At 56.9% G+C, this 57,671-nt stretch carries 51 protein-coding genes (1 of these 51 only partly in view); 42 read left to right on the top strand and 9 right to left on the bottom strand.

The annotated features are described in order from the left end of the window. Positions 1-494 carry the 3' portion of a DMT family transporter gene (locus CKW38_RS12910; RefSeq protein WP_007908382.1) on the top strand. 466 nt of this gene lie to the left of the window's left edge, so only the last 494 of its 960 coding nucleotides appear in the window; its start codon lies beyond the left edge, outside the window; it ends in the stop codon at positions 492-494. Between the two features lie 106 nt (positions 495-600). On the opposite strand, the gene CKW38_RS12915 is transcribed toward CKW38_RS12910, so the two are convergent. Then, on the bottom strand, positions 601-1,995 hold the full coding sequence (locus tag CKW38_RS12915) for a class II fumarate hydratase (protein WP_007908383.1): 1,395 nt from the start codon (positions 1,993-1,995) through the stop codon (positions 601-603). 193 nt (positions 1,996-2,188) lie between these two features. On the opposite strand from CKW38_RS12915, the gene CKW38_RS12920 reads away from it, so the two are divergent. From CKW38_RS12920 to CKW38_RS12950, 7 genes are all read left to right on the top strand, one after another. After that, on the top strand, positions 2,189-2,704 hold the full coding sequence (locus CKW38_RS12920; RefSeq protein ID WP_007908385.1) for a DUF2059 domain-containing protein: 516 nt from the start codon (positions 2,189-2,191) through the stop codon (positions 2,702-2,704). A gap of 12 nt (positions 2,705-2,716) precedes the next feature. After that, entirely contained in the window at positions 2,717-3,016 is a 300-nt protein-coding gene (locus CKW38_RS12925) for a BolA family transcriptional regulator (RefSeq protein WP_007908388.1), read from the top strand. Positions 3,017-3,118: 102 nt separating this feature from the next. Beyond that, positions 3,119-4,060, top strand: coding sequence for a rhodanese-related sulfurtransferase (locus tag CKW38_RS12930; protein WP_007908390.1), 942 nt, complete (start codon positions 3,119-3,121; stop codon positions 4,058-4,060). Between the two features lie 35 nt (positions 4,061-4,095). Next, the gene (locus CKW38_RS12935) at positions 4,096-4,698 is read left to right on the top strand and encodes a DsbA family protein (RefSeq protein ID WP_176472332.1); all 603 of its coding nucleotides are present in this window, start codon (positions 4,096-4,098) and stop codon (positions 4,696-4,698) included. Continuing rightward, entirely contained in the window at positions 4,691-6,517 is a 1,827-nt protein-coding gene (locus CKW38_RS12940; protein ID WP_007908392.1) for an ABC transporter ATP-binding protein, read from the top strand. Before CKW38_RS12935 ends, CKW38_RS12940 begins: the two co-directional genes overlap by 8 nt. Before the next feature lie 201 nt (positions 6,518-6,718). After that, positions 6,719-9,178, top strand: a complete 2,460-nt coding sequence (locus tag CKW38_RS12945) for an EAL domain-containing protein (RefSeq protein WP_095112911.1) — start codon at positions 6,719-6,721, stop codon at positions 9,176-9,178. A gap of 79 nt (positions 9,179-9,257) precedes the next feature. Further along, on the top strand, positions 9,258-10,019 hold the full coding sequence (locus CKW38_RS12950) for a TenA family transcriptional regulator (protein WP_371857961.1): 762 nt from the start codon (positions 9,258-9,260) through the stop codon (positions 10,017-10,019). A 134-nt stretch (positions 10,020-10,153) separates the two neighbouring features. Here the strand turns inward: CKW38_RS12950 and CKW38_RS12955 are convergent, their stop codons facing one another. The 5 genes from CKW38_RS12955 to CKW38_RS12975 all read right to left on the bottom strand — a co-directional run bounded on the left by CKW38_RS12955 (position 10,154) and on the right by CKW38_RS12975 (position 15,025). Then, the gene (locus tag CKW38_RS12955) at positions 10,154-11,080 is read right to left on the bottom strand and encodes a GGDEF domain-containing protein (protein ID WP_007908395.1); all 927 of its coding nucleotides are present in this window, start codon (positions 11,078-11,080) and stop codon (positions 10,154-10,156) included. A 361-nt stretch (positions 11,081-11,441) separates the two neighbouring features. Further along, the gene (locus tag CKW38_RS12960) at positions 11,442-12,182 is read right to left on the bottom strand and encodes a YciK family oxidoreductase (protein ID WP_007908397.1); all 741 of its coding nucleotides are present in this window, start codon (positions 12,180-12,182) and stop codon (positions 11,442-11,444) included. 76 nt (positions 12,183-12,258) lie between these two features. Continuing rightward, positions 12,259-12,930 carry an N-acetylmuramic acid 6-phosphate phosphatase MupP gene (mupP, locus tag CKW38_RS12965; protein ID WP_007908398.1) on the bottom strand — a complete coding sequence of 224 codons (672 nt, stop codon included), beginning with the start codon at positions 12,928-12,930 and terminating at the stop codon, positions 12,259-12,261. A gap of 4 nt (positions 12,931-12,934) precedes the next feature. After that, positions 12,935-13,633, bottom strand: coding sequence for a bifunctional 2-polyprenyl-6-hydroxyphenol methylase/3-demethylubiquinol 3-O-methyltransferase UbiG (gene ubiG, locus CKW38_RS12970; protein ID WP_007908399.1), 699 nt, complete (start codon positions 13,631-13,633; stop codon positions 12,935-12,937). Between the two features lie 57 nt (positions 13,634-13,690). After that, positions 13,691-15,025 (bottom strand): TRZ/ATZ family hydrolase, encoded by a 1,335-nt coding sequence (locus tag CKW38_RS12975; RefSeq protein ID WP_095112913.1) that lies wholly within the window; start codon positions 15,023-15,025, stop codon positions 13,691-13,693. Positions 15,026-15,133: 108 nt separating this feature from the next. Between CKW38_RS12975 and mtnA the strand changes: the two genes are divergently transcribed. The 34 genes from mtnA to fabF all read left to right on the top strand — a co-directional run bounded on the left by mtnA (position 15,134) and on the right by fabF (position 55,184). Beyond that, a complete protein-coding gene (mtnA, locus tag CKW38_RS12980) occupies positions 15,134-16,210 on the top strand; it encodes an S-methyl-5-thioribose-1-phosphate isomerase (protein WP_042704961.1) in 1,077 nt (358 codons plus the stop codon). 434 nt (positions 16,211-16,644) lie between these two features. Further along, positions 16,645-19,419, top strand: coding sequence for a DNA gyrase subunit A (gyrA, locus tag CKW38_RS12985; protein WP_007908402.1), 2,775 nt, complete (start codon positions 16,645-16,647; stop codon positions 19,417-19,419). Positions 19,420-19,570: 151 nt separating this feature from the next. Continuing rightward, on the top strand, positions 19,571-20,656 hold the full coding sequence (serC, locus tag CKW38_RS12990) for a 3-phosphoserine/phosphohydroxythreonine transaminase (protein ID WP_007908403.1): 1,086 nt from the start codon (positions 19,571-19,573) through the stop codon (positions 20,654-20,656). Then, the gene (pheA, locus tag CKW38_RS12995) at positions 20,656-21,750 is read left to right on the top strand and encodes a prephenate dehydratase (RefSeq protein ID WP_007908404.1); all 1,095 of its coding nucleotides are present in this window, start codon (positions 20,656-20,658) and stop codon (positions 21,748-21,750) included. The genes serC and pheA overlap by 1 nt, the downstream gene beginning before the upstream one ends. A 13-nt stretch (positions 21,751-21,763) precedes the next feature. Beyond that, complete coding sequence (gene hisC, locus CKW38_RS13000) at positions 21,764-22,876, top strand: histidinol-phosphate transaminase (protein WP_007908418.1); 1,113 nt, start codon at positions 21,764-21,766, stop codon at positions 22,874-22,876. Between the two features lie 28 nt (positions 22,877-22,904). Further along, the gene (locus CKW38_RS13005; protein WP_256588369.1) at positions 22,905-25,112 is read left to right on the top strand and encodes a bifunctional prephenate dehydrogenase/3-phosphoshikimate 1-carboxyvinyltransferase; all 2,208 of its coding nucleotides are present in this window, start codon (positions 22,905-22,907) and stop codon (positions 25,110-25,112) included. Next, on the top strand, positions 25,109-25,798 hold the full coding sequence (gene cmk / locus CKW38_RS13010; protein WP_007908422.1) for a (d)CMP kinase: 690 nt from the start codon (positions 25,109-25,111) through the stop codon (positions 25,796-25,798). The genes CKW38_RS13005 and cmk overlap by 4 nt, the downstream gene beginning before the upstream one ends. Positions 25,799-25,917: 119 nt before the next feature. Beyond that, entirely contained in the window at positions 25,918-27,606 is a 1,689-nt protein-coding gene (gene rpsA / locus CKW38_RS13015) for a 30S ribosomal protein S1 (protein WP_095112915.1), read from the top strand. A 204-nt stretch (positions 27,607-27,810) separates the two neighbouring features. Then, entirely contained in the window at positions 27,811-28,089 is a 279-nt protein-coding gene (locus tag CKW38_RS13020) for a hypothetical protein (RefSeq protein ID WP_095112916.1), read from the top strand. A 152-nt stretch (positions 28,090-28,241) separates the two neighbouring features. Beyond that, complete coding sequence (ihfB, locus tag CKW38_RS13025) at positions 28,242-28,538, top strand: integration host factor subunit beta (RefSeq protein WP_003189779.1); 297 nt, start codon at positions 28,242-28,244, stop codon at positions 28,536-28,538. 27 nt (positions 28,539-28,565) lie between these two features. After that, entirely contained in the window at positions 28,566-28,805 is a 240-nt protein-coding gene (locus CKW38_RS13030) for a LapA family protein (protein WP_007908448.1), read from the top strand. Between the two features lie 224 nt (positions 28,806-29,029). Next, a complete protein-coding gene (gene rfbB / locus CKW38_RS13035) occupies positions 29,030-30,106 on the top strand; it encodes a dTDP-glucose 4,6-dehydratase (protein WP_176472320.1) in 1,077 nt (358 codons plus the stop codon). Next, a complete protein-coding gene (gene rfbD, locus CKW38_RS13040; RefSeq protein ID WP_007908452.1) occupies positions 30,103-30,996 on the top strand; it encodes a dTDP-4-dehydrorhamnose reductase in 894 nt (297 codons plus the stop codon). Before rfbB ends, rfbD begins: the two co-directional genes overlap by 4 nt. Then, positions 30,993-31,883 (top strand): glucose-1-phosphate thymidylyltransferase RfbA, encoded by an 891-nt coding sequence (rfbA, locus tag CKW38_RS13045; RefSeq protein WP_007908453.1) that lies wholly within the window; start codon positions 30,993-30,995, stop codon positions 31,881-31,883. The genes rfbD and rfbA overlap by 4 nt, the downstream gene beginning before the upstream one ends. Positions 31,884-31,938: 55 nt before the next feature. Further along, positions 31,939-32,859 carry a glycosyltransferase gene (locus CKW38_RS13050; RefSeq protein WP_095112917.1) on the top strand — a complete coding sequence of 307 codons (921 nt, stop codon included), beginning with the start codon at positions 31,939-31,941 and terminating at the stop codon, positions 32,857-32,859. Between the two features lie 171 nt (positions 32,860-33,030). Further along, complete coding sequence (locus CKW38_RS13055; RefSeq protein ID WP_095112918.1) at positions 33,031-34,020, top strand: glycosyltransferase family 2 protein; 990 nt, start codon at positions 33,031-33,033, stop codon at positions 34,018-34,020. A 53-nt stretch (positions 34,021-34,073) separates the two neighbouring features. Further along, positions 34,074-34,892, top strand: a complete 819-nt coding sequence (locus tag CKW38_RS13060; RefSeq protein WP_095112920.1) for an ABC transporter permease — start codon at positions 34,074-34,076, stop codon at positions 34,890-34,892. After that, complete coding sequence (locus CKW38_RS13065; protein WP_095112922.1) at positions 34,882-36,216, top strand: ABC transporter ATP-binding protein; 1,335 nt, start codon at positions 34,882-34,884, stop codon at positions 36,214-36,216. The genes CKW38_RS13060 and CKW38_RS13065 overlap by 11 nt, the downstream gene beginning before the upstream one ends. Further along, positions 36,191-36,805 carry a class I SAM-dependent methyltransferase gene (locus CKW38_RS13070; protein ID WP_176472321.1) on the top strand — a complete coding sequence of 205 codons (615 nt, stop codon included), beginning with the start codon at positions 36,191-36,193 and terminating at the stop codon, positions 36,803-36,805. Before CKW38_RS13065 ends, CKW38_RS13070 begins: the two co-directional genes overlap by 26 nt. Positions 36,806-36,821: 16 nt before the next feature. Continuing rightward, entirely contained in the window at positions 36,822-38,543 is a 1,722-nt protein-coding gene (locus tag CKW38_RS13075; RefSeq protein ID WP_095112925.1) for a sulfotransferase family 2 domain-containing protein, read from the top strand. Between the two features lie 3 nt (positions 38,544-38,546). After that, positions 38,547-39,608 (top strand): glycosyltransferase, encoded by a 1,062-nt coding sequence (locus CKW38_RS13080; protein WP_095112926.1) that lies wholly within the window; start codon positions 38,547-38,549, stop codon positions 39,606-39,608. A 125-nt stretch (positions 39,609-39,733) separates the two neighbouring features. Then, entirely contained in the window at positions 39,734-40,186 is a 453-nt protein-coding gene (locus CKW38_RS13085) for a hypothetical protein (RefSeq protein WP_256588370.1), read from the top strand. After that, positions 40,179-41,342 carry an acyltransferase gene (locus CKW38_RS13090; protein ID WP_095112927.1) on the top strand — a complete coding sequence of 388 codons (1,164 nt, stop codon included), beginning with the start codon at positions 40,179-40,181 and terminating at the stop codon, positions 41,340-41,342. The genes CKW38_RS13085 and CKW38_RS13090 overlap by 8 nt, the downstream gene beginning before the upstream one ends. 9 nt (positions 41,343-41,351) lie before the next feature. Next, positions 41,352-43,565: a glycosyltransferase gene (locus CKW38_RS13095; RefSeq protein ID WP_256588371.1), complete on the top strand. Its 2,214-nt coding sequence runs from the start codon at positions 41,352-41,354 to the stop codon at positions 43,563-43,565. 95 nt (positions 43,566-43,660) lie between these two features. Further along, positions 43,661-44,596, top strand: coding sequence for an NAD-dependent epimerase/dehydratase family protein (locus CKW38_RS13100; RefSeq protein ID WP_095112929.1), 936 nt, complete (start codon positions 43,661-43,663; stop codon positions 44,594-44,596). 54 nt (positions 44,597-44,650) lie between these two features. Next, positions 44,651-45,997 (top strand): glycosyltransferase, encoded by a 1,347-nt coding sequence (locus CKW38_RS13105; protein ID WP_095112930.1) that lies wholly within the window; start codon positions 44,651-44,653, stop codon positions 45,995-45,997. Positions 45,998-46,167: 170 nt separating this feature from the next. After that, positions 46,168-46,761 carry an adenylyl-sulfate kinase gene (gene cysC, locus CKW38_RS13110; RefSeq protein ID WP_095112931.1) on the top strand — a complete coding sequence of 198 codons (594 nt, stop codon included), beginning with the start codon at positions 46,168-46,170 and terminating at the stop codon, positions 46,759-46,761. Continuing rightward, the gene (locus CKW38_RS13115) at positions 46,758-48,137 is read left to right on the top strand and encodes an FAD/NAD(P)-binding protein (protein WP_095112932.1); all 1,380 of its coding nucleotides are present in this window, start codon (positions 46,758-46,760) and stop codon (positions 48,135-48,137) included. Before cysC ends, CKW38_RS13115 begins: the two co-directional genes overlap by 4 nt. Positions 48,138-48,326: 189 nt before the next feature. Continuing rightward, positions 48,327-49,298, top strand: coding sequence for an SDR family oxidoreductase (locus CKW38_RS13120; RefSeq protein ID WP_095112933.1), 972 nt, complete (start codon positions 48,327-48,329; stop codon positions 49,296-49,298). Then, the gene (locus tag CKW38_RS13125) at positions 49,295-50,308 is read left to right on the top strand and encodes a glycosyltransferase family 4 protein (RefSeq protein ID WP_095112934.1); all 1,014 of its coding nucleotides are present in this window, start codon (positions 49,295-49,297) and stop codon (positions 50,306-50,308) included. The genes CKW38_RS13120 and CKW38_RS13125 overlap by 4 nt, the downstream gene beginning before the upstream one ends. Positions 50,309-50,426: 118 nt before the next feature. Then, positions 50,427-52,421 carry a nucleoside-diphosphate sugar epimerase/dehydratase gene (locus CKW38_RS13130; protein ID WP_095112935.1) on the top strand — a complete coding sequence of 665 codons (1,995 nt, stop codon included), beginning with the start codon at positions 50,427-50,429 and terminating at the stop codon, positions 52,419-52,421. 110 nt (positions 52,422-52,531) lie between these two features. Continuing rightward, a complete protein-coding gene (locus CKW38_RS13135) occupies positions 52,532-52,867 on the top strand; it encodes a helix-hairpin-helix domain-containing protein (protein ID WP_007908495.1) in 336 nt (111 codons plus the stop codon). Positions 52,868-53,083: 216 nt separating this feature from the next. After that, on the top strand, positions 53,084-53,887 hold the full coding sequence (locus tag CKW38_RS13140) for an SDR family oxidoreductase (protein ID WP_007908497.1): 804 nt from the start codon (positions 53,084-53,086) through the stop codon (positions 53,885-53,887). 22 nt (positions 53,888-53,909) lie between these two features. Then, positions 53,910-55,184 (top strand): beta-ketoacyl-ACP synthase II, encoded by a 1,275-nt coding sequence (gene fabF, locus CKW38_RS13145; protein ID WP_007949741.1) that lies wholly within the window; start codon positions 53,910-53,912, stop codon positions 55,182-55,184. On the opposite strand, the gene CKW38_RS13150 is transcribed toward fabF, so the two are convergent. The 3 genes from CKW38_RS13150 to eat form a co-directional block, all read right to left on the bottom strand. Beyond that, positions 55,181-55,735: a TetR/AcrR family transcriptional regulator gene (locus CKW38_RS13150; RefSeq protein ID WP_095112936.1), complete on the bottom strand. Its 555-nt coding sequence runs from the start codon at positions 55,733-55,735 to the stop codon at positions 55,181-55,183. The genes fabF and CKW38_RS13150 overlap by 4 nt on opposite strands. A 137-nt stretch (positions 55,736-55,872) precedes the next feature. Next, the gene (locus CKW38_RS13155; RefSeq protein ID WP_007908505.1) at positions 55,873-56,040 is read right to left on the bottom strand and encodes a DUF2897 family protein; all 168 of its coding nucleotides are present in this window, start codon (positions 56,038-56,040) and stop codon (positions 55,873-55,875) included. Between the two features lie 129 nt (positions 56,041-56,169). Next, positions 56,170-57,534: an ethanolamine permease gene (gene eat / locus CKW38_RS13160; RefSeq protein ID WP_007908507.1), complete on the bottom strand. Its 1,365-nt coding sequence runs from the start codon at positions 57,532-57,534 to the stop codon at positions 56,170-56,172. Positions 57,535-57,671: the final 137 nt, after the last annotated feature.

The following is a 57,671-nucleotide window of genomic DNA, read 5'->3' on the forward strand; positions in this document are numbered from 1 at the left end:
TGTCGGATTACACCGCCGGAGTGTTGCTGGTGCTGCTGGCTTCGACGGTGTGGACCTTCTACGCGCTGGGCCAGAAGCAATTGCTGACGGTGTGGAATTCGTTGCAGGTGATGATGGTGATCTACCTGTTCTGCGCGCTGTTGCTGACACCGTGGGTGCACCCGCTTGAGGCGCTGAACCTGAATCCCTTGCAGGGTTGGCTGCTGCTGGCGTGCTGCATGAACACGCTGATTGCCTATGGCGCGTTCGCTGAAGCGTTGGCGCATTGGGAGGCGTCGCGGGTCAGTGCGACGTTGGCGATTACGCCGTTGGTAACGTTTGGTGCGGTGGCGATTGCGGCCGGGATCTGGCCCGAGTACGTGCATGCCGAGCAGATCAATGCGCTCGGCTATGGCGGGGCGGTGCTGGTGGTGCTGGGTTCGGCGCTGGTGGCATTGGGGCCGTCGTTGATCGCCGGTTTGAAGGCGCGGCGGATGAAGATGGCCGCCAGTTAAACCGCGCCGCTGCCATTCGCGAGCAGGCTCACTCCTACAGGGGGAATGCGTTCCAAATGTAGGAGTGAGCCTGCTCGCGATGACTTACTAAGAAACGCTACAAATCTCAGCCCTTGGCGCCAGCCTCGATCATATTCTCCGGCCGCACCCACGCATCAAACTCTTCATCGGTGAGATACCCCAGCGCCAACGCCGCCTCACGCAAGGTCAGCCCTTCGCTGTAGGCCTTCTTGGCGATCTCCGCCGATTTGTCATAACCGATATGCGGATTCAGTGCGGTCACCAGCATCAGCCCACGCTCCAGATGTCTGGCCATGACTTCGGCATCCGGCTCCAGCCCGGCAATGCAGTGCTGCTGGAAGTTGCTGCAACCGTCGGCCAGCAAGCGAATCGATTGCAGCAGGTTGTGGATGATCACCGGTTTGAACACGTTCAACTGCAAGTGACCCTGACTGGCGGCAATGCCGATGGTCACGTCATTGCCCAGCACCTGACAAGCGAGCATCGACAGCGCTTCGCATTGGGTCGGGTTGACCTTGCCGGGCATGATCGAACTGCCCGGCTCGTTCGCCGGCAGCCGCACTTCGGCAAACCCTGCGCGTGGCCCGGAGCCAAGCAGACGCAGGTCATTGGCGATTTTCATCAGCGCCACGGCGAGGGTTTTCAGCGCGCCGGAGAGGCTGGTCAGCGGTTCGTGGCCGGCGAGGGCGGCAAACTTGTTCGGCGCAGTGACGAAGGGCAGGCCTGAGAGCGCCGCCAGTTCGGCGGCAATCGCCTCACCAAAACCGTGTGGCGAATTCAGCCCGGTACCGACCGCGGTGCCACCCTGGGCCAGTTCACACACCGCCGGCAGTGCCGCGCGGATTGCGCGTTCGGCGTAATCCAGCTGCGCGATGAACCCGGACAACTCCTGACCGAAGGTGATCGGCGTCGCATCCATCATGTGCGTACGCCCGGTCTTCACCAGTTTCATGTGCCGCGCGGCCAGTTCGGCGAGGCCGCCGGACAACTCGGCAATCGCCGGCAGCAGTTGTTCCTGCACCGCTTGCGCGGTGGCGATGCTCATGGCGGTAGGGAAGCAGTCGTTGGAGCTTTGCGAGCGGTTGACGTGATCGTTGGGGTGCACCGGCGTCTTGCCGCCGCGCGGGTTGCCGGCCAGTTCGTTGGCGCGACCGGCGATCACTTCGTTGACGTTCATGTTGCTCTGCGTGCCGCTACCGGTCTGCCAGACCACCAGTGGAAACTGGTCGTCGTGCTGGCCGTCGAGCACTTCGTCAGCGGCCTGTTCGATCAGGCGGGCGATGTCGGCGGGCAGGTCGCCGTTGCGGTCGTTGACCCGGGCCGCGGCTTTCTTGATCAGGGCCAGGGCGTGCAATACCGGCAGCGGCATGCGTTCCTGACCAATGGCGAAGTTGATCAGCGAGCGTTGCGTCTGAGCACCCCAGTAGGCGTCGTCCGGGACTTCGATCTGGCCCAGGCTGTCGGTTTCGATACGGCTCATCGTGCACACTCCTGTTGGTCTGTTTGCGCAGTTTAGGCCCGGTCGGGCCCAGGTGGTTCCCTCGATCCGATTGTTGACCGGTAAAACCCCGCCAATCAAGCGCGGCAAGGCTCGGGGGTTGAGCGACGAGGTTTTTTAGGCGCAGAATGGTCGCCCTTGGGGTTTTACCTCGCCTAGCTGAAAAGGAAACTCGATGACTCGTCTTCGTGCCATCTGCACCGCGGTTGCACTGGTTTGCGCCAGCGGCCAGGTGCTTGCCGATACCGCCAGCCACAACGCCAGTGCTGAAGCTTTCCTGACCCTGGCGCACGCTGACAAGCTGGGCACTCCGGTGTACATGCAAGTGCAGCAAATGTTCGCTCAGCGTTTCGAACAGACCAAAGCCCCGGAAGCCAAGAAAGCCGTACTGGAAACCTACCAGGCCAAGGCCAACGCCGCGCTCGACCAGGCCATCGGCTGGAACAAGCTCAAGCCTGACATGGTCAAGCTCTACACCAGCAACTTCAGCGAATCCGAGCTGAAAGACCTGGTCGCGTTCTACCAGTCGCCACTGGGCAAGAAAGTCCTGGAAAAAATGCCGCAGCTGACTCAGCAATCGGCCCAGATGACCCAGGCCAAACTGGAAAGCGCCGTACCGGTCGTCAACAAGCTGCTCGACGACATGACCAAAGAGCTGACCCCGGCAGCGCCTGCGGCCAAGAAGAAGTAAGCGGAGTTCGTGATGACCATGCAACAACGCATCGAATCGACGCTGGCCCTGCTTCAGCCTGAGCACCTGCAAGTGCTGGATGAAAGCCACATGCACAGTCGCGGGTTACAGACGCACTTCAAGGCCGTGGTGGTCAGCGCGCAGTTCGACGGCCTGAACCGGGTCAAGCGCCACCAGAAAGTCTACGGCACGCTTGGCGAGCTGATGGGCGAGTTCCATGCGTTGGCGCTGCACACCTACACCCCGCAGGAATGGGCAGAGATCGGCGCCGCTCCGGCATCGCCGACCTGTGCTGGCGGCAGCAAGCATTAAGCTTCGGTTTTTTGCTAGAATCCGCAACGCGCCGCTCACCCGGCGCGTTTTTTTTTGAATCCGGTTCACCCTTTGCGAGGGTAGCCACCTGGAGAAATACCCATGACACAACCGATTGTCGTGGCGGCACTGTATAAGTTCGTCACCCTCGAAGATTACGTCAACCTGCGCGAGCCCCTGCTGCAAGCGATGGTCGACAACCAGATCAAAGGCACGCTGCTGATCGCCGAAGAAGGTATCAACGGCACGGTCTCCGGCAGCCGCGAAGGCATCGACGGCCTGCTCGCCTGGCTGAAGAACGACCCACGCATGATCGACATTGATCACAAAGAGTCGTACTGCGACGAGCAGCCGTTCTATCGCACCAAGGTCAAACTGAAGAAAGAGATCGTCACCCTCGGTGTCGAAGGCGTCGACCCGAACAAGAAGGTCGGCACCTACGTTGATCCGCAAGACTGGAACGCGTTGATCAGCGACCCGGAAGTGCTGTTGATCGATACACGTAACGATTACGAAGTGTCGATCGGCACCTTTGAAGGCGCCATCGATCCGAAAACCACCAGTTTTCGCGAATTTCCCGACTACATCAAAGAACACTTCAACCCGGCCGTGCACAAGAAAGTTGCGATGTTCTGCACCGGTGGCATTCGCTGCGAGAAAGCCTCGAGCTACATGCTCGGCGAAGGCTACGAAGAGGTTTACCACCTCAAGGGTGGCATCCTGAAGTACCTTGAAGAGGTGCCGCAGGAAGAAACCAAGTGGCAGGGCGACTGCTTTGTGTTCGACAACCGCGTGACCGTGCGTCACGACCTCAGCGAAGGCGACTACGATCAATGTCATGCCTGCCGCACGCCGGTCAGTGTTGAAGATCGTGCGTCCGAGCACTATGTGGCCGGTATCAGCTGCCCACATTGCTGGGACAAACTCAGCGAGAAAACTCGCCGCAGCGCGATCGATCGGCAGAAACAGATCGAACTGGCCAAGGCGCGCAACCAGCCGCACCCGATCGGCTACAACTACAAGCAAGCATCCACCGAGGCTTAACCATGTCTGCGCGCCTGCTCTATGTGATGGATCCGATGTGTTCGTGGTGCTGGGGGTTTGCTCCGGTGGCCAAGGCATTGGTCGAGCAGGCGCAAGCAGCCGGTGTGGAGTTGCATCTGGTGGTTGGCGGTTTGCGCACCGGCAGTGGCTCGGCGCTGGAGCCGACCACGCGTCGCTACATTATCGAGCATTGGCAAGCGGTCACTGAAGCCACCGGCCAGCCGTTCAAGTTTGACGGTGCGTTGCCCGACGGTTTTGTCTACGACACTGAGCCTGCCTGCCGGGCGATCGTTACTGCGCGCAGTCTGGCGCCGGATTGCGCGTGGAGATTGGTCGGACTGATCCAGCAGGCGTTTTATGCTGAAGGTCGCGACGTTACCCAGGCCAGCGTGCTGGTCGAGCTGGCAGAAAAGGCCGGTGTACCGCGTATCGAATTCGCTGCCTTGTTCGATCATGCCGACCAGCACAAAGCGACTCAGGCCGATTTCAGTTGGGTGCAGGATCTGGGCATCGCCGGTTTCCCGACCCTGCTCGCCGAGCGCAACGGTCAACTGGCGCTGCTGACCAACGGCTATCAACCGCTCAGCGAGCTGTCGCCATTGCTCGGCCGCTGGCTGGAACGCGCGGCCTGTGTCTGATCGGGCCGATGACACGCCAGCCGTAAAGCGTGTCGACCGGCTGAGCTGGGCAGAAGTCCGGCGACTGGCATTGAGGCACAAAAAATCCCTGTGGATCGCTAACGGTGTCGCCGTGCTGGCGACGCTGTGCAGCGTGCCGATTCCGTTGCTGCTGCCGCTGCTGGTGGACGAAGTGCTGCTCGGCCATGGCGACGCTGCGCTGAAAGTCATGAATCACGTGCTGCCCGGTATGTGGCAGCAAGCGGCGGGTTACATCGGCTTGATGCTGGTAGTGACGCTGACCCTGCGTTGCGGCTCGCTGTGCTTCGGCGTGTTGCAGTCGCGGCTGTTCGCACGGCTGGCCAAAGACATCGTTTATCGCATTCGCGTGCGCCTGATCGAACGCCTGAAACGGATTTCCCTCGGCGAATACGAAAGCCTCGGCAGCGGCACCGTGACCACGCACCTGGTCACCGACCTGGACACCCTCGACAAATTCGTTGGCGAAACCCTCAGCCGCTTTCTGGTGGCGATGCTGACGCTGGTCGGCACCGCGAGCATCCTGATGTGGATGCACTGGAAACTGGCGCTGTTGATTCTGTTGTTCAATCCGTTGGTGATCTACGCCACGGTGCAGTTGGGCAAACGCGTCAAACACCTGAAGAAACTCGAGAACGACAGCACCTCGCGCTTCACCCAGGCGTTGAGTGAAACCCTCGATGCGATTCAGGAAATCCGTGCCGGTAACCGCCAGGGCTTCTTTCTCGGTCGGCTCGGCCTGCGCGCGCAGGAGGTGCGCAACTACGCGGTCAATTCGCAGTGGAAAACCGACGCTTCCAACCGCGCCAGTGGTTTGCTCTTTCAGTTCGGTATCGACATTTTCCGCGCGGCAGCGATGCTCACGGTGTTGTTTTCCGACCTGTCGATCGGCCAGATGCTCGCGGTGTTCAGTTACCTGTGGTTCATGATCGGCCCGGTCGAACAACTGCTCAATCTGCAATACGCCTATTACGCGGCGGGCGGGGCGCTGGCGCGGATCAACGAGTTGTTGGCGCGCGCCGATGAGCCGCAATATCCCGGTGGCGTCGATCCGTTCAAGGGCCGCGACACCGTCGGCATTCAGGTGCAAGGCCTGAGCTTCGGCTACGGCGATGAGCTGGTGCTGGATCAGTTGAATCTGTCGATTGCTCCCGGTGAGAAAGTCGCGATTGTCGGTGCCAGTGGCGGCGGTAAAAGTACCCTCGTGCAGTTGTTGCTCGGGCTTTATACACCGCTGGCCGGCACCATCCGGTTCGGCGGTTCGACCCAGCAGGACATCGGCCTGGAAACGGTTCGCGAAAATGTCGCGGTGGTGTTACAGCACCCGGCGCTGTTCAACGACACCGTGCGCGCCAACCTGACCATGGGCCGCACCCGCAGTGACGAAGCCTGCTGGCAGGCGCTGGAAATCGCTCAGCTGGACGCGACCATCCGCGCTTTGCCCAATGGCCTCGACAGTATTGTCGGTCGCTCCGGCGTGCGTCTGTCGGGCGGGCAGCGCCAACGGCTGGCCATCGCGCGGATGATCCTCGCCGAGCCGAAAGTAGTCATCCTCGACGAAGCCACGTCTGCCCTCGACGCCGCCACCGAGTACAACCTCCATCAGGCCATGGCGCGCTTCCTCAATGGCCGCACCACGCTGATCATTGCCCACCGACTGTCGGCGGTGAAACAGGCTGATCGCGTGCTGGTGTTCGATGGTGGTCAGGTCGCTGAAGACGGCGATCACCAGCAGCTGATCGCCGATGGCGGTCTGTATGCCAAGCTCTATGGTCACCTGCAGCAGATCCAGCGCCCTTGAGTTTCGTTCCGGTTTCTGTGCTTAGTGCTTGAATTGCATTGAGTAAATTCAACCGGAACGCGCAAGCAGCACAGCCATTTGCACAATCGGCCTAGAGGACGGCAGAGCTGTCCCTTTGACTTGTCGAAAACTAGCCTAGGCTGAGCTGTCAGGAGCGGGATTTTCCGGTGTTCATCTGGCAGTGCTTGCGCAAGGGATCTCATGAAGCAAAAGCGGACTCTCGGAACGCCACGGTTGTTGGGCATCGTCTGGCCATTTATTGCCGTCGTGTTGTTTCAAGCGTTACTGGGTGGCGTGAGTCTTTACGTGCTCTCGGCCGTTCGCGGTTATGTCGCTGGCGAAAGTCTCTGGTCCAAGGGCCAGAAAGACGCGATCTATTACCTCAATCTATACGCCGACAGCCGTGACGAGGCGATCTTCCTCAAATACCGCAACGCGATTGCCGTGCCGCAAGGCGGGCATCAGTTGCGTCTGGCGCTGGATCATCAACCGCCGGATCTGGCCGCGGCACGCGAAGGTATTCTCAAGGGTGGCAACCACCCGGACGACGTCTCCAGCCTGATCTGGCTGTACCTCAACTTCCGTCATTTCAGTTATCTGGAAACTGCCATTGACCGCTGGACGGTCGGCGATGCCTATCTGGTCGAACTGGATGACGTGGCGCAGGAGATGCACCGCAGCATTTCAGATAGCACGGCCAGCAGCGCCGATATCCAGCGCTGGAAGGCGCGGATTTTCGCCATCAACGATGCCGTGACTCCGGCGGCGAAAGCTTTCAGCGATGCCTTGGGCGAAGGCTCGCGGATGATTCTGCGGCTGCTGCTGTTAACCAATCTGGCCACGGCACTGGGGCTGATCGTGCTGGCCCTGTGGCGCACGCACAAACTGCTCAAGCAGCGTCACGCCTTTGCCGAGGCGCTGCAACTTGAGAAGGATCGGGCGCACGTCACCTTGCATTCGATCGGTGATGGCGTCATCACCACCGATGTCAGTGGTGCCATCGATTACATGAACCCGGCCGCCGAAGCCATGACCCACTGGAAGGCCGAGCAGGCGGCGGGATTGCCGCTGGCAGCGTTGTTCAATTTGCTCGACGACAACGCCCAGGCCGAGGGGCTGACCCTGATCGAGCATATTCTCAGTGGCCAGCTCAGTGGCGGCAGCGAGCATTCGAAACTGATCCAGCGCTTGGATGGCACGACGTTGTCAGTGACGCTGGTCGGCGCACCGATCCGCAATGCCGGCAAGGTCAGCGGCACGGTGCTGGTGCTGCACGACATGACTCAGGAGCGGCAATACATCGCCAACCTGTCGTGGCAGGCGACCCATGATGCGCTGACCGGGTTGGCCAACCGTCGCGAGTTCGAATATCGGCTGGAGCAGGCACTGCATAAGCTCACGCGGCATTCCGGGCGGCATGCGCTGATGTTCCTCGACCTCGATCAATTCAAACTGGTCAACGATACCTGTGGTCACGCCGCCGGCGATGAACTGTTAAGGCACATTTGTACGCTGTTGCAATCGGGGCTGCGCGAAGGCGACACGCTGGCGCGCCTGGGCGGTGATGAGTTCGGCATTCTGCTGGAGAACTGCGCGCCAGACGCGGCCGAGAAAATCGCCGAGGCGCTACGCCAGACTGTGCAGAACCTGCATTTTGTCTGGAAAGGGCGGCCGTTCCTGACCACGGTGAGCATTGGTCTGGTGCATATCGCGCAGACCCCGACGACCCTCGAAGCCTCACTGCGCGCGGCCGATATGGCCTGTTACATGGCCAAGGAAAAGGGCCGCAACCGGGTGCAGGTCTACCACGCCGACGATTCCGAGCTGTCGCTGCGCTTTGGCGAAATGGCTTGGGTGCAACGGCTGCACATGGCACTGGAAGAAAACCGCTTTTGTCTGTACGCCCAGGAAATCGCCCCGCTCAAGCCGGGTGACAACAAGGGTGGGCACATCGAGATTCTGCTGCGTCTGCATGATGAAGCCGGGCGGATGATTCTGCCGGACAGTTTCATTCCCGCTGCCGAGCGTTATGGTTTGATGAGTCAACTGGATCGCTGGGTAGTTCAGAACGTATTCAAGGTTATTGCTCAATGTATTGCACAAGAACATCAAGAGCCTTTAGCAATGTGTGCGATTAATCTGTCAGGCATTACTATAGGAGATGACGCGTTTTTGCACTTTCTGCGAGAGCAGTTTGTTAACTACGCAATACCGCCTGAAATGATTTGTTTTGAAATTACAGAAACCAGTGCAATTGCAAATCTGGGCAGCGCAATAAGATTTATTAATGAACTCAAAGGCTTAGGTTGCTATTTTTCATTAGATGACTTTTGTGCCGGAATGTCTTCATTCGCTTATCTGAAACATTTGCCTGTAGACTTCCTGAAGATCGACGGGAGTTTCGTAAAGGATATGCTGGACGACCCGATTAACCGCGCAATGGTCGAAGTGATCAATCACATCGGGCATGTCATGGGTAAGCAGACAATTGCCGAGTTTGTTGAAACAACTCAGATCGAGCAGGCATTGCTCGAAATTGGTGTGGATTACGCTCAGGGTTATGTTATAGAACGCCCACAGTTGTTTACCTGTGACAGTTTGCAAAGTCGGCCCGCCAGACCGCAACCGCTGTTATTCAAAGCGCCTGGCACGTTCCGTTGAAGTCTCTCGCCGATCCTTACAATCACAAATCAAAAGGAGCCGAACAGTGATCGACACATTCAACCGAACCGGACCACTCATGGAAGCTGCAAGTTATCCTGCCTGGGCGCAACAGCTCATTGAGGATTGCAGCGAGAGCAAGCGCCGGGTTGTCGAACATGAACTTTACCTGCGCATGCGTGATAACAAGCTCAGCGCCAGAACCATGCGTCAGTACCTGATCGGGGGCTGGCCGGTGGTTGAGCAGTTTGCGTTGTACATGGCGCAGAACCTCACCAAAACCAAATTTGCCCGGCATCCGGGTGAAGACATGGCGCGGCGCTGGTTGATGCGCAATATCCGCGTTGAACTCAATCACGCCGATTACTGGGTGCATTGGAGCCGGGCACATGGCGTCAGTCTGGAAGACCTTCAGGCTCAACAGGTGCCGCCTGAGTTGCATGCCTTGAGTCATTGGTGCTGGCACACCAGTTCTGCCGATTCGCTGATCGTGGCCATCGCCGCCACCAACTATGCCATTGAAGGCGCGACCGGGGAGTGGTCGGCGCTGGTCTGCTCCACCGGCGTGTATGCCGCAGCGTTTCCCGAAGAGGATCGCAAGCGGGCGATGAAGTGGTTGAAGATGCATGCCCAGTACGACGATGCTCATCCCTGGGAGGCGCTGGAAATCATCTGCACGCTCGCGGGGATGAACCCGAGCAAGGCCTTGCAGGCCGAACTGCGTCAGGCGGTGTGCAAGAGCTATGACTACATGTATCTGTTTCTGGAGCGCTGCATGCAACTGGAGACGTCGGAGCGCTTGTTGGTCAATCGAGAGCGCAGGGCGGTAGTCGAGAGCTGATTCAAGTCTCACGCAATACCAATGTGGGAGCGAGCCTGCTCGCGAAGGGGTCATGTCAGTCAGCATTGCTTTGACTGAATCACCGCTTTCGCGAGCAGGCTCGCTCCCACACTGTTTTGTGTGGGTTGAACAGCTCAGCCCGCCATGGCCAAGCGATTACGCCCTTCACGCTTGGCCACGTACAGCGCACTGTCAGCGCGGCGCAGCAAGCTGTCGGCCGATTCGCCGGGCAGTAACGTCGAGCATCCCAGGCTCACGGTCAGCTCGATCAACTGCCCATCGGCGTAGTACTCAGCCGCCTGTGTCGCATAACGCAGCCGTTCGCCGACCATTGCCGCCGCTTCGCGGCTGGTGTTGGACAGCAGAATCAGAAACTCTTCCCCGCCGTAACGGAACACCATGTCGACGTTGCGCAATTGTGCCTTGATCGTCGCGGCGATGGCTTTAAGCACGTCATCGCCGGCACTGTGACCATGGCTGTCATTGACCCGTTTGAAGTGGTCGATATCGAGCATCAACAGCGACAACGGTTGCAGGTGGCGACGGGACATTTCGATTTCCCGTTGCAGGGTCTGCTCCATGGCGATGCGGTTGCCGGCGCCGGTCAGCGGATCGCGCAGAGCGCTCTGGGTCGCCTCACGGTAAAGCAGGGCGTTGCGCATCGGGTACAGCAAGGATGACAGCAGCGACTCCAGCTGGCCTTGTTCCTTGTCGTTGAAGCGCTGATTGCGGCGGAACACCAGTTCGCCCATGTGCTCGCCTTCGTGGCTCAGGCTGTAGCTGACCGAGTGATGGCCGCGGCTGCCGAACTCCAGGCGCAAATCGCTGCCTTGGTGCACGTAACTCAGCGCGTCCAATGGCACGAGGCGCTGAACTTCGCGGAAAAACAGACCGAGGATGCGTTGCGGTTCGAGGCTGGTTTGCAGTTGCAGGCTCATTTGCTGGCGCAATTGCGCCAGACTGGCCGGTCGCTCCAACAAGGGAGGCAATTGACCAAAGCCCAGGCGTTGCAATTTGGCACTGTCAAAGTCAATTGCATTGGTCTGGGAGGGTGATTTCATATGGCGTGAACCCTTAGCAGTAAGTCTGTCTTACAGGCTGGGTGAGAGCGGCTATGGGCTGCGCGTCATACTGATCCATCAGTCCCGTAGGACGTTTGGCGTAAGTTTAGTCTGCCGGATGACGATTAGTCAGCTATCGAAATCGGCCTCGCCCCATTGCCTTCACGTGGCTTGCTTTGAGGAGAATTAGAGCGAAAGTCGTGCCATTCGGTTCGGTTTTATTTAAACCGTTTGGAATCAATGGTTTGGATATCTGGGTGCGAGGTGTGCGCTGGAAATTTGACTGAAATGTGACGGTCGCCAGCGGCAAATGCATGCCGCGACAGGAATCTGCCGCGGCAACAAATGCGACGTATGGCAGTTATTGCGCGTTGAATGCCTGGCCGTTGATGCCGGTACTGTCCGGGCCCATCAGGTACAGGTACACCGGCATGATTTCTTCCGGCGTCGGATTGTTCAGCGGATTTTCTCCCGGATAAGCTTGCGCGCGCATACTGGTGCGCGTACCGCCCGGGTTGATGCTGTTGGAACGCACTGGCGCCACACCATCGACTTCATCGGCCAGGGTTTGCATCAGGCCTTCGGTGGCGAACTTCGACACGCCATAGGCGCCCCAGTACGCCCGGCCCTTACGCCCGACACTGCTGGAGGTGAACACTACCGAGGCATCCTGCGACAGCTTGAGCAACGGCAGCAGGGTGCTGGTCAGCATGAACATGGCGTTGACGTTGACCTGCATGACGCGCATGAAGTTTTCGCCGGACAACTGCTCGATCGGTGTGCGTGGGCCGATGATCGAAGCGTTGTGCAGCAAGCCGTCGAGGTGGCCGAATTCGGCCTCGATCATCGCGGCCAGCTCATCGTATTGATGGGGCAGGGCGGTTTCGAGGTTGAACGGAATCACCGCCGGCTGAGGGTGGCCTGCCGCTTCGATTTCGTCATAGACCTGCGTCAGGTTCGCTTCGGTCTTGCCCAGCAGCAATACGGTGGCGCCGTGGGCAGCGTAGGTTTTCGCCGCAGCCGCGCCAATGCCCCGACCGGCACCGGTGACCAGAATGACCCGATCCTTGAGTAATTCGGGGCGAGCGGAATAATCAAACATAAAAACCTCATCATGGAGTCAGATCGTTCCCCACGCTCCGCGTGGGAATGCAGCCAATGACGCTCTGCGTCAGGTCTCAGCAGCTGCAAAGCGCGCTATCGAGTACCTTGCGCAATTCCGACGGATGATCCACCACCACATCCGCGCCCCAATGACGCGGATTATCGTCCGGGTGGATATAGCCAAACGTCACCGCAGCGGTTTTCGTCCCGGCATCGCGCCCCGATTCGATATCGCGCAGATCATCGCCTACAAACAGAACCGTCGACGGATCCAGATCAAGCATCTTGCACGCAAGGATCAACGGTTCCGGATCCGGCTTGCTGTTTTTCACGTGATCCGGGCAGATCAGCAGCGCCGAACGCTCGGCCAGTCCCAACTGTTGCATGATCGGCTCGGCAAAGCGCAACGGTTTGTTGGTGACCACGCCCCAGATCAGCTTGGCCTTTTCGATATCAGCTAACAGTTCGCCCATGCCGTCGAACAGTTTGCTGTGCACGGCGCAGCCAACCAGATAGCGCTCAAGGAACTCCAGGCGCAGTTCTTCGAAGCCCGGTGATTCCGGGTCCATCGAAAACGTCACCGCAACCATGGCTTTAGCGCCACCGGAGATCTCGTCGCGGATGTGCTTGTCGTTCATCGGCGGCAAACCACGATCCGCGCGCATTGCCTGGCAGATGGCGATGAAGTCCGGCGCCGTGTCGAGCAGGGTGCCGTCCATGTCGAAGAGAACTGCTCTGATGGCCATCGGCTTATTCCTCGCGCAGGGTCTGGATCATGTAGTTGACGTCAACGTCGTTGGCCAGCTTGTAGTGCTTGGTCAGCGGGTTGTAGGTCAAGCCGATGATGTCCTTGACGGTCAGGCCGGCCATGCGGCTCCACGCGCCGAGCTCGGAAGGGCGGATGAATTTCTTGAAGTCGTGGGTGCCGCGCGGCAGCAGCTTCATGATGTATTCAGCGCCGATAATGGCGAACAGGTATGCCTTCGGGTTGCGGTTGATGGTCGAGAAGAACACCTGGCCACCCGGTTTGACCATGCGGAAGCAAGCACGAATGACCGACGATGGATCCGGTACGTGCTCGAGCATTTCCAGGCAGGTCACCACGTCGAACTGCTCAGGCATTTCTTCGGCCAGGGCTTCGGCGGTGATCTGGCGGTATTCGACGCTGACGCCGGATTCCAGTTGATGCAGTTGCGCGACCGCCAGTGGCGCCTCGCCCATGTCGATACCCATCACGGTGGCACCGCGTTGCGCCATGGCTTCGCTGAGGATGCCGCCGCCGCAACCGACGTCGAGGACTTTCTTGCCGGCCAGATTGACCCGCTCGTCAATCCAGTTGACCCGCAAAGGGTTGATGTCGTGCAGCGGTTTGAATTCGCTTTCGCGGTCCCACCAGCGATGGGCCAGGGCTTCGAATTTGGCGATTTCGGCGTGGTCGACGTTGCTCATGTTCAATTCCTCTAAAACTTTAAAAGGGCTGTAGCCCCGGCGTGGGCGCCGGGGTGTTTACGATTCGGTGTGGCCGCTGATGCGCTGGCCCCAGGTACGGGCGGTGGCGCCCAGTTGCGCTTCGTCCATGCGCGTCAGGCGTCGGTCGTCGAGCAGTTGTTTGCCGGCGACCCACAGGTGTTTCACGCAATCGCGGCCGGTGGCGTATATAAGCTGCGATACCGGGTCATACACCGGTTGCTGGGCCAGGCCGGACAGGTCGAAAGCGACGATGTCGGCGGCTTTGCCGATTTCCAGCGAGCCAACTTGCGTCTCGATCCCCAGTGCGCGCGCACCATTCAGGGTGGCCATGCGCAGTGCCCGATGAGCGTCCAGCGCCGTGGCCGAGCCGGCAACGGCTTTGGCCAGCAGGGCGGCAGTGCGGGTTTCGCCGAGCAGATCGAGATCATTATTACTGGCGGCGCCATCGGTGCCGACCGCGACATTCACCCCAGCCTGCCACAAACGCTCGACCGGGCAGAAACCGCTGGCGAGTTTCAGGTTCGATTCCGGGCAATGAATGACGCTGGTGTTGCTTTCTACCAGCAACGCCAAGTCGTCATCGCTGATCTGGGTCATGTGCACGGCCTGGAAGCGCGGGCCGAGCAGGCCCAGACGACCGAGGCGAGCGAGCGGGCGTTCGCCACGCTGCTCCAGCGCTTGTTGGACTTCGAACGCGGTTTCATGCACGTGCATGTGGATCGATGCGTCCAGCTCCTCGGCAATCACGCGGATTTTCTCGAGATTCTCGTCGCCGACGGTGTACGGTGCATGAGGGCCGAAGGTGATCTTGATGCGTTCGTGATGCTTCAAGTCGCCAAACAATTCGACGCCCTGACGAATGGCTTCATCGGCACTGCTGGCGCCCGGGATCGGGAAATCAAGGATCGGAATGGCGATCTGCGCGCGAATGCCGCTGTTGTGCACGCGCTCGCTGGCGACTTTTGGAAAGAAATACATGTCCGAGAAGCAGGTGATGCCGCCCTTGATCTGCTCGGCGATGGCCAGGTCGGTGCCATCACGAACGAAATCTTCATCGACCCACTTGGCCTCGGCCGGCCAGATATGGTTTTCCAGCCAGGTCATCAGCGGCAGATCATCGGCCAGGCCACGGAACAGCGTCATCGCCGCATGGCCGTGGGCGTTGATCAGACCGGGGGCGAGCAGCACGTCCGGCAGTTCGCGGACTTCAGTGGCGTTACACTTCAATGCTTCGGCGCGCGGGCCGATAAACACGATGCGACCGTCGCGGATGCCCAGGCCGTGCTCCTTGAGCACAACGCCTGCAGGTTCGACGGGTACCAGCCAGGTCGGCAGCAATAATAAGTCGAGCGCAATGGCAGGTTTCGGCATCGAGGGTCGGTTCCAGTGCTTTTGTAAAGGATGGCGAAGTATACCCGAGCGTCTTCGCGGGGGGATCGCTATAATCGGCGGCTTTTGTTCATGAGTGCGGGGTGTAGGATGCGCGATCGACTGTTGGCTGCGGAAAAAGTGAAGGCCATCGATTGGCGTGACGGCGCGCTGCACCTGCTGGATCAGCGTATTTTGCCGTTCGAAGAAACCTGGATTGCCTACACCAGCGCCGCCGGCGTGGCCGAGGCGATTCGCTCGATGGTGGTACGTGGCGCGCCGGCCATTGGCATCAGTGCCGCGTATGGCATCGTCCTCGCGGCCCGTGCGCGGATCGCCGAAGGTGGCGATTGGTACGTGGCGCTGGAAGAGGACTTTGCCTTGCTGGCCGATTCCCGTCCGACAGCGGTTAACCTGTTTTGGGCCTTGGGTCGCATGCACGATCGCCTTGATCGCTTGAAAGAGAACGCCGATCCGCTGGCCGCGCTGGAAGCCGAAGCCATCGCCATTCACGAAAGCGACCGCGAAGCCAACCTGACCATGGCCCAGTTGGGCGTTGATCTGATCCGCAAGCATCAGGGCAATGCCCAGGCGATTCTGACTCATTGCAATACTGGCGCGCTGGCCACCGGTGGTTTCGGTACGGCGTTAGGGGTGATTCGTGCAGCCTTCATTGAAGGCATGGTCGAGCGCGTCTATGCGGACGAGACCCGCCCATGGTTGCAAGGCTCGCGTTTGACTGCGTGGGAACTGGCCAACGAAGGCATCCCGGTTACGTTGAATGCCGACTCCGCCGCTGCACACATCATGAAAACCAAGGGCGTGACCTGGGTGATCGTCGGTGCTGACCGAATCACCGCCAATGGTGATGTGGCGAACAAGATCGGCACCTATCAACTGGCGGTCAACGCCATGCACCACGGTGTGCGCTTCATGGTCGTGGCACCGAGTTCCACCATCGACATGAATCTGGCCAGCGGTGACGACATTCCGATCGAGGAGCGTGACGGCGCCGAGTTGCTGGAAGTCGGTGGCAAGCGTGTCGGTGCGGACGTTGAAGCGTTCAATCCGGTGTTTGACGTGACGCCGGCGGATCTCATCGACGCGATCGTCACCGAAAAAGGCATCGTCGAACGCCCGGACACCGCGAAAATGGCCCAGTTGATGTGCCGCAAACGCCTGCATTAATGCGGTGATACTCAATGTAGGAGCTGCCGAAGGCTGCGATCTTTTGATCTTGCTTTTTGGAGGGCAGGATCAAAAGATCGCAGCCTTCGGCAGCTCCTACAGGTGTTTGTACCCCTAAATGTCAATAAACATCCGCAAATCAGCCCTCAAATCTGCATTCAAAGAAGCTCTGAGCTTCTCTCGTCCCCGTTAAGCCTGTCACCGGTCAACTAACTATGCTCCATGCGCATCTGGGGGATAGGTGCGTGGCGGCCTTTGTGATAACATCCGGCGTTTTCCGAGGCAGCTCCACGGAGCTGTCTTTACTGCGCAAATCCGCGATCCAATGTTGATTTGTCGTAAGTCGGCGCATGGCACTCGGCCTGCCCCGGCGAGCTTCGTTGCTCCCACATGGATATGACGAAGTTTCACCAGAAAAAGGAATCAGGCTTCTCATGGGCGAACTGGCCAAAGAAATCCTCCCGGTCAATATCGAAGACGAGCTGAAACAGTCCTACCTCGACTACGCGATGAGCGTAATCGTCGGCCGTGCACTGCCGGATGCGCGCGATGGCCTCAAGCCCGTGCACCGTCGCGTACTGTTCGCGATGAGCGAGCTGGGCAACGACTTCAACAAGCCGTACAAGAAATCTGCCCGTGTTGTCGGCGACGTGATCGGTAAGTATCACCCGCACGGTGACACTGCCGTGTACGACACCATCGTTCGTATGGCTCAGCCTTTCTCCCTGCGCTACCTGCTGGTAGACGGTCAGGGCAACTTCGGTTCGGTCGACGGCGACAACGCTGCGGCGATGCGATACACCGAAGTGCGCATGACCAAGCTGGCGCACGAGCTGCTGGCTGACCTGCACAAAGAAACCGTGGACTGGGTGCCGAACTACGACGGCACCGAAATGATCCCGGCGGTCATGCCGACCCGTATCCCCAACCTGCTGGTCAACGGCTCCAGCGGTATCGCCGTGGGCATGGCGACCAACATTCCGCCACACAACCTCGGTGAAGTCATCGACGGTTGCCTGGCACTCATCGACAACCCTGAGCTGACCGTCGACGAGTTGATGCAGTACATCCCCGGTCCGGACTTCCCGACCGCCGCGATCATCAATGGTCGCGCCGGCATCATCGAAGCCTACCGCACCGGTCGCGGGCGCATTTATATGCGCGCCCGCTCGATCATCGAAGACATCGACAAGGTCGGTGGCCGTCAGCAGATCGTCATCACCGAACTCCCTTACCAGCTGAACAAGGCGCGTCTGATCGAGAAGATCGCCGAGCTGGTCAAAGAGAAGAAGCTGGAAGGCATCACTGAACTGCGCGACGAGTCCGACAAGGACGGTATGCGCGTCGTGATCGAACTGCGTCGCGGCGAAGTGCCTGAGGTGATCCTCAACAACCTCTACGCCCAGACCCAGCTGCAATCGGTATTCGGCATCAACATCGTTGCGCTGATCGATGGTCGTCCACGCATCCTGAACCTCAAGGATCTGCTGGAAGCCTTCGTCCGTCACCGTCGCGAAGTCGTTACCCGCCGTACCGTGTTCGAACTGCGCAAGGCGCGCGAGCGTGGTCATATCCTCGAAGGTCAGGCCGTTGCCCTGTCGAACATCGACCCGGTTATCGCGCTGATCAAGGCTTCGCCGACGCCGTCGGAAGCAAAAGAAGCCCTGGTCAGCACGCCGTGGGAATCCTCGGCAGTGGTGGCGATGGTGGAACGTGCCGGTGCCGATTCGTGCCGTCCGGAAAACCTCGATCCGCAATACGGTCTGCGCGAAGGCAAGTACTTCCTGTCGCCAGAACAGGCGCAAGCCATTCTGGAACTGCGTCTGCACCGTCTGACCGGTCTGGAACACGAAAAACTGCTGGCCGAGTATCAAGAGATTCTTAACCAGATCGGCGAGCTGATCCGCATCCTCAACAGCGCCGTGCGCCTGATGGAAGTGATCCGCGAAGAGCTGGAAGTGATCCGCGCCGAATACGGCGACCAGCGTCGCACCGAAATTCTCGATGCCCGTCTTGATCTGACCCTGGGTGACATGATCCCGGAAGAAGAACGCGTCGTGACCATCTCCCACGGTGGCTACGCCAAGACCCAGCCGCTGGCTGCGTATCAGGCTCAGCGTCGTGGCGGTAAAGGCAAATCGGCCACCGGCGTCAAGGATGAGGACTACATCGCTCACCTGCTGGTTGCCAACAGTCACACCACGCTGCTGCTGTTTTCCAGCAAGGGCAAGGTGTACTGGCTCAAGACCTACGAGATTCCGGAAGCGTCCCGCGCCGCCCGTGGTCGTCCGCTGGTCAACCTTCTGCCATTGAGCGAAGGCGAGTACATCACCACCATGCTGCCGGTCGATCTCGAAGCCATGAAGCGTCAGGCTGATGAAGAAGAAGCCGAAGGCGTCGAGGCTGATGTAGAAGAGATCGAAAACAGCAACGAAACCGATGAAGAGCGTCGCGCTCGCATCAAGGCTGCCGATCGCAAGAAAGCGCCGTTCATCTTCATGTCGACTGCCAACGGTACCGTGAAGAAGACTCCGCTGGTGGCCTTCAGCCGTCAGCGCAGCGTTGGTCTGATCGCGCTGGAACTGGACGAAGGCGACATCCTGATCTCCGCAGCCATCACCGATGGCGAGCAGGAAATCATGCTGTTCTCCGACGGCGGCAAAGTGACGCGCTTCAAGGAATCCGAAGTTCGCGCCATGGGCCGTACCGCCCGCGGTGTGCGTGGCATGCGTCTGCCGGAAGGGCAGAAGCTGATCTCCATGTTGATTCCGGAAGAGGGCAGCGAAATCCTCACCGCCTCCGAGCGCGGCTACGGCAAGCGCACGGCGATCACCGAGTTCCCTGAATACAAACGTGGCGGTCAGGGCGTTATCGCGATGGTCAGCAACGAGCGTAACGGCCGTCTGGTCGGCGCAGTTCAGGTGCAGGACGGTGAAGAAATCATGCTGATCTCCGATCAGGGCACCCTGGTGCGTACCCGTGTCGACGAAGTGTCGAGCCTGGGTCGTAACACTCAAGGTGTAACGCTGATCAAGCTGGCCAAGGATGAAACCCTGGTCGGGCTGGAGCGGGTTCAGGAGCCTTCGGAAGTTGAGGGTGAAGAGCTTGAGGGTGAAGAGGGCGAGGAATTCGAAGGCACTGTCGTAAACGACGATGCCGGTGAAGACCAGCAACTCGACGCCGCAGCAGACGAAGAACCGCAAGAATAAGCGGACAAACGAGGGGGCGGATGAGAATTCGCCCCCTTGTTATTTGTCCGGTATGAATTTCCCCTGTAGGAGTTGCCGAAGGCTGCTACAGAGGTAGACCTATCAGATTTACAGATTTTTTGTGTATCACCAAGTCAGAGCGAGATTGGATGTGAGCAAGCGAGCCTATAACTTCTGCGCCGGTCCTGCGGCGCTTCCTGAAGCTGTCCTGCAGCGCGCCCAGGGTGAACTCCTTGATTGGCATGGCAAGGGTCTGTCGGTCATGGAAATGAGCCATCGCAGCGATGAGTTCGTGTCCATCGCCACCCAGGCCGAGCAGGATTTGCGTGACCTGCTGAATATCCCGTCGAACTATAAAGTGCTGTTTCTGCAAGGTGGCGCCAGCCAGCAATTCGCGCAGATCCCACTGAACCTGCTGCCTGAAGGCGGTTCTGCCGACTATATCGACACCGGTATCTGGTCGCAGAAAGCCATTGAAGAAGCTTCGCGCTACGGCCACGTCAATGTTGCCGCCACCGCCAAGCCATACGACTATTTCGCTATCCCGGGCCAGAACGAGTGGAAGCTGTCGAAAGACGCCGCTTATGTTCACTACGCGCCGAACGAAACCATCGGTGGTCTGGAATTCCAGTGGATTCCTGAAGTCGGTGATGTACCGTTGGTAGCCGACATGTCTTCGGACATCCTCTCGCGCCCGGTCGATATCTCGCGTTTCGGCATGATCTACGCCGGCGCACAGAAAAACATCGGCCCGAGCGGTATCGTGGTCAACATCATCCGCGAAGACCTGCTCGGCAAGGCGCGCGCGCTGTGCCCGACCATGCTCGACTACAAAGTCGCAGCGGATAACGGCTCGATGTACAACACCCCGCCGACCCTGGCCTGGTACCTGTCCGGCCTGGTGTTCCAGTGGCTGAAAGAGCAGGGCGGTGTCGAAGCGATCGCCAAGCTCAACGACGTCAAACAGCGCACGCTGTACGACTTCATCGACGCCAGCGGCCTCTACAGCAACCCGATCAACAAGTCGGATCGCTCGTGGATGAACGTGCCGTTCCGTCTGGCCGATGATCGTCTGGACAAGCCGTTCCTCGTCGGTGCCGAAGAGCGCGGCTTGCTCAATCTGAAGGGCCACCGCTCCGTGGGCGGCATGCGCGCCTCCATCTACAACGCCGTCGACATCACCGCGGTTAATGCGCTGGTGGCGTACATGGCTGAATTCGAGAAGGAACACGGCTGATGTCCGAGCAAGAACTCAAGGCACTGCGCGTTCGCATTGACGCTCTGGACACCAAAGTCATGGAGCTGATCAGTGAGCGTGCGCGTTGCGCCCAGGAAGTCGCGCGAGTAAAGATGGCCTCGCTGGCCGAAGGCGAAGTGCCGGTGTTCTATCGTCCTGAGCGCGAAGCTCAGGTGCTCAAGCGGGTGATGGAGCGCAATCAGGGGCCGCTGGGCAACGAAGAGATGGCGCGGTTGTTCCGTGAAATCATGTCGTCGTGCCTGGCGCTGGAGCAGCCACTGAAAGTGGCTTATCTCGGTCCTGAAGGCACCTTCACCCAAGCCGCAGCGATGAAACACTTCGGTCACGCGGTGATCAGCAAGCCGATGGCGGCGATCGACGAAGTGTTTCGTGAGGTGGCGGCCGGTGCGGTGAATTTTGGCGTGGTGCCGGTGGAAAACTCCACCGAAGGCGCGGTCAACCACACGCTGGACAGCTTCCTCGAACACGACATGGTCATCTGTGGCGAAGTCGAGCTGCGCATTCACCATCACCTGTTGGTCGGTGAAAATACCAAGACCGACAGCATCAGCCGCATCTATTCCCACGCGCAATCGCTGGCCCAGTGCCGCAAGTGGCTGGACGCGCATTACCCGAATGTCGAGCGCGTGGCGGTGTCGAGCAACGCCGAAGCGGCCAAGCGGGTTAAAGGCGAGTGGAATTCGGCGGCGATTGCCGGCGACATGGCGGCAGGGCTGTATGGCCTGACGCGTCTGGCCGAGAAGATCGAAGACCGTCCCGACAACTCGACGCGCTTCCTGATGATCGGTAACCAGGAAGTGCCGCCGACCGGCGACGACAAGACTTCGATCATCGTGTCGATGAGCAACAAGCCCGGCGCGCTCCATGAGTTGCTGGTGCCGTTCCACGACAACGGGATCGACCTGACCCGTATCGAAACCCGTCCGTCGCGCAGTGGCAAATGGACCTACGTGTTCTTCATCGACTTCGTCGGCCATCACCGTGATCCGTTGATCAAAGGTGTATTGGAAAAGATCAGTCAGGAAGCAGTAGCACTCAAAGTGCTGGGTTCCTACCCGAAAGCAGTTCTCTAAGGGGCGGTAGCAAATGAGTGGCAACTTCCTCGCTCTGGCACAGCCGGGCGTGCAACAACTTTCGCCGTACGTTCCGGGCAAGCCTGTGGACGAACTGGCGCGCGAGCTGGACCTGGATCCGGCAAAAATCGTCAAACTGGCGAGCAACGAAAACCCGCTGGGTGCCAGTCCGAAAGCCTTGGCGGCGATCCGCGAAGAGCTGGCCGAGTTGACGCGTTACCCGGACGGCAACGGTTTCGCGCTGAAATCCCTGCTGGCCGAGCAATGCCGCGTCGAGCTGAATCAGGTCACGCTGGGCAACGGTTCCAACGACATTCTTGAACTGGTCGCGCGCGCCTATCTGGCGCCGGGTCTGAATGCCGTGTTCAGTGAGCACGCTTTCGCTGTGTACCCGATTGCCACCCAGGCAGTCGGCGCCCAAGCCAAAGTGGTGCCGGCGAAAGATTGGGGGCATGACCTGCCTGCAATGCTCGCGGCCATCGATGCCAACACCCGCGTGGTGTTTATCGCCAACCCGAACAACCCGACCGGTACCTGGTTCGGTGCTGAAGCGCTGGACGAGTTCCTGCAGGACGTTCCGGAGCATGTGCTGGTGGTGCTGGACGAGGCTTACATCGAGTACGCCGAAGGCAGCGATCTGCCGGACGGTCTGGATTTCCTCGCCGCTTACCCGAATCTGCTGGTCTCGCGCACCTTCTCCAAAGCCTATGGCCTGGCGGCATTGCGCGTTGGCTACGGTCTGTCGACTGCGGTTGTGGCTGACGTGCTGAACCGCGTTCGCCAGCCGTTCAACGTCAACAGTCTGGCCCTCGCGGCAGCCTGCGCAGCGCTGAAGGATGAGGAATATCTGGCGCAAAGCCGTCAGCTCAATGAGTCGGGTATGCAGCAGTTGCAGGCCGGCTTCCGTGAGCTGGGGCTGAGCTGGATCGAATCCAAAGGCAATTTCATCTGCGTCGACCTCGGTCAGGTCGCGGCTCCGGTGTTCCAGGGCTTGCTGCGCGAAGGCGTGATCGTGCGTCCGGTAGCCAACTACGGCATGCCGAACCACCTGCGGGTGACCATCGGTCTGCCGGCGGAAAACAGCCGCTTCCTCGAAGCGCTGCGCAAGGTTCTGGCTCGTGGGTGATGTCACTGCATTGCAATCTGCTGCACCTATGATCGGTCGCCTTGTGGTGGTCGGTCTGGGGTTGATCGGTGGTTCGTTTGCCAAAGGCTTGCGTGAAAGCGGTATCTGCCGCGAAGTGGTCGGGGTCGATCTCGACCCGCAGTCGCGCAAGTTGGCGGTTGAGCTAGGCGTTGTGGATCGCTGTGAAGATGACTTGGCAACCGCATGCCAGGGCGCTGACGTGATTCAGTTGGCGGTGCCGATTCTGGCCATGGAGAAAGTGCTCGCGCGGTTGGCGAACATGGATCTGGGCTCGGCGATTCTGACCGATGTCGGCAGCGCCAAAGGCAATGTGGTGCGCGCGGCGACCGAAGCGTTTGGCGCTATGCCGCCGCGATTCGTACCGGGTCATCCGATTGCCGGTTCCGAGCAGAGCGGGGTGGAAGCCTCCAATGCCGAACTGTTCCGTCGCCACAAAGTGATTCTCACGCCGCTTGAGCAAACCGATCCGGCGGCGCTGGTTGTGGTTGATCGTCTGTGGCGCGAATTGGGCGCCGACGTCGAGCACATGCAGGTCGAGCGTCACGATGAAGTGCTGGCCGCGACCAGTCATCTGCCGCATCTGCTGGCCTTCGGTCTGGTCGATTCGTTGGCCAAGCGCAATGAAAATCTTGAGATCTTCCGTTACGCTGCGGGCGGTTTCCGCGATTTCACAAGAATCGCCGGAAGCGACCCGGTGATGTGGCACGACATCTTCCTCGCCAACCGCGAGGCTGTCCTGCGCACACTCGATACATTTCGCAGCGACCTCGACGCCTTGCGCGACGCGGTCGATGCAGGGGATGGGCACCAATTGTTGGGCGTTTTCACTCGCGCCCGGGTTGCCCGCGAGCATTTCAGTAAAATCCTGGCCCGCAGGGCCTATGTGGACGCTATGAATTCCAACGATCTGATCTTCCTGGCTCAACCTGGTGGCCGCCTGTCCGGTCGGATTCGCGTACCGGGTGACAAATCGATTTCCCACCGCTCGATCATGCTCGGCTCGCTGGCCGAAGGCGTCACTGAAGTCGAAGGCTTCCTTGAGGGTGAAGACGCCCTGGCGACCTTGCAGGCATTCCGCGACATGGGCGTGGTCATCGAAGGCCCGCACCACGGCCGCGTGACCATCCACGGTGTCGGCCTGCACGGCTTGAAGCCGGCGCCCGGCCCGATCTATCTGGGCAACTCCGGTACCTCGATGCGTCTGCTGTCCGGCCTGTTGGCGGCGCAGAACTTCGACAGCGTTTTGACTGGCGACGCCTCGCTGTCCAAGCGTCCGATGAATCGCGTGGCCAATCCACTGCGCGAAATGGGCGCCGTGATTGAAACTGCTGCTGAAGGTCGTCCGCCGATGACCATTCGTGGCGGACACAAGCTCAAAGGCCTGACTTACACCATGCCGATGGCCAGTGCTCAGGTGAAGTCCTGCCTGCTGCTCGCCGGTCTGTACGCTGAAGGCAAGACCACCGTGACCGAGCCGGCTCCGACTCGCGACCACACCGAGCGCATGCTGCGTGGTTTCGGTTATCCGGTGAGCGTTGATGGCGCTACGGCCTCGGTCGAGTCCGGCGGCAAGCTGGCTGCAACCCACATTGAAGTGCCGGGCGACATCTCGTCGTCGGCATTCTTCCTTGTAGCGGCCTCGATCGCCGAAGGTTCCGAGCTGGTGCTTGAGCACGTCGGCATCAACCCGACCCGCACTGGCGTGATCGACATCCTGCGCCTGATGGGCGCGGACATCACTCTGGAAAACCAGCGTGAAGTCGGCGGCGAGCCGGTGGCTGACCTGCGCGTGCGAGCAGCTAAACTCAAAGGTATCGAGATTCCGGAAGAGCTGGTGCCACTGGCCATCGACGAATTCCCGGTGTTGTTCGTCGCCGCTGCCTGTGCCGAAGGGCGCACCGTGCTGACCGGCGCCGAAGAGCTGCGGGTCAAGGAATCGGATCGCATTCAGGTCATGGCAGACGGTTTGCTGGCGCTGGGCGTCAAATGCCAGCCGACTCCGGACGGCATCATCATCGACGGCGGCCAGATTGGCGGCGGCGAAGTGCATGGTCATGGCGATCACCGTATCGCGATGGCATTCAGTGTGGCGTCGCTGCGCGCTACTGCACCGATCCGCATCCATGATTGCGCCAACGTCGCGACGTCGTTCCCGAACTTCCTCGCACTGTGCGGGCAGGTCGGTATTCGTGTGGCACAAGAGGCTCAGTCGTGAAATACATTGCACCGGTCATCACCATTGATGGGCCAAGCGGCTCGGGCAAAGGCACCGTAGCCGGGATTCTGGCCAAGCGTCTGGGCTGGAACCTGCTGGATTCCGGTGCGTTGTACCGCTTGCTGGCATTTGCTGCGCACAACCACGGTGTGGATCTGACCAATGAAGAGCTGCTGAAGAAACTCGCCGCTCATCTGGATGTTCAGTTCATTGCGGCGACCGATGGTCAGTTGCAACGGATCATTCTGGAAGGCGACGAAGTCAGCGATGTCATTCGCACCGAAAGCGTCGGTTCCGGCGCTTCGCAAGTGGCGGCATTGCCGGCCGTACGCGAGGCACTGCTGCAGCGCCAGCGTGCTTTTCAGGAGGCGCCGGGTCTGGTGGCCGATGGTCGCGACATGGGCACGGTGGTTTTTCCTGATGCGCCGCTGAAGATTTTCCTGACCGCCAGTGCCGAGGAGAGGGCGCGCCGTCGATATTTGCAGTTGAAGGGCAAAGTCGAGGGTGTTAGTCTGTCGAGTCTGCTAGATGAGATCCGTGCACGCGACGAGCGTGACACCCAGCGAGCGGTAGCCCCGCTTAAGCCGGCGGCTGACGCCATACAGCTGGATTCCACGGAGTTGTCCATCGATCAGGTGCTTGAACGCATCATGAGCGAGATCGCCATTCGCGATATCGCCGGGTGACCAAGAAGGCGGCAGGGGACCAGTCATAGTCCTGCAGCGCTTCTTTTTAATGAAACTAACCCACACCGTCTGGGGTGTGGAGATGGGCGTATCCTTCGCCCTCATTTACAGGAATTAAAATGAGCGAAAGCTTTGCGGAACTCTTTGAAGAAAGCCTAAAAACCCTGAACCTTCAGGCAGGCTCCATCATCACCGGTGTTATCGTTGATATCGATTACCAGGCTCGCTGGGTAACCGTTCACGCTGGCCTGAAGTCTGAAGCACTCATCCCGCTTGAGCAGTTCTACAACGACGCTGGCGATCTGACTATCAATGTCGGTGACGAAGTTCACGTTGCTCTGGACTCGGTTGAAGACGGTTTCGGTGAAACCAAGCTGTCCCGTGAAAAAGCCAAGCGCGCTGAGTGCTGGATCGTTCTGGAAGCGGCCTTCGCAGCTGAGGAAGTGGTCAAGGGCGTTATCAACGGTAAGGTTAAAGGCGGCTTCACTGTCGACGTTAACGGCATCCGTGCGTTCCTGCCAGGTTCCCTGGTTGACGTCCGTCCAGTGCGCGACACCACGCACCTGGAAGGCAAAGAGCTGGAATTCAAGGTCATCAAGCTGGACCAGAAGCGCAACAACGTTGTCGTTTCCCGTCGCAGCGTCCTGGAAGCCGAGAACTCCGCCGAGCGTGAAGCTCTGCTGGAATCCCTGCAGGAAGGCCAGCAAGTCAAAGGTATCGTCAAAAACCTCACCGATTACGGCGCATTCGTCGATCTGGGTGGCGTGGACGGCCTGCTGCACATCACCGACATGGCCTGGAAGCGCATCAAGCATCCTTCCGAGATCGTCAACGTTGGTGATGAAATCGACGTCAAGGTTCTGAAATACGATCGCGAACGCAACCGTGTTTCCCTGGGCCTGAAGCAACTGGGCGAAGATCCATGGGTTGCTATCAAAGCCCGTTACCCAGAAAGCACTCGCGTTACCGCTCGTGTAACCAACCTGACCGACTACGGCTGCTTCGCTGAGCTGGAAGAAGGCGTTGAAGGTCTGGTACACGTTTCGGAAATGGACTGGACCAACAAGAACATCCACCCTTCGAAAGTCGTACAAGTCGGCGACGAAGTGGAAGTTATGGTTCTGGACATCGACGAAGAGCGTCGTCGTATCTCCCTGGGCATCAAGCAGTGCAAATCTAACCCATGGGAAGATTTCTCTGGCCAGTTCAACAAGGGCGATAAAATCTCCGGCACCATCAAGTCGATCACCGATTTCGGTATCTTCATTGGTCTGGACGGCGGCATCGACGGTCTGGTTCACCTGTCCGACATCTCCTGGAACGAAGTTGGCGAAGAAGCTGTTCGTCGTTTCAAGAAAGGCGACGAGCTGGACACCGTTATCCTGTCGGTTGACCCAGAGCGCGAGCGTATCTCCCTGGGTATCAAGCAACTGGAAAGCGATCCGTTCTCCGAGTACGTCTCGGTTAACGACAAAGGCGCAATCGTTACTGGTACCGTGAAAGAAGTTGACGCCAAAGGCGCCATCATCGTTCTGGCCGACGATATCGAAGCGACTCTGAAAGCCTCCGAAATCAGCCGTGACCGCGTTGAAGACGCGCGCAACGTTCTGAAAGAAGGCCAGGAAGTAGAAGCCAAGATCATCAGCGTTGATCGTAAGAGCCGTGTAATTCAGCTGTCGATCAAATCGAAAGACGATGCTGAAGAGAAAGAAGCTATCCAGAGCCTGAAAACTGCTCCGGAAGGTGAGGCTACTGACACCACCATGGCTGGCCTGCTGCGCCAAGCAATGGCGGCCAAGCAGAACTAAGTTCTGCTTGATCGTAAAAAAGGGCGACTTCGGTCGCCCTTTTTTGTGCCTGCGATTTAGTGCTCACGGTTTGTGCGAGGGGTTTGGTGAAACCAATCTTGCTTCCGGGTGGTCTGTTTCTTTAATCGGATCAATCGCCTATTCACGACTAAGCTTGGTCTTAAGCGTGTAGTCGTCGGGCAGTTGCCTGGCATAAGGAAGTGGATGAACAAGTTTATTGTCCTCATGGCTGTACTGGTTCTGGCTGGCTGTACGACCAGTGCCAAGACCCATGCTGTGCGTGGTGTCAGTGGTATAGAGGTCGACTGCTCTGGGTTGGGTTCTGGCTGGGAGAAATGTCAGAAGCGTGCGGCAAAAGAGTGCAAGGGGGCGGGGTACAAGGTGATCACCCGATCGGATGATGCCAAGGATGAAGATGAGTTTCCTTTTGGCTTCAATCCGGCGGGCTACTTGACGCGAACCATGCTGGTGATATGTCGTTAAGCATGCCGTGCCCTGTTTGTTGCTGTGATGCCCTGAAAACGGGCGTTTCGACGCGGTGGAAGATATGTCAATCCCTGGGCTGTTCAAAATCTTCCGGGCGTGCTAAAACCTTTCAAGCGCTGATCTAGCTGCTTGAAAAAGAAGGGAAAAATATGACGAAGTCGGAGTTGATCGAACGAATTGTCACCCATCAAGGGCTGCTCTCATCCAAGGATGTGGAGCTGGCCATCAAGACCATGCTTGAGCAAATGTCCCAATGCCTTGCCACCGGTGATCGCATCGAGATCCGTGGGTTTGGCAGTTTCTCCCTGCACTACCGTGCGCCGCGCGTCGGTCGTAACCCGAAGACCGGCCAATCCGTCAGTCTTGACGGTAAATTCGTTCCGCATTTCAAGCCGGGCAAAGAGTTGCGTGATCGGGTGAATGAGGAAGAGGAGGAGGGGGTTTGACAGTCGCTATCTCTCAAGGGGTTCCTCATGCGTAACCTTAAGCGCATATTTCTTGGCGTTTTTATTCTTTTACTGATCCTGGTGGTTCTAGCGTTTGTGCTCGAAAACCAGCAATCGGTATCGTTATTGTTTCTAGGTTTGAGCGGGCCGCAGTTGCCAGTTTCACTGATCGTAGTCTTGGCGTTGCTGATTGGTATGTTGATGGGGCCAGTGCTCGGTTGGTTTTTGGGGCGCTCCTCCAGAGCGGCGCGCAAACGCCTTGTCTGAAAGCGGCAGGTGCAGGGCGTCTGTCGAAATTGCGCCTCTCCCTGTTTATATCCATTAGTAAAACGTTCGTTAAGCTGTAAAATGCAGCCCTTGTTCGACAATGCTTTATTGCGCGTCGATTCAGACTGACTTTGACGGAAGCCTCATGTTTGGTGGCTTCTGCATTCATGGATTAGACAGTGCTCGTTGATGGCGCTGTCCGCAGCTCAAGGGTATGGTTCCGCGTGAAAATTCTAGTAACCGGCGGCGCCGGGTTTATCGGCTCGGCAGTCATCCGTCACATCATCGCCAACACCACCGATTCTGTCGTTAACGTCGATAAACTGACTTACGCCGGCAATCTGGAGTCGCTGGCCGAGGTTAGTCAAGACGAGCGTTACGCATTCGAACGCGTTGATATCTGTGATCGCGAGCAGGTTGATCGTGTTCTGCGTGAGCACCAGCCGGATGCGATCATGCATCTTGCCGCTGAGTCCCATGTTGATCGCTCGATCTCGGGCCCGTCCGAGTTCATTCAGACCAACATCATCGGTACTTACACTTTGCTCGAGTCCGCACGCCACTATTGGTCGGCGCTGGACGATACCCGCAAGAGCAACTTCCGCTTCCACCATATCTCCACTGACGAAGTGTATGGTGATCTTGAAGGCCCGGAAGATCTGTTCACCGAGACTACGCCTTACCAGCCAAGCTCGCCATACTCGGCCAGCAAGGCCAGTTCCGATCACCTGGTTCGTGCCTGGGCTCGCACCTATGGTTTGCCAACACTGGTCACCAATTGCTCGAACAACTACGGCCCTTGCCACTTCCCCGAGAAACTGATCCCGCTCATCATTCTCAATGCGCTGGAAGGCAAGCCGCTGCCGGTTTACGGCAAAGGTAATCAGGTTCGCGACTGGCTTTATGTAGAAGACCATGCTCGTGCGCTGTACAAGGTCGTGACCGAGGGTGTTATCGGCGAGACCTACAACATTGGTGGTCATAACGAAAAGCAGAACATCGAAGTGGTCCATACACTTTGCGCCCTGCTTGACGAACTGCGTCCGGATTCTGCACATCGCCCGCATGCCAGTCTGATCACCTATGTCCAGGATCGCCCGGGCCATGATCAGCGTTACGCTATCGATGCCAGCAAGATCCAGCGTGAGCTGGGCTGGACGCCTGAAGAAACCTTCGAAACGGGTATTCGCAAGACCGTCGAGTGGTATCTGACCAACACCGAATGGGTAGAGCACGTGAAGAGCGGCAGCTACCAGCAGTGGATCGATCAGAACTACGCGGATCGATCGAACAAGGCATGAAGATCCTTCTTCTAGGAAAGGATGGTCAGGTGGGATGGGAGTTGCAACGCTCCCTCCGGCCGCTTGGCGAATTGATCGCACTGGGTCGGCATGGCGTTGACGGGTTGTCTGGTGACTTGACCGACCTGGCGGCCTTGCGCGAGACAATCCGCAAGGTCCAGCCTGACGTGATCGTCAATGCGGCAGCTTACAATGCCGTCGACACTGCCGAGTCCGAGCCAGATCAGGCTAATCTGGTGAATGCGCAAGCTATCCAGGTTCTCGCCGACGAAGCTCGTGAAGTGGGTGCCTGGTTGGTCCACTACTCGACTGATTACGTGTTTGACGGTCAGGGACAAGTGCCCTGGCTGGAAGGCGACGAGCCGCAGCCGCTGAATCGCTACGGCGAAAGCAAGTTGGCAGGGGAGCGCGCCGTCCAGGCCTCCGGTTGCCGTTACTTGCTGTTTCGTACCAGTTGGGTTTACAGCGCTCGTGGCGGCAACTTCGCCAAGACCATGCTGCGTCTGGGTAAAGAGCGCGAAAAGCTCAATGTCATCGTTGATCAGGTAGGAGCGCCGACAGGTGCCGATCTGATTGCGGATATAACCGCACTGGCACTGCAGCAAGCGCTCAAGCGCCCGGAGCTGTCCGGTTTGTATCATCTGGCGGCCGCTGGGGAAGTGTCATGGTACGGCTATGCTTGTCATGTGCTGGATTTTGCCAAGGCCAATGGCGAGTCGCTTGCCGTACAGGCAATTGAACCCATTGAGGCAACGGCTTATCCAACTGCCGCACGTCGTCCGTTGAACTCGCGCTTGAATACACAAAAGCTGCGCGACAATTTTTCTCTACACTTGCCGGATTGGCAAAGTGGTGTAACTCGAATGCTTAGGGAAGTTCTGAACAAATGACCACCAATAATCGTAAAGGCATCATCCTCGCCGGCGGTTCGGGCACTCGCCTGCATCCGCTGACCCTCGGCGTGTCGAAGCAGATGCTGCCGATTTACGACAAACCGATGATTTTCTACCCGCTTTCGGTACTGATGCTTGCCGGCATGCGCGAGATCCTGATCATCTCCACGCCGGAAGATCTGCCGAACTTTCGCAAATTGCTGGGTGATGGCAGCCTTTACGGTATCGAGCTGACTTATGCCGAGCAGCCGAGCCCGGATGGACTTGCACAAGCGTTCATCATCGGTGAAGAGTTCATCGGCAAGGACCCTTGCTGCCTGATCCTGGGTGACAACATCTTCTACGGCCAGCACTTCTCGGACAATCTGCGCTCCGCCAACGAGCAGAAGAGTGGCGCCACTGTGTTTGGTTATCACGTCTCCGATCCGGAGCGTTTTGGCGTGGTCGAGTTCGACGCGACAGGCCGTGCCCTGAGCATCGAAGAAAAGCCGTTGAAGCCGAAATCCAACTACGCGGTGACCGGTCTGTATTTCTACGATAACGAGGTCGTGGAAATCGCCAAGAATATCAAGCCGTCGGAGCGAGGCGAGCTGGAAATCACAGATGTGAACAGCGCCTACCTCAATAAGAAGTCGCTGAATGTCGAAATGCTCGGCCGTGGCTTCGCGTGGCTGGATACCGGTACCCATGACTCCTTGTTGGAAGCCAGTCACTTCGTTCACACCATCGAGCAGCGTCAAGGCTTGAAAGTAGCGTGCCTCGAAGAAATTGCTTACCACAATGGCTGGATAACAGCAGAGCAGCTGGGTTCTCAGGCAAATGCCTTGAAGAAAACCGGTTACGGTCAGTACCTGCAAAAACTGCTGGACTCGCCTTCTCGCTGATTCGAAAGCCTCGCGCTTTCAATCGGTGGGTTCAATCGCTGCTAGCAGGAATGGCATGCCAGTAAAACATCCCAAGATTGCGGTTTTGCTGGCTGCCTACAATGGCATGCAGTGGATCGAGGAGCAGGTAGCCTCGATCCTCGGTCAGCAGTCCGTCGATGTCACTATTCATATCAGCGTTGATTTGTCCGATGACGGCACCGAGGCCTGGTGCAAAGCTCTCGGAGAGGTCGACAGTCGCGTGATTCTTTTGCCTCCTGCCGGGCGTTTTGGTGGTGCGGCGCGCAATTTTTTTCGTTTGATTCGAGATGTTGATTTGCAGGGCTACGATGCTGTGGCGTTTGCGGATCAAGATGATATCTGGCACCCCGACAAGCTGTTGCGCGCAACACAGACGCTCGCTTCGCGCAGGGTTGATGCCTACTCAAGCAATGTCACGGCTTTTTGGCCAGACGGACAAACGATCCTGCTCGACAAGAGTCAGCCGCAAGTGGCCTGGGACTTTTTGTTTGAGGCGGCGGGACCCGGTTGTACCTACGTCCTGAGTCCTCAGCTTGCCGCGGCACTGCGTCAACAGGTCATTCATGATTGGGAGCAATTGCAGCAGGTCAGTCTGCATGACTGGTACTGCTATGCCTTTGCCCGTAGTCATGGGTTCGAATGGTTCATCGATTCCCACTCAAGCATGCTCTATCGCCAGCATGAGAGTAACCAGGTGGGGGCCAATACCGGGCTTTCATCGTTGCTGCAGCGATATGTAACCATTCATGAGGGCTGGTGGTTCAGTCAGGTCGGGATTATCGCGTTGTTGATCGGGGTAGGTAACGCGCCATTTGTCAGGCGCTGGCTGAAGCTGCGGCGACGTGATCTGTTGTTGCTATCACTGCACGGCGGGCAATGTCGCCGTCGGTTCAGGGACAAGTTTCTGTTCTTCTTTGTTTGCTGCCTCACGGCGGCAGTGGGGAGGAAGTCCTGAGCCAGAGAGGTGCGTGTCATCGGGGTGGGGCTGCTCGAAGCCTAACCACGATGATAAAAACTCTCTATAATCGCGCGCTTCGTGAAGGGAACGAATGGAGCAGGTGCGGCAGAAACGCTGAGTTGGATTTTCAGCTTTCCCGGCCAGTGTTTAATTGCAGTGGAGCATACAGTGTCAAGCCCTTTGTCAGCGGATTCCGCGAGCTCCAGCCTGGACTCCGACATTGTCGAAGTATCGGAAAGACGTGAGACTGTCGCGATATTGATGTGCTCTTTCAACGGTGAACGGTTCCTCCGTGAGCAATTGGCCTCCATCGAGCATCAGGATCATGCTCAGTGGCGCCTGTTTGTTTCTGATGACGGTTCAATCGACTCGACACGCGATATTCTTGAGTCTTTTCAAGCGCGTCTCGGTGATCAGAAGGTCACGCTGTTTTCAGGTCCCGGAACGGGGTTTGCCAGTAACTTCATGTCAGTGACCTGCCGGGAAGAAATCAACGCTGACTTCTTTGCCTGGTCGGACCAAGACGATATATGGGCCGCCGACAAATTGAGCGCAGCCTTGACGTGGTTGCGTCAGGTGCCCGTCGATGTCCCGGCGCTGTACGCCACCCGGACGACCCTGGTCAATGAAGAGGGCGTGGCCGTGGGGCTGACGCCACTCTACTCTCGCACTTTCGGCTTTCCCAATGCTCTGGTTCAGAACATAGCCGCTGGCAATACGATGGTTTTCAATCGTGCCGCGCGTGAACTGTTGAGGTCCAAAGCGCATCTGAACATCGTCGCCCATGACTGGTGGGCTTATCTGCTGGTGACCGGCGCCGGTGGGCTGTTCCATTTCGATGAGGTTCCGCATCTTCTGTATCGCCAGCATGAAGCTAATTCGATTGGTGCCAGCACCGGTTTCAAGTCGACCATTGTTCGCATACAGAAGCTTTTCCAGGGGCGACTCAGTCGCTGGATCGATCAGAACATCAGTAATCTGGAAGCCGTGGAGTTTCTTCTCGCAGAACAGAATCGTGAAGTGTTACAGCGTTTCAAAACTGCCCGTTCCCGAAATCTGCCCACTCGTCTGTTCGGTATATGGCGCTCCGGCGTCTATCGGCAGACGTTCATGGGGAATTTGGGGTTGCTGGTCGCTGTGATTTTCAAAGGGGTTTGATCAAGAATGTATCAATGGAGTTTATTTATGAATGTTTTTGAGGTTGCTGGCTGATGCAGATATTTTCAGCTTCGCCCGGCGTCATGTTTACCAGTGTCTGGCGCAATCGCGCGCTTATCGCTGCACTGATCAAGCGAGAGGTTATCGGTCGCTACAGGGGCTCTTTCATGGGGATTCTGTGGTCGTTCTTCAATCCTATTGTGATGCTCTCGATCTATACGTTCGTTTTCAGCTTCATCTTCAATTCCCGGTGGGCAGGCGCAGGTGATTCGAAGTCGGAATTCGCGTTGATTCTGTTCGCCGGATTGATGGTGTTCAACCTGTTTTCCGAGTGCGTCACCCGCGCACCGAACTTGATTATTTCCAATGGCAACTATGTCAAGAAAGTAGTCTTTCCGCTGGAAATACTGCCATGCGTGATCGTCGGCGCGTCCTTGTTTCATGCTTTGGTGAGTTTGATTGTCTGGACGGTCGCGTACGGCATCGTGTTCGGCATGCCGCCTGTGACCATGCTTTATCTGCCCGTGGTGATCGCACCATTGATATTGATCATTCTGGGCTTGTCCTGGGGGTTGGCTTCGCTGGGTGTATACATGCGTGACGTTGCGCACTTCATCGGCCTGGTGACCAGCGGCCTGATGTTTCTAGCGCCTATTTTCTATCCCGCCACTGCGGTGCCGGAGGAGTACAGAAGCTTGTTGCAATTGAACCCGCTGACCGCTGCGGTAGAGAACGTCAGAAGCGTTCTGTTTTTCGGGCAGCAACCGGATTGGCAAGTCCTTGGCATCTATTCCGCCATCGGAATAACTGTCGCTTGCCTTGGCTTTGCCTTTTTCCAGAAAACCAGAAAGGGGTTTGCCGATGTCCTCTGATATTGCAATCAAGCTGCAGGATGTTAGCAAGTGTTATCACATCTATGACAAGCCGAGGGATCGACTGGCGCAGATGTTTGCGGGTCAGCGCAAACAGTACTACCACGAGTTCTGGGCGCTACGGAACGTCACGTTCGATATCAAGCGAGGCGAAACTGTCGGTATCGTCGGCCGCAACGGCAGTGGCAAGTCGACGTTGCTTCAAGTGATCTGCGGCACACTGAATCAAAGCGCCGGTCAGGTGCAGACAGTGGGTCGCATTGGTGCCTTGCTTGAGTTGGGGTCCGGTTTCAATCCGGAATTCACGGGGCATGAAAACGTTTACATGAATGCTGCGATCCTCGGCTTGAGTCGGGCCGAAGTTGATGAGCGTTATGACGACATCACGGCTTTCGCTGATATAGGCGAATTCATACATCAGCCCGTGAAAACCTATTCCAGTGGCATGATCGTTCGTCTGGCGTTTGCGGTTCAGGCGATGGTAGATCCGGATATCCTGATCGTCGACGAAGCGTTGGCGGTCGGTGATGAGCGTTTTCAGCGCAAGTGTTTTGCTCGCCTGGATGAGTTGAAGGCCAAGGGCACCTCGATCCTGTTCGTGTCTCACTCGGGACCGCAAGTCGTTGAGCTTTGTGATCGCGCGATTCTGATGGAACGTGGTGAGCGCATCTGCACAGGGTCACCGATGGAGGTGGTGCGCGCGTATCAGAAATTGATCTATGCGCCGGCGGATGAGCAGCCGAGGTTGATTGAAGAGTTCAGGCAGATAGGTAGCCAAAAACTCGCTATCGAAGCCAGCGACGTCGAAAGGGTCGAGGTTGATGAGCAGGAGGCGCCGGAGGATCAGTATTTCGATCCTGGAATGGTTCCCGAGTCCACAACCGTCTATCCGGAGCAGGGCGCTCGTATCGACAGCTTCGAGATCTTCGATAAGCAGGGTCGCCGATGCAATGTTCTGAAGGCGGGCGGTGACTACGATATCGTCATGACGGGGGAACTGAAGGAATCCGTCTCAAGGGTTTTCTTCGCCACGCATATACGAACCGTATCGGGTGTGGTGATTACCGGCCAACGCTTCCCGGACGAGGGCAAGTACTTCGAATGCGATGGCACGGACCGGACTTTTAAAGTCACCTACAGTTTCAAGATGGTCATGCTGCCGGGCGTATACTTCGTTGGTGGAGGAGTCTGGTCGGAGGGTGAGCCTGCCCTGTGTCACAGAATTCTGGATGCGCTCATGTTCCGACTGGTATCGGATCAGGGCACAAGATCTTTTGGTTATATGGACGCTTCTAATAATGAGCCAGCACTTGAATTACTCTGACAGCATTCCTGCGGATCAACTCAGGGATATCCACACGTTTCACAAGATCACCGATGGCATGATCAGTCTGGAAGAGGGGCTGGTTCTTTATAAATTGGCCAGTCTGGTCCAGTCTGGTTGCATCGTGGAAGTCGGCTCCTACCGCGGTCGTTCTACCGTTTTCCTCGGTCGTGGCTCTCTTGCCGGCCATAAGGCCCCCGTTTATGCCGTCGATCCGCACAAGCCCTTCATCGGGGTGCTCGGTGGCGTTTTCGGCCCAAAGGATCGTACCGAATTTTACAAAACCATGTTGATCACTGAATGCAGTGAGATTGTCTCGTTGATCAATATGAGCAGTGAGATGATCGTTCCCAAGTGGAACGAGCCCGTGGGCCTGCTGTGGATCGATGGTGATCACAGTTATGAAGGTGTGAAACGCGATTTCGAGTGTTGGTTGCCGCATGTGGCTGAGGGCGCATGCATTGCTTTTGACGATGCCTCTGACCCGGTTCTGGGGCCACGCATTCTGATCAATGAGCTGCTCGCGACGCAGGCGTACGAAGAGTGCATCAGCGTTGGCAAAGTTTCCGTGCTCAAGAAAAAACAATAAGCCTGAGAGGACGGTAATGACGAGCAATGACGACCAGCGTTTGTTGGATTTTCTTACCTGGAATAGCTGTGTTTCACAGGAGCGGAAATTATTCTACGTAGCAACGCCTAAGGTGGCTTGTACATCTCTGAAATGGTGGTTTGCTGAGATGGAAGGCGTTGCCGAGGCGATTCGACAACTCAAAACCAGTTCCGAAACCGATCCTGAGCTTGTCATTCATGACTCGTTGCAAGTCGCTGCACCACAATTGTGCCTTCGTTCACCGGAGCAACTCGAGGAAATCAAGGCTGACGGTTTCTTCAGTTTTGCCCTGGTAAGAAATCCGTACAAGCGGCTTTTTTCGGCTTGGCAGTCAAAGATCTTGCTGCGCGAACCGTATCAGATCGAACCTTATCTGGGACAAGCGTTTGTAGAATGCCCGGTTGAAACCATGCTTGATGTCGCTGCCGCGTTCGAGTGTTTTCTGGAATACCTGAACACCTATGAAATCGATGATTTCAAGGATTGGCACTGGGCGCCGCAATATGACCTGCTCAAGCCTCAGCTGTTTCCCTACACCGTTGTATCGAAGATTGAGGACACGAGCGCGTTGAACGACGCGTTGCGTGCTCATCTGGGTGATGCTTACGTCAATCCGTTCACCACGTCGAAAGCCAACGAGAGCCTGATTCCTTATCTGCCGGAATTTATCAGCCCAAGAGCTAAAGCGCTGATTGACCGGCTGTATGCGAAAGACTTTGAAGTTTACGGCTACTCAACCGAACTACCGCCGGCCAAAGAGAAGTTTTCGCAGGAACATCTGACGTTGGCGTTGAAGGGAATCGAGCTTCTGCGTGGCCGACATGCCCGGATTGGCGAAATGCGGCAGCAATGTCGTGCCGAGTTTTCGGCATTGTTGAAGGACAAGGAGTGGCTGGCGGAGCAGCGTGAAAACTGGATGGCCGTTTGCAAGGAAAAGGAAACGGAGCTGGTTAACCTGCAAGGCTTCTGCGCTGGTGAGGTTGAAAAGTTCGAGATGGCGCGTGCGGAACTCGAGCAATTGAAGTTGGAGCTTGCACAATCCAACGCCGCGCTCGCGCAAGCGAACTCCGAAATTGGCCAGTCCAATGCAGAGCTGGCCAAGAGGAATGCTGAAGGGGCACGGCTGGAGGCGGAGCTGGCCGAGGCCGCATCCCAGGCCAATCAATTGAAATCCGAGTTGGCGGCGACGGCGGCAGATGTTGAGCGATTGAACTCAGAATTGGTGCAAGTGACTGCCGATTGGGTACAAGTGAAGTCTGAGTTAGTCCAGGCAAATTCCTTTTTGGTACAAGTGAAGTCTGAGCTGGTCCAGGCAAACTCCGTTTTGGCGCAATCGAAATCTGATCTGGCGCAATCGAACTCCGAACTGGCTCAATCGAATTCCGAGCTGGCGCGACTGAAAGCAGACCTGGCACGATCAAATACCGAGCTGGCTCAGTCTGGCAATGATCTGACACGGTCCAACTCTGAACTGGCCATGTCAAACGCCGAACTCGCGCGCTCAAACACCGATCTGGCGCAATCCAATGCTCAACTGGAATGGTCGAGAGCCGAGCTAGAGAAACTGAAACTGAATGTTGGATCATTGATTTCCGAGCGTGAGGCATTTGCCCTTAAACACAAGCGATATCTCGCGGCTTATCGCTTTGTCGAAGCTGGATTGGTTAGCCGGTTGCGTAAAGCCGGGCGGCTCGTAAAAGGGCGCAAAGGAGAATAAAAAGTGGCAAAGGTTTCGGTTGTACTGACTTCTTATAATCACGAGAAGTTTATCGGGCAGGCTATCGATTCTGTTCTCAATCAGACGTTTACTGATTGGGAGCTGATCATTGTGGATGACGTTTCGCCGGATGGGTCCTGGGGCGTGATCGAAAGTTACAATGACCCGCGAATCATCAAGATTCAGAATGACAGGACGCGTCGTTATATTTACAACATCAATCGGGCCATCGAGTCGCAAAGTACCGGTGAGTACATTGCCATCCACCATTCGGATGATGCCTGGGAACTGGATAAACTGGAGAAGCAAGCGGCTGTGCTGGACGCTAATCCTGGCGTAGGTGCAGTGTTTTCACATGTTCAGTGTATTGATGAGAACAACCGGCCACTCGCCGTCGAGTGGTTCAACCAGCCGAACAAACCGCGGACCGCCTGGTTGCGTTCCTTGTTTTTCAACGAGAACCAGTTGTGCCACCCAAGCGCATTGGTTCGACGCAGTGCGTACGAAAAAGCTGGGTTGTACAGAAGCGCAAATGCGCAGACGGACGATGCGGAAATGTGGACGCGCCTGTTGAAAATTGCAGATATCCATGTCGTTCAGGAACGACTGACCCTGCATCGCATTTTCTCGGATCAGTCCAATGAGAGCGGTGCGCGTCCCGACAGGCGTGCCCGGATGTGGCTGGAATGGTACTTGCAGAAAAAGCACTACGCAGGCATGCCTCTGGCCGACATTTTGGAGGCGTTTCCGGAGAGTGAGCGGTGGGTCACTCCAAAAGGGGCAAATAGCGGGTACTTGTTGGCCATGTTCGCTATTCAGATCGGCGGGTGCCCGGGTACGCGGTTGTTTGGTGTCGAGCATCTGTATCAGTTGATGAACGATGCCGAGCAGCGAGCAGAGATCGAGTCGATTCATGGCTTCACGTATCTCGATTTCATTGCCCTTACTGGCCAGGAAGATTTTTTCAATCCGGCGGCAGTCGAGCCGGTAGCGCCGAAGCCTATCGTCACCAGCCCGTTGCGGCGTTTTGCCGGTAAGGTAGTGCGCAAGCTTCGCGCGTTGTAATCGGAAGAACAGGCTTACTCTCCGGTCGGACCTTCATTTTTGCGTTGCCGGATTTACGCGGACGGAAGGTCCGTCGGAGAGCGGTTTCTGTTGTGTGTAATGTTATTTTTGATATGGGGCAGTGAGTGAGGGTCGATCTGAAAATTTTGAGGGGGGGGCTCTTTTTTGCGTTTATTGCGATCGGGGTGCTGGCCTTCGCTCGCTGGACGGGAGTTGGCAATATGGCAGTGCCTGCCCCGGTTGTTCTTCCGCAAGGGTTAGATATGGCAGTAACGGCTGCAGCGCTCACGCTGGAAGTGAAGGGCTGCGACATCGACAAATTGGGCGATGAGTTCTTCCTGCATCAATACCCCACCGATGCTTCGAATGCGGGAGCTGAGGGTTTCATAAATCAGCAGTTCAATCTGAAGGCTTTAAAACCAGTCGAAATCAAAACTCAGGAAGGCCTCGTTTCTTGCCAATACCGGGTGGAGTTTTCGCCTGTTGCAATCAGTCGGGTTGCGCTAGGACAGTTCAGAATGCCCGAGGGGCGTTGCTGTGACATTCTGTGGAATAAAGAAGTGAACCTGGATGAATAACCCTTTACCCGTCGGTTCAGTTCCCACCGCCCACCGTTCCTTCGGTCTCGATGTCTGTCGAACCCTCGCCTGTCTGCTTGTTGTGTTTGGGCATATGCTGGCGCATTCGAAACCTCATCCCGTCCTGGCTGGCTTTGCGTTTCTTGCAACGTTCGGCGTAGATCTGTTCTTTTGCCTGAGTGGTTTCCTGATTGGCAGGATTCTGCTTAAAGAGGCGACGCATTGGCGGGAGGAGAAAATCGGCGGACTGACCGGGTTCTGGTATCGCCGATGGATGAGAACATTACCGCTTTATTTCTTTTTCTTTTTCGTTTCGCTGAAATTTGACTGGGCCGGTGCGACCACCTTTGTCGAGCAATTCCATTACTTGATATTCGCCCAGAACTTTGCCTGGAACATGACAGACTTCTATCGCCTGTCGTGGAGTCTGGCGGTTGAAGAATGGTTTTATTACACCTTTCCGCTGGTCATGATGTTGATGATTGGCCTGGGTGCCGGTGTCAGACGCGCGGCAATGATCGTCATCGTGATCTTCATGGTCGTACCTTTCCTCGCGCGTATCGGATTGCCTATTCAGCCGGTGCGCTACGATGATGCTCGGTATGTTGTCCTCTATCGGCTGGACGCTATCGGTTTTGGTGTTTTGATTGCCTACATCTACACGTGGCACAAACAGATTTTCGATCGCCTTGCCAGGTTTTGGTATGTTCCTTTTGCATTCGCTGTGGCACTGATCGTACTGACTCGCCAAGGGTTGCCGTGGACTGCGGGCAGCAAGCTTGAACAGTCTTTGTTCTTCACATGTTCGGCGATATTTTTCGCAGCATTGATCCCGGCATTTTTCAGTTTGGGCGCATCACGTTCGAAGGTGCTTAACCGATTTGTGAGATACACAAGCCTGATTTCCTATTCGATCTATCTCGGCCATATTTTCGCTTTTATATTAGTGATCAATGTGCTGAACCGTTATGGGTTGCAGACCATTGTCTATGACAATCCATGGTTGGCTTATCCCGTTTTCATTGCGTGCGTTTACGCGCTCGCGCACCTGACGTATACCTGCGTGGAGAAGCCATTTCTACGGCTTCGTGACGTGAATATTTTGTCGATGCTGAAGTTTTTGAAAGGCCTTCAACGTTTCGGAACAGGGAAGTAATCAATCGTTATGTCGAACTCCATGCAGCATGATTTTGCCCCTGATTCCGGTTTTGGAAAAATGACGAAAAGATACCAAGCGGACATTTCGGAAACTGGCGCTCTCGCGCAGGACTACGTTCTCGTCATCAGCAGTTCCAGTGATGCTTCCACGGATTTTTCCGATCTGTATCGGTCGCTGTGCGGCCAGACATTCCAGGCCTGGAAGTGGCTGATCTGCTTCGACAAAAGTGAGGAGCAGGTCCTCAATGTGGCTTTTGTAGAAACCCTGGCGGGTGACGAGCGTGTGCGGATGGTCAGTCGGGCAGAGCTGACTTTTGGCCATGACATTTGGGTGCGACCGGAGTACCTCGTACTGGCAGATGCGGCGACGACGTTCGATCCGACCTTCATTGAAAAGGGAATCTGGTGTCTTGAATCCAACCCTGAGTTTGCCTTTTGCAACTCGTTCGGTGTGATGACGGCAGACGGGGGAGTGACGAACCGGCAGAACTTGATCGAGGGTAAGTATTACCTGGATAACCCTCACGCCAAGGTCAGAGGTATTGTGGCTCGCAAGTCGGCCATTTTGCAGGTCAGTTCGCACGTAATCATCTCGCCCGACGGTCGGGATCCGACTCCGCTTCTGGTGAGTCTGGCGGACGCCGGCCATTGGGGTTTTACCATTGCAGAGTGTTTGCAGACCTGTGGCAACGTGCCAGAGGCGCAGAGGGTTGCGACGACGCCTGCGATACCGCTCAAGCCTGTCCCCGCTCCTCAGCGCCGTTATCCGTCGGCCTATGAATCATTGCCCGAAGGTGTTGGTTTCGAAAACCCGTTGAAGCGCAATGCGAATGGCAGACGGGTCATGTTTTTGCTGCCGTGGATGGTCGAAGGCGGAGCCGATCGAGTCAATATCGACCTGATCCAGGGCCTTGTGGCCGGTGGGGCCGATGTCACCGTATGTGCCACGCTTGATGCGGATCATCGCTGGCAGGACAGGTTTGCGGAGCTGACTGCGGATATTTTCGTCCTGCCGAATTTTCTGTCGTTATCGGATTTTCCGCGCTTCCTGTTGTATCTCATTGCCTCCAGGCAGATGGATACCGTGCTGATTGCCGGAAGCACCCTGGGTTATCAACTTCTTCCCTATTTGCGCACGATTGCATCGAAGACGACATTCCTGGACTTGTGTCATACAGAAGAAATGCATTGGCTCAACGGCGGGCATCCACGATTCGGAGTCGGCTATCAAGACGCCCTGGACATGAATGTGGTGAGTACACGTCATTTGTCCGAATGGATGGCCCAGCGCAATGCCGATGCTGGAAAAATCCGGGTCATGTACACGGGAATCAAGTCGCACCCGGTTTCGCTCTCGCAAGCTCAGCGCGCTGAGACTCAGCGCAGTTTCGGCCTCGACGAACACGCGTTGACTATCATTTTTGCCGGGCGCATGTGCAATCAGAAGCGCCCGCTGAAATTGGCGGAAATTCTCCACGCCCTGAAGCAGGCCGGTGTCCGTTTCAATGCATTAATTATCGGCGAGGGCGAGTTGCGTTCGGAATTCGAGGGGTTGATAAGGCAGTACGATCTGGACGCAGAGGTTCACGTTGTAGGCGCAAAACCGCATGCCGAGTGGCTATCGTTGCTGGCGATTTCCGATGTGTTGCTGATGCCTTCGGAATATGAGGGAATTTCGGTAGCGCTGTTGGAGTCAATGGCGGCAGGGGTCGTGCCGGTGGTCGCAGATGTTGGCGGGCAGGATGAATTGGTGGGTGACGAAACCGGTTATCTGATTCCCCATGGTGCAGATGAAGTCAGCCAGTATGTCGAGGTATTGCGACGGCTCTCGTTGGATGCCTCGATGCGTGAGCGCAAGGCACAAGCTTGTCGGCAGTTGATCGAGGCTCACTACACTGCAGCCGCCACCCAACGTCAGTGGTTACAAATACTGGATGAGGCGCAAGTCAATCGAGCGCACGCGCCACAACCGTTTTTGCCGGCGGGGCTGGCGAGAGAGTTGGCAACGACGGCCTTGGAAAATCGTCGCGTGACCTCGTATCTGGATTACCTTTATTCCACTCATTGCCTGACAAATGACGCTCAAACCGAGGTGCCAGTCAGTGGCAGCATTTCGCGTTTGTTGATTGCGCGAATCCGCCAATATCGAGTGGCGAAGTACCTGCTCGATAAACCCCTGATACAAAATATACTGCGGAAGTTGAAAGTGTTGGTTTCTTGACGCTTTTGCACGCATGTGTTACTTTTTTTGTCATTTTTGTTGGCTGATTAACGTCAATTTTATTGCCATGACTTCGATGTCAGTCGAGAGTTTTTATGAAAATTACAGTGTTTGGCGGCGGCGGTTTTATTGGATCAACCATTGTTGATCGGTTGTTGCAGGATGGGCATTCCATTCGCGTTTTTGAACGACCGCGCGTGGTTGAATATCGTAAGTTTTTATCACATGAATGTGTCGAATGGATGACAGGTGACTTGTCGTCAACCAGCGATATAAACAAGGCAGTAGAGGGTGCAGATGTGGTTTTTCATCTGGTCTCTACAACTTTGCCGAAAAGCTCGAACGAAGACCCGGTTTATGATGTGCAAAGCAATGTTGTCGCAAGTTTGCAATTGCTGAACGCGATGGTTGCGCACAATGTTGGAAGAATCGTGTTCATTTCTTCCGGCGGCACGGTTTATGGTGCGCCGAAATACCTGCCTATCGATGAAAAACATCCGACAGATCCTGAAGTTTCCTATGGCATTACCAAACTGACCATCGAGAAATATCTTCAGATGTACAACCACCTCTATGGCATCAAACCTGTCGTTCTTCGGGTTGCCAATCCGTACGGTGAGCGCCAGCGTGTGGAAACTGCACAAGGGGCGGTGGGTGTATTCATTCATAACGTACTCAAAGGCTTGCCAATCGAAGTCTGGGGTGACGGCAGTGTCGAACGCGACTTCCTCCACGTCAGTGATGTCGCAGAAGCCTTTGCCAAGGCCGTTACCTACTCGGGTAGCGCCAGCGTTTTCAATATCAGTTCGGGTGTCGGCACCAGTCTTAACAGCCTCATGTCGATGATTGAGGACGTCAGTGGCGAACCCGTCGCCAGAAACTACAAGCCGGGGCGGTCTTTCGACGTGCCTGTCAGCGTGCTGAGTAACGATCTGGCTCGGGATGAGTTGGGGTGGACGCCTAAAGTCTCCATGAAGGAAGGGATTTTCAGAACCTTCGAATGGGCAAAGCAGCAAGACGCGCAAAAGTGAGGGTTAACCCGTGAGCGGTCATCAGTCGTTTGCAATTGCTGGTGGCGGTCTGGAGTGAAAGTACTGCTCACGGTTCACCAGTTTTTCCCGGAATTTTCTGCTGGTACGGAAGTCCTGACGCTGTCTGTCGCCAGGACCTTGATCGCTCAGGGGCACGAGGTTCGCGTATTCACCGGGTATCCGGCGACCACGGCGCTCGGCGATGACGAGCGATTCGACCGATACCATTACGATGGGATCCCGGTCGATCGCTTCCTCCACGCCTACGAGGCCATGGGGGACCAGACCTCCAAAATCGAAATCGGCTATGACAACCATCTCGCTGCGAACTATTTCGAGCACCTGCTGAGTGAGTTTCAGCCTGACGTTGTGCACTTTTTCCATCTCAATCGCCTCGGCACTGGCCTGATCGAAAAGGCCGTGGCGGCAGGCGTTCCAGCGTTCTATACGCCAACCGACTTCTGGAGCATTTGTCCTACCGGACAGTTACTCAGATGTGGTGGACGTGCCTGTGAGGGACCCAGTCCCGACGCGGGTAATTGTGTCGTACACTTTTCGGCCAATCTCGCGGGTCCGAAGATCGGAAAACTGATTACGGCGCTTCCGGACAAAGTTGCTGATGCGCTGGTAAGGGTCGCCCGATCGCCATTCCTGCCCGAGGCTTCGTTGGTTACAGAAGTGCACGCACTTGAAAATCGTCTGGGGCGCAATGTTCGACGACTCAATCTTCTGAACGGCATATTTGCGCCCAACAATATGATTGAGGCTCTGCTACTGAAGCACGGCGTGCGTTCGGATATCGTCGTCAAATCTGCTTATGGTATTGATCTGGATCACGCTGTCTTGCCTCGCGCCAGACGAGGCGAAGAACGCCCCTTGGTTCTGGGTTTCATCGGCACACTTGCGTCACATAAAGGATGTCATGTGCTGTTGCGGGCCATTCAGCGGTTTTCTGCCCAAGAGTTGCGTTTGAATATATACGGAAAGCATACGGACTTTCCCGAATACGTTGCCGAGTTGAAACAATTGGCTGACGGTCATGAATCGGTGTCTTTCTGCGGTACTTTTCCCAATGGGGAAATATTCAATGTGCTGGGTGGTCTGGATGCCTTGGTTGTACCTTCAGTCTGGAACGAGAATACCCCCCTTGTCGTTTACTCTGCTCAGGCAGCGGGTTGTCCGGTCGTCGGCTCCGATGTGCCTGGCATCGCAGAAGCAGTCACCAGCGATGTCGATGGTTTGTTATTTGAGCCAGGCAGTGTTGAGGCGTTGAGCCTTGCCTTGAAGCGCTTGCTAGAGGAAAGGGGGCTGTTGGCCGGTCTTGCAGCGAACTCGCGACCACCCAAATCCATTTCAGCTTATGTTGAAGAATTACTGCAGGAGTGGGGGCGACCCCTGTAGGGAAATTCTCTACTTTCCTCGCTTCAGTGGGTTTTCCTTGGCGTAAACATTCACCGGGTCTATCCTTCTCGCTTGATTTTGGGCCTGGGCTTCATCCGGATTGAGTGAAATAGTCTCCGGGATGGGAAGCCTGAATTTAATTAAATGTATAGAGCAATGGTGTAGTTACGATGGCTGAAAATCTTGTGGCTCATCAAATGGTCGTCGACCGGGGCCAGCGCAGTTCGATCAAGAAACAACGACCTGCGGTCTTGTGGTTTACGGGTCTGAGCGGCGCAGGCAAATCAACCATTGCAAACGCGTTGGAACAAGCATTACTTGAGCAGGATCGTCATACGTATTTGTTGGATGGCGACAACATGCGTCTTGGGTTGTGCCGTGATCTTGGGTTCAGTGACGTTGACCGAACGGAAAACATTCGTCGAATCGCTGAAGTCGCCAAACTCTTTGTCGACGCTGGGCTGATCGTAGTGACCGCATTCATCTCTCCGTTCCAGCGTGACCGTGCATTGGCGCGTGATGTGATCGGGGACGCTTACTTTGTCGAAGTGTTCATCAGCACGCCGCTGCTGGAGTGTGAGAACCGTGATCCAAAAGGCCTCTACAAGAAGGCCCGTTCGGGTGATCTGAAGAACTTTACCGGCATCGATTCACTGTATGAGCCGCCGGTCAATCCTGATATCTGCATCAATACACTGGAAGATGATGTACCCAGTGCCGTCGCCAGGATAATGCAATATCTGGTCGGACGGATCGAGCCTTGAAAACCCTGATTATCATTGGTGCCGGTTTCAGTGGTGCGGTAACGGCCATTCAGTTCTTGCGGACCTGTGGGGTCGGTACTCATGTAGTGCTGCTCAATCGATCCGGCGACATGGCGCGCGGATTAGCCTATGGCACCAATAGCTCCCGGCATTTGCTGAACGTCCCGGTCGGGAACATGTCCGCACTGGCTGATGAGCCAGAGCATTTTTTGCGATTCTGTGAAAGCCGTTTTCCTGGCACTACGGCAGCGTCTTTTGTACCGCGAAAACTTTATGGCGAGTATCTGTCGGGTTTGCTCGCCGACGCTGAGAATAATTGCGGCGCCGGCATCAGCTTCGAGCGTATCACCGCTGAAGCCCACAGTCTTGAAGCGAGAGGCGACAAGGCGTTGATACAGTTGGCCGATGGCCGCGAACTGACAGCCGATCATGTGATTCTCGCGTTCGGTAATTTTGCCCCCTTCAATCCTTCCATCACTGTCGGCGCCCAGAGAGAGGGTCGCTATCTGGCTGACCCATGGTCCGGCGCGATTGAGGTGCCAATTGCTGCGGATGCACCGATTCTGTTGATGGGTGCTGGTCTGACCGCACTGGATGTGGCGCTGACCCTTGATCAGCAAGGTCATCGCGGACCGGTCTACATGCTTTCCCGGCGTGGTGTACAGCCGTTGCCGCATCGAGCCTCCAGACATACGAAACCAATCGGCTTCGATGTCGTAGAACGTATGCGTTCCTGCAAGCCTGGCGCGTTGAGCTACTTGCGCGAAGTGCGTTCGATGGCTGAAGCGGCGGCGGGTGATGATATCGACTGGCGCGATATCGTCGGTGCGCTGCGGCCGATTACCGCTCAGTTATGGGGAGCTTTGAGCGAGAAGGAGCGAAAGCGTTTTCTGCGCCATTTGCAGGTGTATTGGGATGCTCATCGGCACCGGGTCGCACCGGCGTCCTACGCAGCATTCAGCGAGCAGATCGAGCAAGGCAGACTTCGCCCGATGGCGGGCAGAATCTGCGACATCGCTCCGATGCACGACGGTCTACGTGTACACGTCGCGATGCGGGGGGCAGAGTCTGTCAAAGCCATAGACGTTTCCCACATCATTAATTGCACGGGGCCGAACTCGAATTTGGCCAGGGTCGAAGATCGCCTGATCGTGCAGTTGTGTGAGGCGGGTCTCATACAGCCCGACACGCTTGAGCTCGGGGTCTGCGTGGATGAATCACTGGCAGCCCGCAATAGTCACGGTGTCGGCACGCCTTGGCTGAGCTATGTCGGGCCGATGCTGAAGGCTCAATTCTGGGAGGCCACGGCTGTTCCGGAGTTGAGAGTCTATGCCCGGGATCTGGCCAAACGGATTACTGCAAAATTCAGCGAGTAGCACGCAGGGTCATTCGCTTGGCTCAGATCCTCCCATGTATCGGACACTGACCAAAAGCCTATGACCCAATGACGATATTGCTCAATCAAGTTTGATGTCACGAACGACTTTGCCTGTTTCGGGATTTTGGCTGATGAATAACCGTGGTTTCGTGCCTGGTGCATATTTTATGTCTGCAGGTCGGCTTCAATGAGTATCAAAGGCCTGCTGGTTACGGGCGCATCCGGATTCGTGGGTTCAGCGTTGCTGCAGCACCTGGCGCGTTCGAAGAGCCATTCATTGATAGCGGCATTACGGATCGAATGCCCTGATCTTCCCGGTGCTGTCCGTCGCTTCAAGATCACGGAACTGTCCGCGACAACTGATTGGAGTCCGGTGCTAGGCGACGTTGATGCCGTAGTCCACGCTGCAGCTCGCGTGCATGTCATGGATGAGACCGCGACTGATCCGCTCACCGAGTTTCGGCGCGTGAATGTCGACGCGACTTTGAATCTGGCGCGACAGGCTGCGGCGGCAGGGGTCAAACGGTTCATTTTCATCAGTTCAATCAAGGTCAATGGCGAGGGTACCGAGCCAGGTTGCGCCTACACCGCAGACGATATTCCGGCCCCCGCGGACCCCTATGGCATTTCAAAGCTTGAGGCTGAACTGGGTCTCAAACAGCTGGTGGCTACCACCGCAATGGAGTTGGTGATCATTCGCCCGGTGCTGGTGTACGGGCCGGGGGTCAAGGCCAATTTCCTCAGCATGATCCGCTGGCTGCAGCGCGGAGTGCCGTTGCCGTTCGGAGCGATCGATAATCGGCGCAGCCTGGTCAGCCTGGATAACCTGGTTGATTTGATAGAAACATGTCTCGAGCATCCTTGCGCTGCGCACCAGACTTTTCTCGTCAGTGATGGCGAGGATGTCTCGACCACCCGGCTTTTGCGTATGATCGCCGCAGCCCTGAACAAACCCGTCTGGCTGCTGCCAATACCTGTGGAATTTATGAAAGTGATGGCAGGACTGATGGGTAAAGGGGCAGTGGCGCAAAGGGTATTCGGTTCGCTACAGGTGGATATCGAAAAGAACAAGCGTCTACTGGGATGGGGGCCGCCAGTATCTCTGGGGCAGGGCCTGAGCAAAACGGTAAAGCCATTTCTGGAATCGCGAAAATCATGACGTGTTGGTGGCTTATTCCGGTGGTTGCCGGACTTTCATTCATGCTCACTGCATTACTGCGGCGCTACGCGATATCGCGCAGCTTGATAGACATTCCCAATCAGCGCAGTTCGCACGTCGTGGCGACACCGCGCGGAGGCGGCGTCGCGATCGTTGTGACGTTCCTCGTGGCGATAACGGTCCTGTTTTTCTCTGGCATCGTTGCACCCGCGGTGTTCATTTCACTGGCTGGGGCAGGGAGCATCACCGCCGTTGTCGGTTTTCTCGATGATCACGGTCATGTGGCCGCGCGCTGGCGTCTTCTGGCGCATTTTCTGGCCGCCGCGTGGGCTGTCTACTGGATAGGCGGCTTGCCAGCATTGACGGTCTTCGGCGTCGATCTGCAGGCGGGCTGGATTGGGCAAATATTCGTGGTGGTCTATCTGGTCTGGATGCTCAATCTCTACAACTTCATGGACGGTATAGACGGAATTGCCGGAGTCGAAGCTGTCACGACCTGCGTGGGGGGCGTACTTCTGTATTGGGTGGCTGGCGTGCCAGAATTGTCTTGGCCCGCCCTCATGCTCGGTATCTGCGCAGCGGGATTTCTGTGTTGGAATTTCCCCCCTGCCAAAATATTCATGGGCGACGCTGGCAGTGGATTTCTGGGCGTGATCCTGGGGGGCATGGCATTGCACGCGGGCTGGGCTGATTCAGCGTTGTTATGGGCCTGGCTCATATTGCTTGGCGTGTTCATTGTCGATTCAACTTTCACACTGATGCGGCGACTATTGCGAGGGGACAAGGTGTATGAAGCACATCGTAGCCACGCCTATCAATTTGCATCACGTCGTTTCGGCAAGCATTTGCCAGTCACTTGTGCTGTCGCCGTTATCAATATGCTTTGGCTGTTGCCTATGGCGTTCTGCGTAGTTTATTTCCGTATTGACGGTGCCCTCGCGCTGATGGTGGCTTACGTTCCACTGATATGGCTGGCGGTCAAATATCAGGCGGGGCAACTGGAAAGGTAAATCGTCAAACTAGTAAACAACGATAGGGCTTTTTGGGTTTACAGTATTTGTTGTACCTGGAGGCGTTGCAGCTTATGCCTCCAGTTGAGCGGAGTGTACTCAGGTGTTGGGCGAGGTTATGGATAAAGTCAGGACTTATCTGTTGGGGTTACCCCGACGGCGCAAACGGATTCTTCAGGTAGCCACCGATACGTTCCTGGTATGGCTTGCGCTTTGGCTCGCGTTTATTGTCCGTTTGGGCATCGACGACATGTATAATCCGCTCAAAGCCCACTTTTGGCTTTTTGTCAGCGCTCCGGTCATTGCCATTCCGCTATTCATCCGCTTTGGCATGTACCGCGCGGTCATGCGCTACTTCGGCAATGACGCGCTGATTGCGATCGTCAAGGCCGTAAGTCTGTCTGCGTTGATCCTAGCGTTGGTGGTGTACTGGTACAGCAATCACCAGGCCGTTGTGCCTCGCTCGATCATTTTCAACTACTGGTGGTTGAGCCTGGTGATCATTGGCGGATTGCGTCTGTGTATGCGGCAGTACTTCATGGGTGACTGGTTCAATGCGGCGCAGCACATGCCATTCACCAACCGCGACGATGGATTGACCAAGGTGGCGGTCTACGGCGCCGGTGTGGCCGGCAACCAATTGGTCGCGGCCCTGCGTATGGGGCGTGTATTGCGTCCGGTGGCCTTCATAGACGATGACCCCGGCATCTCGGATCGTTCAATCTCCGGGCTTCAGGTGTACAAGCCCAAACACATCCAGCAAATGATAGATGTCACGGGGGCACAGGAAATTCTCTTGGCATTGCCGTCCTCTACACGAGCGCGGCGCAGGGAGATTCTCAATCTGCTCGAAGGCTTTCCGCTGCATGTTCGCAGTGTTCCGAATTTTTCGGATTTGGCGAGTGGTCGAGTCAAGGTCGAAGACATCCAGGAAGTGGATATAGCGGATTTGCTCGGTCGTGATGCGGTTCCTGCTCAACCGGATTTGCTCAAGCACTGCATCGAAGGCAAGACGGTCATGGTCACCGGGGCCGGTGGTTCAATCGGCTCGGAACTGTGTCGGCAGATCTTCTCGTTGGGGCCCACTACGCTTTTGCTGTTCGAGCACAGCGAATTCAATCTCTACAGCATTCTGTCGGAACTGGAGCAGCGCGTTTGCCGAGAATCAATTCCGGTTCGTTTACTGCCAATCCTCGGATCCATTCGCCAGCAGGACAAACTGCTTGATGTGATGAAAACCTGGAAGGTGGACACGGTTTACCATGCGGCCGCCTACAAGCATGTGCCGATGGTCGAGCACAACATCGCCGAAGGCGTGTTGAACAACGTCATCGGTACGCTGAATACGGCTCAGGCTGCATTGCAGTCGGGAGTTGCCAACTTTGTTCTGATTTCCACCGACAAAGCGGTACGGCCGACTAATGTCATGGGCAGCACCAAGCGTCTCGCCGAAATGACGCTTCAGGCGCTCAGTCGTGAAGTGGCTCCGGTGTTGTTCTGCGATAACGCCAATGTTTCCCGAGTCAATAAAACCCGCTTTACGATGGTGCGTTTCGGGAATGTCCTGGGCTCGTCGGGATCCGTTATTCCGCTGTTTCATAGCCAGATCAAGTCGGGCGGGCCATTGACGGTCACTCACCCGAAAATCACCCGCTATTTCATGACCATCCCTGAAGCCGCGCAACTGGTGATCCAGGCGGGATCCATGGGGCAGGGCGGCGATGTGTTTGTTCTGGATATGGGAGAACCTGTGAAAATCGTGGAGCTGGCAGAGAAAATGATTCATCTGTCAGGTTTGAGCATACGTTCCGATCGTAATCCGCAAGGTGATATCTGTATCGAATTCACTGGATTACGCCCCGGGGAGAAGCTCTACGAAGAGCTGCTGATCGGTGACAACGTGGTGGCGACGCCGCATCCGATGATCATGTCGGCCAATGAAGATCATCTGCCGTGGGACGTATTGAAAGCCAGACTTGGCGAACTTCTGGCAGCTGTTGATAAAGATGACTATTCCCGTGTTCGTCAGCTCCTGCGTGAAACGGTCAGTGGCTACACCCCGGACGGCGAGATCGTCGATTGGATCTATCAGCAACGCCGTCTCGAACCCTGATTGTTTCACATCCTGTAACGCACGCATTTTTGACATCGCTCCAGCATGACCTACGTTTGGAGAGCAGCTTCGGAAAAGCTGCTTTCTCAAACGATGATGGAGCGTCACTAATGCGTACCGGTTACTTCTACTCTCTGATTTTCGCTTTCCTTACCAGCGCCTCGATCGCCGCTATTGCCGCACCTGTTGCGCCAGCGGAGTCGCCCAAGGCGCCTTTGGTGATGGATACCGCGGCACCTTCCCTGAGTGCAAAAATCGATCTTAACGATGCCGACGCGGCAACGCTGCAAAAGGAGCTGGCAGGAGTTGGTGAGGCCAAGGCCAAAGCGATTGTTGCTTATCGTGAAACAAACGGGCCTTTTGCATCGGTGGATGAGTTGCTGGAAGTGAAGGGTATTGGCAAGGCGATTCTGGATCGCAATCGCGACAAGCTGGAAGTCAACTAAGCTAAGTGTTCAACGCCAAGGGGGCCGGTCATTGACCGGCCTTTTTTACTTGCGCAGCGTATGGCCGCTAGTGTTGGTGGAGAGGGCAGCCGTCGGCCACTTTAAAATTACGGCTATCATATTGCGTTTGGATTATGCCTATAATAATTTGCCGGTGCGTCGAGCCAACGTGGCTCATCGGCAACTTCCTTCATCAAGCGTTCCAGGAGCATTCTCATGAGTTCCGCCCAATCCCAAGGTACTGCTCTCGTTACCGGCGCATCGTCCGGTATCGGTGCGATTTACGCTCAGCGCCTGGCGGCGCGTGGTTTTGATCTGCTGCTGGTTGCCCGTGACAAGGACCGTCTGGAAAGTGCTGCAAGCCGGTTGCGTGACGCCCATGGCGTTCAGGTTGAAGTTCTCAAGGCCGATCTGACACAGAAGGACGACGTGCTCAAACTCGAACAGCGCTTGCGCAGTGATTCGAGCATCAGCCTGCTGGTCAATAACGCCGGTGTGGCAGCGGACGGACTGCTGGCCAACGCCGATATGGACCAATTGGAGCGCCTGATCCAGTTGAACATCACCGCAGTCACCCGCTTGGCATCGGCTGCTGCTGCCAGTTTCGCCAAGGCCGGTCGTGGCACGATCATCAATATCGCCTCGGTGGTGGCGTTGTTTCCGGAACGCTTCAACGCTACCTACAGCGCCAGCAAAGCTTATGTACTGAGCCTGACCCAATCGCTTAACACTGAACTCGAAGGCACCGGCGTGCAGATCCAGGCCGTGCTGCCGGGCGTGACCCGCACCGAAATCTGGGAGCGCTCGGGTATCGATGCCAGTGGCATTCCGGCAGAAATGGTCATGGACGCAGGCGAGATGGTCGATGCGGCGCTGGCCGGTCTGGATCAGGGCGAGTTGATCACCATTCCTTCGCTACCTGACGCAGGCGAATGGCATGCCTTTGTAGCGGCTCGTCATGTCATGGCACCGAACCTTTCCCGCAGTGCTGCAGCCCAGCGCTACAAGTCCGGCAATTGAATTGATCAGAGGTCATCACGGTATGGATTCGCGTCGAATAGTCGTCACGGGCATGGGCCTGGTTTCACCCTTGGGCAGCGACCTTGAAGTCGTATGGCAGCGCTTGCTGGCCGGGCGTTCTGGTCTGCGTAACTTGCCTGAGGCAACGGTCGCTGATTTGCCCACGCGAGTCGGCGGCGCGGTGCCGACGCTGGAAGAGGATGCTGAAGCAGGTTTTGATCCGGATCGCGCCACGTCACCCAAGGAACAGAAGAAGATGGACCGCTTTATTCTGTTCGCCATGGAGGCTGCCCGGCAGGCGCTGGAGCAGGCTGACTGGCATCCGTCGGAGAGCAAAAGCCAGGAGCGTACCGCAACGATCATCGGTTCCGGTGTCGGTGGTTTCGGCGCGATTGCCGACGCCGTGCGCACCACCGACAGCCGCGGTCCTCGGCGTTTGTCACCATTTACCATCCCGTCGTTTCTGGTCAATCTCGCGGCAGGGCACGTGTCCATTCAGCACGGCCTCAAGGGGCCTTTGGGGGCGCCGGTGACGGCGTGCGCTGCGGGTGTTCAAGCGATTGGCGATGCGGCGCGCTTGATTCGCGCCGGCGAAGCGGATATTGCCGTGTGCGGTGGCGCGGAAGCTTGCATCGACCGCGTCAGTCTTGCCGGTTTTGCGGCAGCACGGGCACTGTCGAGCGGTTACAACGACACCCCGGAGCGCGCATCTCGACCATTCGACAGCGGTCGCGACGGTTTCGTGATGGGCGAGGGCGCGGGGCTGCTGGTGATCGAATCTCTGGAGCATGCCTTGGCCCGGGGGGCCAAGCCTTTGGCTGAGCTGGTCGGTTATGGCACCAGCGCCGACGCCTATCACCTGACGGCCGGGCCGGAAGATGGCAGCGGTGCCAGGCGGGCGATGACGTTGGCACTGGCGCAGGCGGGTATCGAGCCGGAACAGGTGCAACACCTCAACGCTCATGCGACTTCGACCCCGGTGGGCGACCTCGGCGAACTGGCGGCGATCAAAGCGTTGTTCGGCACGCAAAATAAAATCGCCGTGACCTCGACCAAGTCAGCCACCGGTCATTTGCTCGGCGCTGCCGGCGGGCTTGAAGCCATTTTCACACTGTTGGCCATTCGTGATCAGGTCGTTCCGCCGACGCTGAATTTCGACAATCCCGATCCGGCGAGCGCAGGGGTGGACATCGTCCATGGCCAAGCGCGGCCGATGTCGATCGAATATGCACTGTCCAATGGTTTCGGGTTTGGCGGGGTCAATGCCAGCGTGCTGTTCAAGCGCTGGCAGGCTTAGTCGCGTTTCTTGAGATGATCGCGGGTGACATCGAGGATGCGTTGCGCAAACTCGGCATCCGCGACGCTGCGAGACAGCAGCAGCGCGCCGACCAGTGTCGACATGATGACGATGGCGCGGTCAGCGCTGTTCTCTCCTTCGAGGCTGTTTTCGATCTGCTCCAGCCGCGCGTTGAGGACCACGTCGCTGGTGGGGCTCGGTTGGCCACGCAGGCCCAGCTCGGAAGAAATGGTCAGCAACGGACAACCTTCATGCGGCGATGTCTGGTGCCATTCGGACAGATACGTTTCGATGAAGACATCGAGCGGATTGTCTTGGGAAAAAATCTCGGCGCACAAACCGTCGACCTGGTTGCCGGCCTCTTGCAAGGCTTTCTCGACAAGTTCGTCCTTGGACTTGAAATGTGAGTAGAAACCGCCATGGGTCAGACCCAGCGCCTTCATCAGGGGTTGCAGACCTGTAGCGCCGATTCCGTCCTTGCGAAAACGAGCCGAAGCCTCCTTGATGATGCGCTGATGGGTCTGGGCTTTATGATCCTGCGAATAACGCATGTGGAACTCTCCGCAACAATGTCCCCATCTTAACCAAGGAAAATTAGATGGTGACTGTACTTCTACTTCTTAAAAGCGTGCAGATAGGTCCAATGGCTATAAAATGCACAAACCCCGCCGATCAGGCGGGGTTGTGTTCAGCGGTCCTGCGCATCTTTGGCGTCCGCTTCGGCATTGCGTTGGGCAACGCGTCGGCGTTCTTCATCGGTCAGATCGACCTTGTTGGCGGTGTCGCGCAACATCATCAATCCGCCGACGATCGAGCCGATTGCAACGACTAGAATCAACCAGGCATACCAAGGCATAACGGCTCTCCTTAAGGGCAGGTTGACGGACGAGGATTTCGCCGTGCGACGCTGCATACCACGTTTGAGCGAAGTGAACTCGCAGTGGTTCCATTCTAGGCCGCTTGCACCCGGTACACCCGAAATCCCTCAATTGCCCGTCAGCATCGCATCGGCCGGTGCGTTGGCACGCAGTTGTCCGGTGAGCAGGAAGTAGCCGAAACCGACTGCCATGAAGCCGAGGAAGATCAGCCCGATCAACGCGTTGAACCACGCCATCGCCACCAGACACACCACCGCCAGCACCAAGGCAATCAGCGGAATCAACGGGTAGCACGGCGCGCGGAAGGTACGTTCCAGATTCGGTTCCGATTTACGCAGTTTGAACAGACTGAGCATGCTCATGATGTACATCACGATCGCGCCGAATACCGCCATGGTGATCATCGCGGCGGTGAGGGTCATGCCGCCGAGGTTGATCAGACCGTCGCTGTAAATCGCCGCGATGCCGATGATGCCGCCGACAATGATGGCGCGGTGTGGCGTCTGGAAGCGTGAGAGTTTCGCCAGCGAGGCTGGGAGATAACCGGCGCGGGCCAGGGCGAAGAACTGCCGTGAATAGCCGAGGATGATGCCGTGGAAACTGGCGACCAGACCGAACAGACCGATCCACACCAGCATGTGCAGCCAGCCGGAGTTGTCGCCGACCACGGTTTTCATCGCCTGCGGTAGTGGGTCGTTGATGTTGGCCAGGGTGCGCCAGTCGCCGACGCCGCCGGCAAAGAACATCACACCCATCGCCAGCAACACCAGGGTCAGAATGCCGCTTATATAAGCCTTGGGAATCGTGCGTTTCGGATCCTTGGCTTCTTCGGCAGCCATCGCCGCGCCTTCGATGGCCAGGAAAAACCAGATCGCAAACGGAATGGCCGCGAACATCCCGGCAATCGCCGGCGCGCCAAACACGTCGGAGCCGGCCCAGCCATTCAAGGCAAAGTTGCTGAAGCTGAACGCAGGGGCGACCACGCCCATGAACACCAGCAATTCAGCCACGGCCAGCACGCAAACAATCAGTTCGAAAGTAGCCGCCAGTTTCACCCCAAGAATATTCAGCCCCATGAACACGATGTACGCACCGACCGCCGCGTGTTTCGGATCGAGCGCCGGAAACTGCACATTAAGGTAGGCACCAATGGCCAAAGCAATCGCCGGGGGCGCGAAGACGAACTCGATCAGCGTTGCCAACCCGGCAATCAAGCCACCCTTTTCACCGAAGGCGCGACGGCTGTAGGCGAACGGCCCACCCGCATGGGGAATTGCGGTCGTGAGTTCGGTGAAACTGAAGATAAAACAGGTGTACATGGTCGCGACCATGAACGAGGTCACCAGGAACCCCAGGGTCCCGGCCACACCCCAGCCGTAACTCCAGCCGAAGTACTCTCCGGAAATCACCAGCCCTACCGCAATGCCCCACAGGTGCAGCGTGCCCAGCGTGGGTTTGAGTTGTGTGTTCATGCGTTTGCTCCCTGAACGGTTTGAAAAGCTCGGGAGAGGGCGTTTGCAGTGGGCGTGCCATTGCGTTGAAACAAGTCGTAATGAGTTGAAAGCTGTCGTATCGGGGATGTTCGCGGTGGGATAGCTGCTTTTTGTGC

The sequence above is a fragment of the Pseudomonas sp. Irchel 3H7 genome (assembly GCF_900187605.1).
GTDB lineage: Bacteria > Pseudomonadota > Gammaproteobacteria > Pseudomonadales > Pseudomonadaceae > Aquipseudomonas.

What these genes read in the sequence shown, in the direction of transcription:
- CKW38_RS12915 (WP_007908383.1), bottom strand. Translation starts at nt 1,995, where the DNA reads ATGAGCCGTATCGAAACCGACAGCCTGGGCCAGATCGAAGTCCCGGAC.
- CKW38_RS12920 (WP_007908385.1), top strand. Translation starts at nt 2,189, where the DNA reads ATGACTCGTCTTCGTGCCATCTGCACCGCGGTTGCACTGGTTTGCGCC.
- CKW38_RS12925 (WP_007908388.1), top strand. Translation starts at nt 2,717, where the DNA reads ATGACCATGCAACAACGCATCGAATCGACGCTGGCCCTGCTTCAGCCT.
- CKW38_RS12930 (WP_007908390.1), top strand. Translation starts at nt 3,119, where the DNA reads ATGACACAACCGATTGTCGTGGCGGCACTGTATAAGTTCGTCACCCTC.
- CKW38_RS12935 (WP_176472332.1), top strand. Translation starts at nt 4,096, where the DNA reads ATGTGTTCGTGGTGCTGGGGGTTTGCTCCGGTGGCCAAGGCATTGGTC.
- CKW38_RS12945 (WP_095112911.1), top strand. Translation starts at nt 6,719, where the DNA reads ATGAAGCAAAAGCGGACTCTCGGAACGCCACGGTTGTTGGGCATCGTC.
- CKW38_RS12950 (WP_371857961.1), top strand. Translation starts at nt 9,258, where the DNA reads ATGGAAGCTGCAAGTTATCCTGCCTGGGCGCAACAGCTCATTGAGGAT.
- CKW38_RS12955 (WP_007908395.1), bottom strand. Translation starts at nt 11,080, where the DNA reads ATGAAATCACCCTCCCAGACCAATGCAATTGACTTTGACAGTGCCAAA.
- CKW38_RS12960 (WP_007908397.1), bottom strand. Translation starts at nt 12,182, where the DNA reads ATGTTTGATTATTCCGCTCGCCCCGAATTACTCAAGGATCGGGTCATT.
- mupP (WP_007908398.1), bottom strand. Translation starts at nt 12,930, where the DNA reads ATGGCCATCAGAGCAGTTCTCTTCGACATGGACGGCACCCTGCTCGAC.
- ubiG (WP_007908399.1), bottom strand. Translation starts at nt 13,633, where the DNA reads ATGAGCAACGTCGACCACGCCGAAATCGCCAAATTCGAAGCCCTGGCC.
- CKW38_RS12975 (WP_095112913.1), bottom strand. Translation starts at nt 15,025, where the DNA reads ATGCCGAAACCTGCCATTGCGCTCGACTTATTATTGCTGCCGACCTGG.
- mtnA (WP_042704961.1), top strand. Translation starts at nt 15,134, where the DNA reads ATGCGCGATCGACTGTTGGCTGCGGAAAAAGTGAAGGCCATCGATTGG.
- gyrA (WP_007908402.1), top strand. Translation starts at nt 16,645, where the DNA reads ATGGGCGAACTGGCCAAAGAAATCCTCCCGGTCAATATCGAAGACGAG.
- pheA (WP_007908404.1), top strand. Translation starts at nt 20,656, where the DNA reads ATGTCCGAGCAAGAACTCAAGGCACTGCGCGTTCGCATTGACGCTCTG.
- hisC (WP_007908418.1), top strand. Translation starts at nt 21,764, where the DNA reads ATGAGTGGCAACTTCCTCGCTCTGGCACAGCCGGGCGTGCAACAACTT.
- CKW38_RS13005 (WP_256588369.1), top strand. Translation starts at nt 22,905, where the DNA reads ATGATCGGTCGCCTTGTGGTGGTCGGTCTGGGGTTGATCGGTGGTTCG.
- rpsA (WP_095112915.1), top strand. Translation starts at nt 25,918, where the DNA reads ATGAGCGAAAGCTTTGCGGAACTCTTTGAAGAAAGCCTAAAAACCCTG.
- CKW38_RS13020 (WP_095112916.1), top strand. Translation starts at nt 27,811, where the DNA reads ATGAACAAGTTTATTGTCCTCATGGCTGTACTGGTTCTGGCTGGCTGT.
- ihfB (WP_003189779.1), top strand. Translation starts at nt 28,242, where the DNA reads ATGACGAAGTCGGAGTTGATCGAACGAATTGTCACCCATCAAGGGCTG.
- CKW38_RS13030 (WP_007908448.1), top strand. Translation starts at nt 28,566, where the DNA reads ATGCGTAACCTTAAGCGCATATTTCTTGGCGTTTTTATTCTTTTACTG.
- rfbD (WP_007908452.1), top strand. Translation starts at nt 30,103, where the DNA reads ATGAAGATCCTTCTTCTAGGAAAGGATGGTCAGGTGGGATGGGAGTTG.
- rfbA (WP_007908453.1), top strand. Translation starts at nt 30,993, where the DNA reads ATGACCACCAATAATCGTAAAGGCATCATCCTCGCCGGCGGTTCGGGC.
- CKW38_RS13050 (WP_095112917.1), top strand. Translation starts at nt 31,939, where the DNA reads ATGCCAGTAAAACATCCCAAGATTGCGGTTTTGCTGGCTGCCTACAAT.
- CKW38_RS13060 (WP_095112920.1), top strand. Translation starts at nt 34,074, where the DNA reads ATGCAGATATTTTCAGCTTCGCCCGGCGTCATGTTTACCAGTGTCTGG.
- CKW38_RS13065 (WP_095112922.1), top strand. Translation starts at nt 34,882, where the DNA reads ATGTCCTCTGATATTGCAATCAAGCTGCAGGATGTTAGCAAGTGTTAT.
- CKW38_RS13070 (WP_176472321.1), top strand. Translation starts at nt 36,191, where the DNA reads ATGAGCCAGCACTTGAATTACTCTGACAGCATTCCTGCGGATCAACTC.
- CKW38_RS13075 (WP_095112925.1), top strand. Translation starts at nt 36,822, where the DNA reads ATGACGAGCAATGACGACCAGCGTTTGTTGGATTTTCTTACCTGGAAT.
- CKW38_RS13090 (WP_095112927.1), top strand. Translation starts at nt 40,179, where the DNA reads ATGAATAACCCTTTACCCGTCGGTTCAGTTCCCACCGCCCACCGTTCC.
- CKW38_RS13095 (WP_256588371.1), top strand. Translation starts at nt 41,352, where the DNA reads ATGTCGAACTCCATGCAGCATGATTTTGCCCCTGATTCCGGTTTTGGA.
- CKW38_RS13100 (WP_095112929.1), top strand. Translation starts at nt 43,661, where the DNA reads ATGAAAATTACAGTGTTTGGCGGCGGCGGTTTTATTGGATCAACCATT.
- cysC (WP_095112931.1), top strand. Translation starts at nt 46,168, where the DNA reads ATGGCTGAAAATCTTGTGGCTCATCAAATGGTCGTCGACCGGGGCCAG.
- CKW38_RS13120 (WP_095112933.1), top strand. Translation starts at nt 48,327, where the DNA reads ATGAGTATCAAAGGCCTGCTGGTTACGGGCGCATCCGGATTCGTGGGT.
- CKW38_RS13125 (WP_095112934.1), top strand. Translation starts at nt 49,295, where the DNA reads ATGACGTGTTGGTGGCTTATTCCGGTGGTTGCCGGACTTTCATTCATG.
- CKW38_RS13130 (WP_095112935.1), top strand. Translation starts at nt 50,427, where the DNA reads ATGGATAAAGTCAGGACTTATCTGTTGGGGTTACCCCGACGGCGCAAA.
- CKW38_RS13135 (WP_007908495.1), top strand. Translation starts at nt 52,532, where the DNA reads ATGCGTACCGGTTACTTCTACTCTCTGATTTTCGCTTTCCTTACCAGC.
- CKW38_RS13140 (WP_007908497.1), top strand. Translation starts at nt 53,084, where the DNA reads ATGAGTTCCGCCCAATCCCAAGGTACTGCTCTCGTTACCGGCGCATCG.
- fabF (WP_007949741.1), top strand. Translation starts at nt 53,910, where the DNA reads ATGGATTCGCGTCGAATAGTCGTCACGGGCATGGGCCTGGTTTCACCC.
- CKW38_RS13150 (WP_095112936.1), bottom strand. Translation starts at nt 55,735, where the DNA reads ATGCGTTATTCGCAGGATCATAAAGCCCAGACCCATCAGCGCATCATC.
- CKW38_RS13155 (WP_007908505.1), bottom strand. Translation starts at nt 56,040, where the DNA reads ATGCCTTGGTATGCCTGGTTGATTCTAGTCGTTGCAATCGGCTCGATC.
- eat (WP_007908507.1), bottom strand. Translation starts at nt 57,534, where the DNA reads ATGAACACACAACTCAAACCCACGCTGGGCACGCTGCACCTGTGGGGC.